This window comes from Vibrio sp. 2130-1, assembly GCF_033339515.1.
This window is the reverse complement of the sequence record NZ_JAWOUT010000004.1, coordinates 1-57671: the sequence shown is the minus strand read 5'-3', so window position 1 is coordinate 57671 and position 57671 is coordinate 1. Positions and strand designations below refer to the sequence as shown.

The 57671-nt window shown below is 44.3% G+C and carries 54 protein-coding genes (1 of these 54 running past the window's edge); 21 read left to right on the top strand and 33 right to left on the bottom strand.

The window, feature by feature from the left end; translation table 11 throughout:
- Positions 1–716, top strand: partial view of a sensor domain-containing diguanylate cyclase gene (locus R7Q09_RS07050; protein WP_256901008.1) — the 3' portion only. It extends 334 nt beyond the left edge of the window; the window shows 716 of its 1050 coding nt (coding positions 335–1050); the start codon falls outside the window, past its left edge; the stop codon is at positions 714–716.
- Positions 717–828: 112 nt separating this feature from the next.
- On the opposite strand, the gene R7Q09_RS07045 is transcribed toward R7Q09_RS07050, so the two are convergent.
- Positions 829–981 carry a hypothetical protein gene (locus tag R7Q09_RS07045; RefSeq protein ID WP_005375418.1) on the bottom strand — a complete coding sequence of 51 codons (153 nt, stop codon included), beginning with the start codon at positions 979–981 and terminating at the stop codon, positions 829–831.
- 246 nt (positions 982–1227) lie between these two features.
- Between R7Q09_RS07045 and speG the strand changes: the two genes are divergently transcribed.
- A complete protein-coding gene (gene speG / locus R7Q09_RS07040) occupies positions 1228–1767 on the top strand; it encodes a spermidine N1-acetyltransferase (RefSeq protein ID WP_005375417.1) in 540 nt (179 codons plus the stop codon).
- Between the two features lie 47 nt (positions 1768–1814).
- Here speG and R7Q09_RS07035 read toward each other — a convergent pair whose 3' ends face one another.
- The 7 genes from R7Q09_RS07035 to R7Q09_RS07005 all read right to left on the bottom strand — a co-directional run bounded on the left by R7Q09_RS07035 (position 1815) and on the right by R7Q09_RS07005 (position 13636).
- Positions 1815–2612: a hypothetical protein gene (locus tag R7Q09_RS07035; protein ID WP_005385112.1), complete on the bottom strand. Its 798-nt coding sequence runs from the start codon at positions 2610–2612 to the stop codon at positions 1815–1817.
- 176 nt (positions 2613–2788) lie between these two features.
- Complete coding sequence (locus R7Q09_RS07030; RefSeq protein ID WP_318070705.1) at positions 2789–3874, bottom strand: OmpP1/FadL family transporter; 1086 nt, start codon at positions 3872–3874, stop codon at positions 2789–2791.
- Positions 3875–3994: 120 nt separating this feature from the next.
- The gene (gene vmeQ, locus R7Q09_RS07025) at positions 3995–7135 is read right to left on the bottom strand and encodes an efflux RND transporter permease subunit VmeQ (protein ID WP_318070706.1); all 3141 of its coding nucleotides are present in this window, start codon (positions 7133–7135) and stop codon (positions 3995–3997) included.
- A gap of 10 nt (positions 7136–7145) precedes the next feature.
- Positions 7146–8288: an efflux RND transporter periplasmic adaptor subunit VmeP gene (vmeP, locus tag R7Q09_RS07020; RefSeq protein WP_017635246.1), complete on the bottom strand. Its 1143-nt coding sequence runs from the start codon at positions 8286–8288 to the stop codon at positions 7146–7148.
- Positions 8289–8378: 90 nt separating this feature from the next.
- Positions 8379–9170, bottom strand: a complete 792-nt coding sequence (locus tag R7Q09_RS07015; RefSeq protein WP_258515293.1) for a hypothetical protein — start codon at positions 9168–9170, stop codon at positions 8379–8381.
- 528 nt (positions 9171–9698) lie between these two features.
- Positions 9699–11858 (bottom strand): prolyl oligopeptidase family serine peptidase, encoded by a 2160-nt coding sequence (locus R7Q09_RS07010; RefSeq protein ID WP_318070707.1) that lies wholly within the window; start codon positions 11856–11858, stop codon positions 9699–9701.
- A 206-nt stretch (positions 11859–12064) separates the two neighbouring features.
- A complete protein-coding gene (locus R7Q09_RS07005) occupies positions 12065–13636 on the bottom strand; it encodes an ATP-binding cassette domain-containing protein (RefSeq protein ID WP_062730925.1) in 1572 nt (523 codons plus the stop codon).
- 445 nt (positions 13637–14081) lie between these two features.
- Between R7Q09_RS07005 and R7Q09_RS07000 the strand changes: the two genes are divergently transcribed.
- The 3 genes from R7Q09_RS07000 to R7Q09_RS06990 all read left to right on the top strand — a co-directional run bounded on the left by R7Q09_RS07000 (position 14082) and on the right by R7Q09_RS06990 (position 17252).
- Complete coding sequence (locus tag R7Q09_RS07000) at positions 14082–14507, top strand: universal stress protein (RefSeq protein ID WP_005375398.1); 426 nt, start codon at positions 14082–14084, stop codon at positions 14505–14507.
- Positions 14508–14673: 166 nt separating this feature from the next.
- Positions 14674–15291, top strand: coding sequence for an NAD(P)H-dependent oxidoreductase (locus tag R7Q09_RS06995; protein ID WP_206953534.1), 618 nt, complete (start codon positions 14674–14676; stop codon positions 15289–15291).
- Positions 15288–17252: a monovalent cation:proton antiporter-2 (CPA2) family protein gene (locus tag R7Q09_RS06990; protein WP_318070708.1), complete on the top strand. Its 1965-nt coding sequence runs from the start codon at positions 15288–15290 to the stop codon at positions 17250–17252. Before R7Q09_RS06995 ends, R7Q09_RS06990 begins: the two co-directional genes overlap by 4 nt.
- A 92-nt stretch (positions 17253–17344) precedes the next feature.
- On the opposite strand, the gene R7Q09_RS06985 is transcribed toward R7Q09_RS06990, so the two are convergent.
- Positions 17345–17638 (bottom strand): hypothetical protein, encoded by a 294-nt coding sequence (locus tag R7Q09_RS06985; protein WP_005375389.1) that lies wholly within the window; start codon positions 17636–17638, stop codon positions 17345–17347.
- 245 nt (positions 17639–17883) lie between these two features.
- On the opposite strand from R7Q09_RS06985, the gene R7Q09_RS06980 reads away from it, so the two are divergent.
- Positions 17884–18177: an ArsR/SmtB family transcription factor gene (locus tag R7Q09_RS06980; RefSeq protein WP_005375388.1), complete on the top strand. Its 294-nt coding sequence runs from the start codon at positions 17884–17886 to the stop codon at positions 18175–18177.
- Between the two features lie 108 nt (positions 18178–18285).
- Here the strand turns inward: R7Q09_RS06980 and R7Q09_RS06975 are convergent, their stop codons facing one another.
- Positions 18286–19635 (bottom strand): alpha-amylase family protein, encoded by a 1350-nt coding sequence (locus R7Q09_RS06975; protein WP_318070709.1) that lies wholly within the window; start codon positions 19633–19635, stop codon positions 18286–18288.
- A gap of 520 nt (positions 19636–20155) precedes the next feature.
- On the opposite strand from R7Q09_RS06975, the gene R7Q09_RS06970 reads away from it, so the two are divergent.
- Both R7Q09_RS06970 and R7Q09_RS06965 read left to right on the top strand, forming a co-directional pair.
- Positions 20156–20512 carry a MerR family transcriptional regulator gene (locus R7Q09_RS06970; RefSeq protein WP_258474248.1) on the top strand — a complete coding sequence of 119 codons (357 nt, stop codon included), beginning with the start codon at positions 20156–20158 and terminating at the stop codon, positions 20510–20512.
- A gap of 58 nt (positions 20513–20570) precedes the next feature.
- Complete coding sequence (locus R7Q09_RS06965; RefSeq protein ID WP_005375385.1) at positions 20571–20948, top strand: carboxymuconolactone decarboxylase family protein; 378 nt, start codon at positions 20571–20573, stop codon at positions 20946–20948.
- 77 nt (positions 20949–21025) lie between these two features.
- Here R7Q09_RS06965 and R7Q09_RS06960 read toward each other — a convergent pair whose 3' ends face one another.
- Positions 21026–21256, bottom strand: coding sequence for a PAS factor family protein (locus R7Q09_RS06960; RefSeq protein WP_005375384.1), 231 nt, complete (start codon positions 21254–21256; stop codon positions 21026–21028).
- Positions 21257–21538: 282 nt separating this feature from the next.
- A complete protein-coding gene (locus R7Q09_RS06955; RefSeq protein ID WP_318070710.1) occupies positions 21539–23965 on the bottom strand; it encodes a M9 family metallopeptidase in 2427 nt (808 codons plus the stop codon).
- 448 nt (positions 23966–24413) lie between these two features.
- On the opposite strand from R7Q09_RS06955, the gene R7Q09_RS06950 reads away from it, so the two are divergent.
- Positions 24414–25391 (top strand): hypothetical protein, encoded by a 978-nt coding sequence (locus tag R7Q09_RS06950; protein WP_053303803.1) that lies wholly within the window; start codon positions 24414–24416, stop codon positions 25389–25391.
- 31 nt (positions 25392–25422) lie between these two features.
- Here the strand turns inward: R7Q09_RS06950 and accD are convergent, their stop codons facing one another.
- Positions 25423–26286, bottom strand: coding sequence for an acetyl-CoA carboxylase, carboxyltransferase subunit beta (accD, locus tag R7Q09_RS06945; protein WP_047101711.1), 864 nt, complete (start codon positions 26284–26286; stop codon positions 25423–25425).
- 141 nt (positions 26287–26427) lie between these two features.
- On the opposite strand from accD, the gene R7Q09_RS06940 reads away from it, so the two are divergent.
- Entirely contained in the window at positions 26428–27327 is a 900-nt protein-coding gene (locus R7Q09_RS06940) for a LysR family transcriptional regulator (protein ID WP_258480870.1), read from the top strand.
- 148 nt (positions 27328–27475) lie between these two features.
- Here the strand turns inward: R7Q09_RS06940 and R7Q09_RS06935 are convergent, their stop codons facing one another.
- Positions 27476–29035 carry a methyl-accepting chemotaxis protein gene (locus R7Q09_RS06935; protein WP_017635256.1) on the bottom strand — a complete coding sequence of 520 codons (1560 nt, stop codon included), beginning with the start codon at positions 29033–29035 and terminating at the stop codon, positions 27476–27478.
- A gap of 550 nt (positions 29036–29585) precedes the next feature.
- Entirely contained in the window at positions 29586–30662 is a 1077-nt protein-coding gene (locus tag R7Q09_RS06930) for a nickel/cobalt efflux protein RcnA (RefSeq protein WP_318070711.1), read from the bottom strand.
- 135 nt (positions 30663–30797) lie between these two features.
- On the opposite strand from R7Q09_RS06930, the gene rcnR reads away from it, so the two are divergent.
- Positions 30798–31070 (top strand): Ni(II)/Co(II)-binding transcriptional repressor RcnR, encoded by a 273-nt coding sequence (gene rcnR / locus R7Q09_RS06925; protein ID WP_005375370.1) that lies wholly within the window; start codon positions 30798–30800, stop codon positions 31068–31070.
- A 266-nt stretch (positions 31071–31336) separates the two neighbouring features.
- Here rcnR and R7Q09_RS06920 read toward each other — a convergent pair whose 3' ends face one another.
- From R7Q09_RS06920 to ltnD, 6 genes are all read right to left on the bottom strand, one after another.
- Entirely contained in the window at positions 31337–32830 is a 1494-nt protein-coding gene (locus R7Q09_RS06920) for a GntP family permease (RefSeq protein WP_258480867.1), read from the bottom strand.
- Positions 32830–33789, bottom strand: a complete 960-nt coding sequence (gene denD, locus R7Q09_RS06915; protein ID WP_017635260.1) for a D-erythronate dehydrogenase — start codon at positions 33787–33789, stop codon at positions 32830–32832. Before denD ends, R7Q09_RS06920 begins: the two co-directional genes overlap by 1 nt.
- A gap of 61 nt (positions 33790–33850) precedes the next feature.
- Complete coding sequence (gene otnI, locus R7Q09_RS06910) at positions 33851–34627, bottom strand: 2-oxo-tetronate isomerase (protein ID WP_047101720.1); 777 nt, start codon at positions 34625–34627, stop codon at positions 33851–33853.
- Complete coding sequence (locus tag R7Q09_RS06905; protein WP_005385078.1) at positions 34627–35274, bottom strand: aldolase; 648 nt, start codon at positions 35272–35274, stop codon at positions 34627–34629. The genes otnI and R7Q09_RS06905 overlap by 1 nt, the downstream gene beginning before the upstream one ends.
- An 11-nt stretch (positions 35275–35285) precedes the next feature.
- On the bottom strand, positions 35286–36542 hold the full coding sequence (gene otnK / locus R7Q09_RS06900; RefSeq protein ID WP_258480940.1) for a 3-oxo-tetronate kinase: 1257 nt from the start codon (positions 36540–36542) through the stop codon (positions 35286–35288).
- 25 nt (positions 36543–36567) lie between these two features.
- Positions 36568–37476, bottom strand: coding sequence for an L-threonate dehydrogenase (gene ltnD / locus R7Q09_RS06895; RefSeq protein ID WP_005375356.1), 909 nt, complete (start codon positions 37474–37476; stop codon positions 36568–36570).
- 274 nt (positions 37477–37750) lie between these two features.
- On the opposite strand from ltnD, the gene R7Q09_RS06890 reads away from it, so the two are divergent.
- The gene (locus R7Q09_RS06890) at positions 37751–38509 is read left to right on the top strand and encodes a DeoR/GlpR family DNA-binding transcription regulator (protein ID WP_005375354.1); all 759 of its coding nucleotides are present in this window, start codon (positions 37751–37753) and stop codon (positions 38507–38509) included.
- A 178-nt stretch (positions 38510–38687) separates the two neighbouring features.
- On the opposite strand, the gene R7Q09_RS06885 is transcribed toward R7Q09_RS06890, so the two are convergent.
- From R7Q09_RS06885 to ppiC, 6 genes are all read right to left on the bottom strand, one after another.
- Complete coding sequence (locus R7Q09_RS06885) at positions 38688–40442, bottom strand: ABC transporter permease subunit (RefSeq protein WP_411913104.1); 1755 nt, start codon at positions 40440–40442, stop codon at positions 38688–38690.
- 4 nt (positions 40443–40446) lie between these two features.
- Positions 40447–41961, bottom strand: coding sequence for an ABC transporter substrate-binding protein (locus R7Q09_RS06880; protein ID WP_213897564.1), 1515 nt, complete (start codon positions 41959–41961; stop codon positions 40447–40449).
- Positions 41951–42799 carry an ABC transporter ATP-binding protein gene (locus R7Q09_RS06875; RefSeq protein ID WP_213965112.1) on the bottom strand — a complete coding sequence of 283 codons (849 nt, stop codon included), beginning with the start codon at positions 42797–42799 and terminating at the stop codon, positions 41951–41953. Before R7Q09_RS06875 ends, R7Q09_RS06880 begins: the two co-directional genes overlap by 11 nt.
- A gap of 20 nt (positions 42800–42819) precedes the next feature.
- Positions 42820–43581, bottom strand: coding sequence for an ATP-binding cassette domain-containing protein (locus tag R7Q09_RS06870; protein ID WP_318070717.1), 762 nt, complete (start codon positions 43579–43581; stop codon positions 42820–42822).
- Positions 43582–43753: 172 nt separating this feature from the next.
- Positions 43754–45058 carry an MATE family efflux transporter gene (locus R7Q09_RS06865; protein WP_047101728.1) on the bottom strand — a complete coding sequence of 435 codons (1305 nt, stop codon included), beginning with the start codon at positions 45056–45058 and terminating at the stop codon, positions 43754–43756.
- A 343-nt stretch (positions 45059–45401) separates the two neighbouring features.
- Complete coding sequence (gene ppiC / locus R7Q09_RS06860) at positions 45402–45743, bottom strand: peptidylprolyl isomerase PpiC (protein WP_080276970.1); 342 nt, start codon at positions 45741–45743, stop codon at positions 45402–45404.
- A 214-nt stretch (positions 45744–45957) separates the two neighbouring features.
- Here ppiC and R7Q09_RS06855 point away from each other — a divergent pair, with 214 nt between their 5' ends.
- On the top strand, positions 45958–46872 hold the full coding sequence (locus tag R7Q09_RS06855; RefSeq protein WP_005385059.1) for a chemotaxis protein: 915 nt from the start codon (positions 45958–45960) through the stop codon (positions 46870–46872).
- 80 nt (positions 46873–46952) lie between these two features.
- Here the strand turns inward: R7Q09_RS06855 and R7Q09_RS06850 are convergent, their stop codons facing one another.
- The 4 genes from R7Q09_RS06850 to hutW all read right to left on the bottom strand — a co-directional run bounded on the left by R7Q09_RS06850 (position 46953) and on the right by hutW (position 50080).
- Positions 46953–47489: an ATP:cob(I)alamin adenosyltransferase gene (locus R7Q09_RS06850; protein WP_005375333.1), complete on the bottom strand. Its 537-nt coding sequence runs from the start codon at positions 47487–47489 to the stop codon at positions 46953–46955.
- A 97-nt stretch (positions 47490–47586) separates the two neighbouring features.
- Positions 47587–48117, bottom strand: coding sequence for a heme utilization protein HutZ (gene hutZ / locus R7Q09_RS06845; RefSeq protein WP_005375331.1), 531 nt, complete (start codon positions 48115–48117; stop codon positions 47587–47589).
- Between the two features lie 56 nt (positions 48118–48173).
- Positions 48174–48677, bottom strand: a complete 504-nt coding sequence (gene hutX, locus R7Q09_RS06840; protein ID WP_005385051.1) for a heme utilization cystosolic carrier protein HutX — start codon at positions 48675–48677, stop codon at positions 48174–48176.
- A 32-nt stretch (positions 48678–48709) separates the two neighbouring features.
- Entirely contained in the window at positions 48710–50080 is a 1371-nt protein-coding gene (hutW, locus tag R7Q09_RS06835; RefSeq protein WP_318070712.1) for a heme anaerobic degradation radical SAM methyltransferase ChuW/HutW, read from the bottom strand.
- A 160-nt stretch (positions 50081–50240) separates the two neighbouring features.
- Here hutW and R7Q09_RS06830 point away from each other — a divergent pair, with 160 nt between their 5' ends.
- Genes R7Q09_RS06830 through R7Q09_RS06805 form a run of 6 tightly spaced genes read left to right on the top strand, consistent with a single transcriptional unit; the run spans position 50241 to position 54822 of the window.
- On the top strand, positions 50241–50987 hold the full coding sequence (locus R7Q09_RS06830; RefSeq protein WP_064354554.1) for an energy transducer TonB: 747 nt from the start codon (positions 50241–50243) through the stop codon (positions 50985–50987).
- A complete protein-coding gene (locus R7Q09_RS06825; RefSeq protein ID WP_005375324.1) occupies positions 50987–51685 on the top strand; it encodes a MotA/TolQ/ExbB proton channel family protein in 699 nt (232 codons plus the stop codon). Before R7Q09_RS06830 ends, R7Q09_RS06825 begins: the two co-directional genes overlap by 1 nt.
- Complete coding sequence (locus R7Q09_RS06820; RefSeq protein ID WP_005375322.1) at positions 51682–52095, top strand: ExbD/TolR family protein; 414 nt, start codon at positions 51682–51684, stop codon at positions 52093–52095. The genes R7Q09_RS06825 and R7Q09_RS06820 overlap by 4 nt, the downstream gene beginning before the upstream one ends.
- 28 nt (positions 52096–52123) lie before the next feature.
- Positions 52124–52993 carry a hemin ABC transporter substrate-binding protein gene (locus R7Q09_RS06815; protein WP_085569330.1) on the top strand — a complete coding sequence of 290 codons (870 nt, stop codon included), beginning with the start codon at positions 52124–52126 and terminating at the stop codon, positions 52991–52993.
- Positions 52994–53002: 9 nt separating this feature from the next.
- The gene (locus R7Q09_RS06810; protein WP_053350537.1) at positions 53003–54040 is read left to right on the top strand and encodes a FecCD family ABC transporter permease; all 1038 of its coding nucleotides are present in this window, start codon (positions 53003–53005) and stop codon (positions 54038–54040) included.
- Positions 54040–54822: a heme ABC transporter ATP-binding protein gene (locus tag R7Q09_RS06805; RefSeq protein ID WP_005385036.1), complete on the top strand. Its 783-nt coding sequence runs from the start codon at positions 54040–54042 to the stop codon at positions 54820–54822. Before R7Q09_RS06810 ends, R7Q09_RS06805 begins: the two co-directional genes overlap by 1 nt.
- Positions 54823–54934: 112 nt before the next feature.
- Here the strand turns inward: R7Q09_RS06805 and R7Q09_RS06800 are convergent, their stop codons facing one another.
- Positions 54935–55396: a TetR/AcrR family transcriptional regulator gene (locus R7Q09_RS06800; RefSeq protein WP_318070713.1), complete on the bottom strand. Its 462-nt coding sequence runs from the start codon at positions 55394–55396 to the stop codon at positions 54935–54937.
- A gap of 607 nt (positions 55397–56003) precedes the next feature.
- On the opposite strand from R7Q09_RS06800, the gene R7Q09_RS06795 reads away from it, so the two are divergent.
- Positions 56004–56303: a YfcZ/YiiS family protein gene (locus tag R7Q09_RS06795; protein ID WP_005375307.1), complete on the top strand. Its 300-nt coding sequence runs from the start codon at positions 56004–56006 to the stop codon at positions 56301–56303.
- Between the two features lie 88 nt (positions 56304–56391).
- Here R7Q09_RS06795 and R7Q09_RS06790 read toward each other — a convergent pair whose 3' ends face one another.
- Positions 56392–56664, bottom strand: coding sequence for a YnjH family protein (locus tag R7Q09_RS06790; RefSeq protein WP_005375306.1), 273 nt, complete (start codon positions 56662–56664; stop codon positions 56392–56394).
- A gap of 319 nt (positions 56665–56983) precedes the next feature.
- Here R7Q09_RS06790 and R7Q09_RS06785 point away from each other — a divergent pair, with 319 nt between their 5' ends.
- A complete protein-coding gene (locus R7Q09_RS06785; RefSeq protein WP_005375305.1) occupies positions 56984–57583 on the top strand; it encodes a hypothetical protein in 600 nt (199 codons plus the stop codon).
- Positions 57584–57671 lie beyond the last annotated feature (88 nt).

Genomic DNA, 57671 nt, shown 5'->3' with positions numbered 1-57671 from the left:
AGATCGATTGTGTGATGCTCGCATCCAATGGTATGGGTACGTGTATGGACGCGCCTTTAATGCACGGTAAAGTCTGCCTAGGAACGCTTAATGTTGCGCATCATCAAACGCACATTTACACAAACGAACAAGCGGCACAGCTTCAGTGCATCGCTAATTGGATTGCTTTAAACATTGCCCTTCATATACAGATTATGAAAATGGAGCACCTCGCCACGACGGATGATCTAACAGGTATTCCAAACCGCAGAGAGTTCATGCGACAAATCGAAAGCCGCCTAAATGAATACCGAACCCAGGGCATTGACTTCCATGTTGCTATTTTAGATCTCGACAATTTTAAAAGCCTCAATGACCGATTTGGTCATGACGCAGGCGATAAATCACTGATCCATGCAGTTAATACTATTAAAAGTCATCTACTTGATTGTGACTTACTTGCCAGAGTTGGTGGTGAAGAGTTTGCCATCGTATTAAGAAGTCGCTCATCACAGCAAGCTCTAGAAACATTAGAAACGATTCGTAATGCACTAGAAACGACGACCGTTCAACATTCAGGTTGTGATATGAGCTTCACCGCGAGTATTGGGGTAACTCAAGTCTGTCGTCTCGACGACTCATTTGAACCACTCGTTAAACGCGCCGACTTAGCACTTTACAAGGCAAAAGAAACCGGAAGAAATCGCGTTGAGTTTCATATTGGTGAAGAAAGGTAGAAAAAATAAAAAAAGGTAGCGACTCATTGCGCTACCTTTTATCGATTCTAACCCGCTTAAAATAACTAATACGAACTTTAAGCCAGTTAAAAATAAGAATGAGCAAATTTAATTATGCTTTCTTAAGATCTTTAGCTGGGTAAGTTAGTGTTTTTTCGCCTGCTTTTACATGTGTGTAAAAACCGCCACTGCTTAAACCTGTAACAACCATTTCGCCAAGATCGATACCTTTAGTCGCTACTACTACGTCACCGATTGAAAACATATTGAATACCTTGTTTGTTTAGATTAAGACACTAAGTCGTTGCGCGGTATTTAATACGATATTAGGCAAAGCACCTAATCGAGTTTTTTATCGTAAAGATTAATTTATATTTGTCGTGAACTCTAAGTTTCCACATTGAAAATCACAGGATATTTTCCAAAAAAAGATGCGCTATTCTTGTGAAATACGGTAATATTTTCTAGCATCAAGTGCGGAGGTATTCTCCGCCCTCATTGGAGAAAAATGATGAAGAAAGGCCTAAAAATGCGTGCATTAGAGCGTTCTGATTTGCGCTTTATTCATGAACTGAATAACAACCGAAATATCATGGCCTACTGGTTCGAAGAACCTTACGAGTCTTATGACGAGCTCGAAGAACTTTATCGAAAACATATACATGATGACGCTGAAAGGCGTTTTGTCGTCGAAGATGAAGACGGCATCGTAATTGGCTTAGTTGAGCTGATCGAGATTAACTACATTCACCGCAGCGCGGAATTTCAGATAATCATCGCCCCAGAGCATCAAGGCCGAGGTTATGCGACAGAGATGATTAATCGTGCGTTAGATTACTCATTCTCAATTCTTAATCTACGTAAAATCTACTTATTAGTCGCAGTGGATAACGAAGTCGCTATTCACTTATACAAAAAGTGCGGCTTTATCGAAGAAGGTCACCTTGTAGAAGAATACTTTATTAACGGCGCTTACAGCGATGTTAAGCGCATGTATATATTAAAACACCAGTACCAGAAAAAGATCGAAGAAAACAACTCAATTCACTAGTTCATTCTATCAAAGTAAAAACGCAGCTATTTGGGCTGCGTTTTTATTTATTCAAATTGATATTGATATGATAATACGATGCGCTTGTCTGCTTCATCCAAATAGGTGTTGTTGTCCATGACAAACGTCATTACGTTAAAAGAGTGGCGTTTGCTCACGAGGTAACCAAGACCAATACCACCAAAGAAGCCTTTGTAGTTCTCTCCTTCACTGTTTTCTGAGCCGTAAGTGCCTGCTGCGAAGCTGATTAACGTCAGCTCTTTGGTAAACGATTTCAGCGCAAATGCACCAACGTAACCGCTACTGCCTGAAGAGCTCATCATATTGAAGCCATTCTCTGCACTTGGCGTACCCGTAAAGTTAGGCTCGCTACAGAGACTACTTTCTGCACCGTCACAAACAGGAACATCACCAGTGTTGTACGTATAGCCTGCCATTGGGAAAATTTGGAAGCCTGCTGGCTCAATCCCGAAATAACTTAGCGGCATAAAGGTACCAACGCTGTAGTTGGTTTGATCCGCGCCGTTTACGTATTCATTTTTGCCGAAGTTGAAGTTCACGATACCGACCGGAAACAACCACGAGCCACCAATACGCCACTCGCTCGCATCATCATTGATACGCAGGTTGATTTTGCGCGCTTGGTCAAGCGCAAGTGAGCCCGAGAATGAGATGTTTTGATCATCAAAATCGTAGTTGTTTGCGTACGACGCGCCAAATTTCGTGATGACTTTTGTTGGGTCATCCGCCAACTTGTTTTTATTGTCTTTTACTCGATGCTCGGCACCATGAGCCAGCGTACTGACCAACAAAGTCGTACACACTAACGCTAGTTTGTTTTTCATTTTTTAGTCCTTTGAGATGTTGAATACCCGCACTTAGCTGCGCAGATATTTTTTGAATCATCACTCACTGGATGTGACAAAAGCGCCCTAACTACCTTAGATGGCGTGACAGCATCCAGTGCAGGTAGTTAGGGTAGAATGGCCTGTAAGGAAGGCGTTTTAGCGATTAGGAATGATTAGTTTTTCCAGTTGTAGCTCATGCTCATGAAGTACAGTGCAGGCTCATCAAAGCCCGCTTGGAAGCGTGGCGTTTCTGAAGACTCCATCAAGACCGCTTCAAACGCGAAACCAATTGAGTTTTCTGAATCCAATTTGTAATCAATGCCTGTACCAATGCGGTACGCCTTGCCAGTAGGAACGGTAATGTCACCGTTTGATTGGCTTTCATACATGCTGGTATCGAATGCAAAACCTGCATTCCACATCATTTTTTCATTCAGTTTATACTGAGTACCCAATGCGATTTGGTAAGTGTCTTGTGTCTCTACGTTCAGCGTGGTTGTGTATTCGCTCCAGTCTTGCCAGTTCACGTTCCACATCACCGCTAGGTCATCATTCACTTCGTGGTAAGCACTGAAGATCAGTTGTTGCGGAGCAATGGAGTTGCTATTGTCGAATTCAAATTCGGTTTCAGAAGAGTAAGACAGACCAAGACGCGTGCCTGGTGTTGCTTCATAAAGCACACCTACTCGGCCGTTGAGCTGAGTATCTTGGTCTTCGTCATTGAAGTTCAAGGCTCCCTTCGTTTCCACTTCATACATACCGTACTGAATGCCAAGCGCCGCACCCACAGACCAGTGATCATTGATGCGGTAAGAAGCGGAAGGTTGAATGGTCAAGGCTTGCGTCGTTGCTGTAGAAATATCTAAATGATCACCCAAAAGACCTTCGTACTCGAGGCCAAGACCGTAGTTGCCATACAGACCAATACCCAGCGTCCATTTGTCGTTCACTTGTTGGCTGTAAAATGCCGACGCCATAGGAACAAAACCAATCACGTTGCCCGCATCGCCAGTCATCGTGTCTAGTTGCGCGTCACCGTAAAGGCCAATCAGGTTACCAGAGAAAGATTTACCAGAAACATTCGCCAGACCAGCCGGGTTTGCTGCCATTACTGAGGCATCTTGCGCACGAGCCGCCATACCAGCGGATGCCAAACCAATATCCGATGCTGTTGTTTCGTAAAGGTATAACCCACCCGCTTGCGCAGCAGCACAAGTCAGTAGAGAACTCGCTACGACGATTTTTGAAAGATTTTTCATGTTAAAACCTATTATTGTTAGGGGAACCCACGCTGCGACGGTGGTTGTATATCAATGAAAGGCATTGGCCAATCGCACACAGCGTGGGGGTGTTGTGGAGTCAGTCAGTTGAAATCAGCGTTATTGCTCGCTCACCTCAAGTTCAGTGGGTTTCTTTCGCTTAAACTTCTCGCGCAGAGATTGCATCATCACGAAGAACACTGGCGTCAGTAACGTGCCAACAAACGTAGAGAGAATCATGCCGCCGAATACCGCAAAGCCCAGTGAGTGACGAGATGCCGCACCGGCACCCGATGCAATCACCAACGGGAATACCCCCCAGATGAAGGCGAATGCGGTCATCTGTACTGCTCGGAAACGGATTCGAGCAGCTTCTTTGGCAGCATCAATGATGGATAAGCCCTTTTCTTCTCGCAGAACTTTGGCAAATTCCACGATAAGAATCGCCACTTTGGCGGACATACCGATCAAGATGACCACACCAATCTGCACATACAAATCGAACGGTTGTCCCACCAGCAGTAGCGTGCCCATTGCGCCGAGAATCGCGACTGGAACCGCCATCATTACCGCAGCAGGAATGGTCCAACTTTCGTACTGAGCCACCAAGAACAAGTAGGTGAACAGCAAAGACAATGCGAACGCGATTGGTGCCATGTTGCCTGCTTTCATCTCTTGGTAAGTCATGCCTGACCACTCGTACGAGTAACCACTTGGCAAAGATTCCGCAGCCAGTTTTTCAATGGCTTTTACAACATCACCCGAGCTGTAACCTGGCGCTGGCGCACCGTTCACGGTTGCAGAACTGAACATGTTGTAGTTCGACAAGGTATCAGGGCCGAAGATCGGCTTCACTTTCACTAGCGTTGCCAGTGACACCATTTTTCCAGAGCTAGAACGAACAAACAGATGGTCGATGTCGTCGATGTTGTCACGATATTGCTCTTCTGCTTGCACTTTCACTTGGTACGAACGACCAAACAAGTTGAAGTCAGAAATGTAGGCACCGCCCAACTGCGCTTGCAGTGTGCTGAAGATTTCATTCAACGGTACGCCCATCGAAATCGCTTTATCGCGGTCAATATCGATGTAACGTTGCGGAATGTTGGCACGGAAAATCGAGAACGCACGCGCCACTTCAGGCAGTTGGTTGATTTGGGCAACAAAATCAGCGGTTGTTTTTGCCAACTCTTGTGGAGAACGGCCCAAGTTGTCTTGCAGCACAAGGTTGAAACCATCTACCGCACCCATACCTTTGATTGCCGGCGTCGCGAAAACGAACGAAGCGGCATCTGGCGTTGAGTTCAGCATTTGGTTAACTTTATTCATCAATGCGCGTTGGTGTAGCTCAGGGTCTTTACGTTTGCTCCAGTTATCCAGTTTGATGATCAACATGCCCGAGTTTGGAATCGACGCCATGTTAATTACCGAGAAGCCCGCAACCGAAACCACGTTCTCCACACCTTCCATCTGTTTTAGTTCATCAACGTACTTCTTCATTAATGGTGCAGTACGCTGCAATGCTGCTGCGTCTGGTAACCGCATTTCGACCATGAACACGCCTTTATCTTCGTTCGGTACGAAAGAAGAAGGTACGGTCATGAACGCAAACGCCAGCACCGCAATAAGCGCGCCATACACACCGATACTCAGCACAATACGACGGCTCAAGAAGCCAACTAAACCTTGGTATTTGCGCGTTATTGCTTCAAAACCTCGATTAAACGCACGCAAAGGCGCAATAGGTTGCGAGTGAGTTGATTTCAACATCAACGCACAAAGCGCTGGCGTTAACGTTAATGCGTTGATCGCAGAGATCAGCACCGACACACAGATGGTGACTGCGAACTGGTTGAACATTCGACCGGAAATACCCGGCAATAGCGCAACCGGTACGAATACCGCCAACAAAATAAGCGTTGTTGCCAATACTGGCCCCGTCACTTCTTTCATAGCTTGGATCGTGGCCGGAATCGAGTCTAAATGCTCTTCATGGATAACCCGCTCCACGTTCTCTACCACGATGATCGCATCGTCCACCACGATACCGATGGCGAGGATCAAGCCAAACAACGAGATGGTGTTAATGGTCATGCCCATCACGCCCATGATTGCGAAAGTCGCAATGATGGAAACCGGAATCGCTAAGGTTGGAATGATGGTCGCTCGCCAGTTCTGCAAGAAAACGTACACAACGAAGGTGACAAGAAGTACCGCAATCACCAGCGTCTCGTACACTTCATCAATCGATGTCTCTACGTATTCGGTAGAGTCATACGCGATGTCATAGACCAAATCATCTGGGAACGATTTCTCGTACTCTTTCATGGCCTCTTTCACCCGCTCCATCACGTCTAGCGCATTCGCTGTCGGCAACTGGTACAAGGCCAGAACGGCGGCTGGTTCGTTATTCATACGACCATCAGCTTCGTAACCTTGTGCGCCAACTTCGACACGAGCCACATCTTTCAAGCGAATCAGAGAACCTTTCTTGCTCGCACGGATGATGATGTTCTCGAACTCTTCCGCAGAAGTAAGGCGGCCTTTGGTTTGCAAAACATATTGATATTGCTGATCACCCGGAGCTGGCATACCACCGATCTTACCCGCCGCCACTTGGATGTTTTGCGTTTTAATTGCGCCAATAACATCGCTAGCAGAAAGCTTCAAGGTAGCCAGTTTATTTGGGTTCAACCAAATACGCATTGAGTAGTCTTTCTTACCCAGCAGCGTAATGTCACTCATACCTTCGATACGTTTTAGACGCTCGACAATATTGAGATCCGCGTAGTTAGAAAGGTAGATACTGTCGTGAGACTGTTTCGGAGAACGCAGTGTGATAACGCCCAGCATGTCGGAAGATTTCTTCTTAACCGTCACACCGATTTGGTTTACTTCTTGTGGTAGAGATGACGTCGCCTGTGCCACCAAGTTGTTCACACGAACCTGCGCCATATCGCCACCTGCGCCCACTCGGAAGTAGATACGCAGTGTGTATGAGCCATCGTTACCAATCACAGAAGACATGTAAATCATGTCTTCAACGCCGTTGACTTTGGCTTCTATCGGTTGTGCTACGGTCTTTTTAACCACGTCCGCGTTTGCACCCGGATACATGGTACTCACCGTAATTACCGTTGGGGAGATTTGAGGATACTCAGAAATTGGCAAGACTTTCAGGGCGATCATACCCATCAATGTCATCGCCAGTGAGATCACCAAAGCAAACTTCGGCCGGTGAATGAAAAATTTACTTAACATCAGTACTCACTCAGCCTTGTTCACTCTGTAGCTCAACGTCTTTCACCGTTGCACCCGGACGCACTTTTTGTAGACCATTGACGATGACTTTTTCGTTAGCCGCCAAACCAGTCAGCACAGCACGTTTCACACCGTAGGTCTGACCGAGTTCAACGTTACGACGTGACACCACGTGATCATCACCAACCACCATGACGTAGTCACCCGCTTGGTCTTGCTGAACAGCCGCCGATGGGATAAGCAAACCATCAATGGTTTTGTTGCGCAGCTTGATGGTCAAGTTGCCATATTCACCCGGCATAAGCGCGTAAGTTGGATTATCGAATTGTGCTTCTGCTCGAATTGAGCCTGTTTCTAAATCGATCTTATTGCCAACGGCGTAGATCTTGCCATCAAGCGGATACAATGAACCGTCTGAAAGCGTCAGTGTTAAATCAACATCCAGTTTGTCATCGTTACGATGAGCCACATCAATGGCACTTCTTACTCGGCGGTAGAGCTTCTCATCCACATCAAAGCCAAAGCGAATTGGGTCTACTTGAGTGATCGAAACAAGAGGAACGAGTTGAATTTTCGAAATACGGTCACCCACTCGGAAGTTGCTGAAACCCACGCGACCAGAGAAAGGAGCACGCACAGAGCTAAATTCAAGATCGAGCCTTGCTGAAACCAGCGTCGCCTTCGCCTCTTCTACCGAAGCAATCGCTGCGGCTTGCGCGGCAATGGCGTCATCGTATTGCTGCTCACTGATGCTTTTATCTTTGATGAGTTTCTTCACACGTTCTGCATCACGCGTAGTTTGAACGAGTTGCGCTTTTGCTTTTTGCAACGACGCTTTTGCATACGCCAGTGCCGCTTTGTAAGGACGGTCGTCGATTTCAAACAACAATTGGCCTTTTTCGACCATATCGCCATCTTTAAAATGAATCGCGGTTAATTCGCCACCGACTCGCGGCATAATATCAACGTCATTTACCGCTTCAGTTCGACCGATAAAAGTATGATAAGGAGTGATTTTTGTTTCGGTTAGGGTAACGGTTTCAACAGAGGGTGCTTGGGCTGTTTTCGTTGCGATATCGCCAGTTTTGCATCCTGATAGTAATGCAGAAGATATAGCAATAGATACCAACGCAAATTTATATTTGGCTTTCATGATAAACCTACTTTATTTAGAAAGTGCCCTAGCCTAAATATTTAAATATATGGATAAACACACTTTCTATTCTGGAAATAAACGAGGGAGTTAGAATTGGTAGTTAAATTCGATACGGTGATCACCATCACCGAAATTAACGTGCTCATTCCAGTTTGCAAAGTAACGAATATTTGCGCGAGGATTAATTTGATAAGACAACGCAAACTCATGAGTCAAGATATTATCTTCACCCGCGTAATAAGTATCTTTATATTGACTAGACCCTGACAACGTATGCATATACATTGGGTTGTAGTTAATCCAGATTTTATCGGTTAATTCAATTTTTGAGTACATACCCACAACAGTGAAAGTACCTGGAATTTCATAACCTTTGTCATCACCACTAAAATCATTAGCAATAGTGACACCCGCACCAGCTAAAGGAAATAGCTGCAACATACCAAACTTAGGTAGACCTTGAATAAAGCTATAAGATGCATCTAATTTATCGTTATCAACGTCGTAGTTTACATCTAATTGACGGCCTAGACCTTTTGCGACTTCTACTTGGAAATTACGTAGTCGGAAAGAGTCAATGCTGTCATCAACGTTGGCATATGTTGGATCGTCATTGTCGCGAATGCCAAATAGCTCACCACCAATGCCTTTCATTTCAATGATGTTCATCGCCATGGTACCAGGCTGGCTAGATTGGTAAGTTTGACCGATTTTGATGTTCGCGCCTTTATCAGTAATACCAAAGCCAGCTTGGGTGTATACCGCAAGTGGGTCAGACATATCTTGTAGTTCTTCGTTATTGTTTGTCTGCGCATAGGCAGAAGACGCGAGTTGTAGGGCTGCAACCATAATGGCAACAGACGGTTTCACTAAATTCATAAAACTGTATCCATTTTAATGATTATAAAATTATTCACGTCATGAGGTCATCATAAATAGCAAGCAACACAACTCGCTTTGGATAACATAAATTATCAAAGCAAATTCAATAATGACGAAACATTCGACGTTTTAATTAAAATAAAATAAAGCATCGTAAAAGTTCAATCACCGCTACTTATATCTTATATAACTTGAAATTTGGTTATACCAATGAAGAAGGAAATATTAAAAATTATGAAAATGAAATTATCATTAGAACAAATGATTAATTAATTTTACCATATAAATAGAGAGTGCAATGGATTTAGGTGATCGCGATCAATGTTTCATTTCGATCGTACAACACTCTTCAGATTAATTAGAATATTACAATAATGTAAAAAACCTTAGTTTGATTAGCCTAGCATCAGATTAGAATAGTAGGCCTATAATAAATAAAAAGGGAATCACTCTCTGTGATTCCCTTTTATTATCGAGCGATAAAGCGCCGATGCGTTTCGATAACTAAAACGCAAACAATTCGCACTATTGCAGTTTCTCTATTCCCATATTGAACAGTGCAAAACTATAAATATCTGCATTTGTCTCAATTATTTTACGCGTTGGTGTGCCTGCACCATGTCCTGCATTGGTTTCGATGCGAATTAAGATCGGATTTGAACCCGCTTGCTTCGATTGCAACTCAGCTGCAAATTTGTATGAGTGAGCAGGAACAACACGGTCATCATGATCACCGGTTGTAATCAATGTTGCTGGGTATTCCACCCCTGCTTTTACATTGTGCACCGGCGAATAACTTTTCAGATATTGGAACATCTCTTTACTTTGCTCTGCCGTGCCGTAGTCATACGCCCAACCAGCACCTGCGGTAAAAGTATGGTAACGCAGCATATCCAGTACGCCGACTGCTGGCAGCGCCACTTTAAACAGCTCTGGACGTTGCGTCATAACGGCCCCTACTAACAAGCCACCATTCGAACCACCGTTAATGGCTAACTTGTTTGATGACGTTACCTCTTCATCAATTAGGAATTCAGCCGCAGCAATAAAGTCATCAAACACATTTTGCTTTTGCATTTGAATGCCAGCGTTGTGCCATTCTTTGCCATATTCCCCACCACCACGAATGTTCGCTACCGCGTAAACACCACCAAGCTCTAACCAAGCCGCACGTGTCGGGCTAAAAGATGGCGTGAGGCTAATGTTGAAACCGCCATAACCATATAGGATGGTTGGTGCACTGCCGTCCATCGGTGTCCCTTTCTTATAGGTGATGATCATCGGCACTTTTGTTCCGTCTTTTGAGGTGTAAAACACCTGGCGAGATTCATACAAAGCAGGATCAAATGGCGCTTTAGATTTGTAGTACACCTCGCTATCACCATCTTTGATGTTCAGACAATAGGTAGTGCTTGGCATCTTGTAGTTGGTGAAAGAGTAGTAGACTTCGGTTTCTTCTTTTTTCCCCGAGAAACCGTATGCGCTGCCAATATCAGGCAATTTGATTTCTCGGATGAGTTTGCCGTTCATGTCGTATTGCTTCACCATCGAGATCGCATCAACAATATAGCTCGCAAACAAATTGCCACCCGCGGTAGAAACACGTAACACGTTCTTTGTTTCAGGAATCACATCTTTCCAGTTTTTGGGCTGCGGCTGACTTGCATCCACCGTCACGACGCGTTTGTTCGGCGCATTAAGGTTCGTAACCAAGTACAGTTTCGTGCCTTGGTTGTCTATCACCCAAGTATCAGAACTGGTGTTATCTAAAATGGTTTTCAGCGGGCTATTTGGCTTACTCAGGTCTTTAAAGAACAGTTTGTTGCCCGACGTCGATACGCTGGCTGAGATAAACAAGTAGCGTTCATCTTCCGACGTGTAACCCCCAACGTAGCGATACTTTTCGTCCTTTACACCACCGAAAATTAATTGGTCTTCACTTTGTTTCGTCCCTAGCTTATGAAAGTAGAGCTTGTGTTGGCCTGTCTTCGCGGAAAGTTCACTCCCTTTTGGCTTGTCATAACTTGAGTAATAGAAGCCTTGATTGCCGAGCCAACTGATGCCACTGAACTTAATATCCACCAGCGTTTCGCCGACGGGCTTTTTGGTTTCTGTGTCTAACACAATGACTTTGCGCCAATCGCTACCGCCTTCCGAAATGCTGTATGCAACCAAAGAACCATCACGTGAAAAGCTCACTCCCGCTAACGATGTGGTGCCATCTTCACTAAAAGTATTTGGATCGAGGAAAATTTCTGCTTCGCCATCACCTAACTGCCGATAAAGCACATCTTGGTTTTGTAGCCCGTCATTTTTGTAGAAATAAGTGAACTTACCCTCTTTGAACGGTTGGCTTTGCTTTTCGTAGTCCATGAGCTTAGTGATGCGCTCTTCAATCTGCTCGCGGTAAGGGATTTTCGACAGATAATCAAACGTCACTGCATTTTGTGCCTTCACCCATTCTGCGGTTTCTGGGCTGAGATCGTCTTCCAACCAGCGATAAGGATCACTCACTTTTGTACCAAAGTAGTCATCGACAACATCCACTTTTTGTGTGGTTGGATACGTGATGGTTTTCGGGGTTACCTGTTCAACCGACGATTGCGCCGCTTCATTTGCATACGCCACAGACAACACACTTCCGAGTGCGAGAGCCGTTGTGAGTGCTAGGGTGTTCTTTTTCATGAAATTCCTTTTTATTTTTCTGTTGTCTTTTTGTGCAATACATCAGAACTCTACTATATATCGACAAAATGAATCTAATTTCATTAAACGAGTTGTGAAAGCCATCCTAACTCCCTCATTTCCTTCCAGTTCTACAAACTAGTAAGTGGAAGTGTAGAACTTGGGAACAATACTGAAGAGCCACGATGGCGTTTACTCTCTTTCGTCTAAGTCAGCTCGATTTGGCGCAAAACCCCAGACTCAGAAGCGAAATCTTGGTCGTGACTAATCAGAACAAATCCACCTTTGTATACATTTAACGCCTGACTAAGCATTATTTTTGACTCGAGGTCGAGATGGTTATCTGGTTCATCAAGCAGCAGCAAAGGCTGAGAATTTTGGTGGCTGACTATCAGCATCGCGAGCTTCATCTTCTCGCCACCGCTCAGTAGGCGCCCCAATCGAAACACTGCATCTCGACGAAAACCGATCCCGGCCAATAAGGTCCTCGCTTCACTTTCCGTCATCTCTTGGCAGCTCTCCATTACGTTCTCAAGTAACGAAAGATTTGGATTCACTGCACCAAAATGTTGGTCGAGATAATACAAAGGCGTATTCACTTGCAACTCACCACTCTGCAACGATAACTCGCCAAGCAACGTCTTTAACAAGGTTGATTTTCCGCAGCCATTTCTCCCTTTGAGATGGACTTTGTCGTTCGCAAAAATCTGCAACGTGATAGGCGTAGAATTCCCAAAAGGTAATATACCTTCTTGTATCGACAACACTTTTCGCGAACGGTTCGGATTATCTGTAAGATAAAGCTTTTGCGCCTTGAGTTGCTCATGTCGCGATTGCAACGCCTGTTCTTTGGCTTGTAAATGCGCTTGTCTGAGTTGCTCATTCTTATTGCGATTTGAAGCGCTGGCGGTCGCGCTATCCTTTTTTCCATCAAGCAAAATTTTGGGCTGACTGCCGTCTTTGCGCAGTTTGTTCCCTTGCGCGGCGCGTTGGTCTGCTTTTTCGCGATTTTTCTGGGCTTGCTCGGCTAACCGTTTTTTCTGTTTATCGACTTGCGCTAACTGCCTCTCGACCGCTTGCAGTTCAGTGCGTTTTTTCTCGGCGTACACATCGTAATTTCCACCAAAAGCCTGTAAACCTAGGCCCGAGAGTTCCCAAATTTCCTCCATCTCTCGCAACAGCTCACGATCGTGACTGATGAGTAAAATCGCGCCGCTGAAATGCGTCATAGACTCTATCAACCATTGTTTCGCCTCGGTATCGAGGTGATTGGATGGTTCATCGAGAATCAAAAGCTCCGTTTCGCTTTCAAATAACTGCCATAACTGCAAACGCGCCAACTGACCACCACTGAGCCGAGCACAAGAGAAATCAGGGTCTTGCGGCAAGCCCATCGCAGCGAGCTGCTGTTTGAGTTTTAATTCAATATCCCACTGCTCGCCAACCAGTTCGAACCAATGTTCAGAAACATCACCTTGTTCAATCTGCTTTAAAGCATGCAAGACCGCATCTTTGCCCAGAAACTGGGCGATCGATTGCTGACCTGAAAGCAGATCAGACGGCTGCTGGCGATACATCATGAAAGAAGAGGGAGCAGTCACAACACCGCTGGCAGGCTGAATTTCTCCCGCTAAAATGGAAGCCAAAAGCGACTTGCCAATGCCATTACGCCCAACCAAACCAACACGTCGTTTAGTCATGGAACAAGAAATAGACTGGAATAGCGTATCGCCATTATCAAACTGATGGCTAACATTAAAAGCTTGTAAAACTGGCATAATTTGCCTCCTGTATGACAGGGACAACAGCCGTAGCTATGATTTGAAATTGCAACAAAACGCGTGCACAAACGCATTAAGCTCTATGTAAAGCTCGACGATATACGTCAAATCAAAAAGTCGTCTTGTTGCAAAGAAATATCGGAAAGTGAGCTACGCCTACTAACCCTGCAGATCCAAAAAATAAGTAAAAATATGGATGACAGGTTTAGTTCTTCATGTTGGCGTAATCTCCTAGAGAAATGATGCGCAGAGTGTAGCGGCTTTTTTGTTCAAAAAGCAAGCTTTCTAACCAAATGTGAACAAAAAGAAAGTTTCACAGTAAGTTGTTATATCACATTAACTTTTCAACAAAGCTTTGAACAATTTCGAGATCTTAGCAACACAATTTTTATCCAAGCCATACTATGCTTAGGGTAAAGATAATCCACATAAGGGCGTGGTTATGAAATACAAACATATCCTTGTTGCACTCGAACTGTCAGATGAAAGCACCGTGCTTATCGACAGAGCGGTATCAATGGCAAACTATCTCGACTCCGATATCTCCTTTATTCATATTGATGGTACACACGGAGAAATCTATCGTGAGCTTGTAGACATTAAAGAAAACCCGGATCAAAGGCCGTTGAATGAGCATTCAATGGAATGTTTAAAAACATTTAGTGATTACATGGATTACCCACTTAAACATTTCTTCGTAGGTACTGGCGACTTGGCTGATAAATTAGAGGTCACCATTAAAGAGCAAGAAGTGGATCTTCTGATTTGTGGTCACCACCAAGATTTCTGGAGCAAGATTATTTCTTACTCCAGACACTTAATTAACAAGTCACCGGTGGATATTCTAGTCGTCCCTATTCATGATTAGTAAAACGTAACGCTTCCCAAAACCACCAATTTATTTGGTGGTTTTTTATTGATATTGAAACAGCTTAAACAGTTTACCAAACTAGCTTGGCGATCATTTATGAGTTACATTTTCTAACCAACCCGCGCTCCTACTGGGCATGGTTATTTAGATAGCAAGGATCCCTATGGCAAATAAAAAAGTACTCATTCTCTTTGCTCATCCTTCCCAGCATCGTTCAGAAGTGAATACTCCACTTTTCAAAGAAGCTCAAAAAATTGAAGGCGTGACATGTGTTGATCTCTATGGCGAATACCCTCGTTTCGATATTAATATCGACCGTGAGCAGCAACGCTTACGTGAGCATGACGTGGTGATTTTCCAATTCCCACTATATTGGTATTCAACGCCTGCGATTTTAAAAGAGTGGCAAGATCTGGTTTTGGAATATGGCTTTGCTTACGGTACAGGTGGCACAGCACTGCAAGGTAAGACCATGCTTTGTGTGCTGTCTGCTGGGGGTAAAGAAGAAGCTTATAAGGCAGAGGGCTACAACCACTTTACGATTCGTCAACTGCTTGCGCCTATTGAACAAATGTCCGCACTGACAGGCATGAACTACATTGCCCCTCTCGCGATGTTTGGCGCACGTACAGCAGATGAAGAAGGGCGAATCCCTCGTCATGTTGAGCGGTACAAGAGCCTGCTAACAGCTTTAGTCGAAGATAGGTTGGATGTTGAAGCTGCGGCGTCATTAATCAAGCTTAACAGCGCATTGCCAGAGCTCATTAAGGAGGCTTCATGACAGGGATATTCTTACAAGCCTTCGTATATTTGATTGCTGCTGTAATTGCAGTCCCACTTGCTAAGCGTTTGGGACTTGGGTCCGTTTTAGGCTATCTCATCGCAGGTGTGGTCATTGGCCCAATTATCGGTTTAGTCGGTGAAGAAACAACAACAATACAGCACTTTGCCGAGTTTGGCGTGGTGATGATGCTGTTTCTCGTTGGTTTAGAGCTCGAACCCAAAATGTTGTGGGCGATGCGCAATCGCTTAATGGGTTTAGGAGGTCTGCAAGTCGGTGGTACCGTCGCGGCGATTATGGGTATTGCCTTGTACTTTGACCAGCCTTGGACCATAGCCTTAGCCATAGGTTTGATCTTCGCCCTCTCTTCTACTGCGATTGTTTTGCAAACTTTTAGCGAAAAAGGATTAACGAAGACGGAAGGTGGACAAAACGCTTTCTCCGTGTTGCTTTTTCAAGATATTGCAGTGATACCAATGTTGGCGTTCATTCCTCTATTGGCCTTGCCTGAATTAATTGAACAGGCACAGTCCGCGGCTCAAACAGCCGCAGCGCACCATGAAGAATTAAGCCTCGTTGCGGGGTTGCCAGGCTGGGCATACGGCATCGTAATCACAGCATCGATTGCAATCGTCGTCGTTGGTGGACACTTTTTAAGTCGACCTCTGCTCAATTATGTGGCTAGCTCTGGTTTGCGAGAAATCTTTACCGCAACTGCACTCATGCTTGTCATTGGTATCGCTGCACTGATGAGTTTAGTGGGCTTATCTCCTGCCTTAGGAACCTTCTTGGCTGGCGTTGTATTGGCGAACAGTGAATTCCGCCACGAGTTAGAATCCAATATCGAACCATTTAAAGGCCTATTGTTAGGTCTGTTCTTTATTACCGTTGGCGCAGGGATCAACTTCTCGGTCCTTTTTGGTGATTTCTGGTTGGTCATGGCATTGACCATTGGCGTGATGGTTTTGAAAGCCTTGGTGCTGTTTATTCTTGCACTGATATTTAGGGTGAAAGGCAGCAACCGCTGGCTGTTTACCCTAAGCTTGGCTCAAGCAGGTGAATTCGGCTTTGTGCTTCTAAGCTTTTCAGTGCAAAACCACGTCATCCCATTTGAACTCTCACAAACTCTTGCGTTAGTGGTTGCGATTTCGATGTTCCTGACACCAGGTTTGTTTATTCTTTTTGATAGAGTGATTCTGCCGCGCTTTGAAAGCCAGTCAAATGAACGCGAAAGCGATACGATTGAGGAAACAGGCACGGTGATCATCGCCGGCATCGGCCGCTTTGGACAAATAGTGAATCGCCTATTGGTATCAAACGGCGTGACTACCGTGGTACTTGACCATCAATCTGACCAAGTCGATAACATGCGCCAGATTGGCACTCGCGCCTATTTTGGCGACGCGACTCGACCAGATATGCTACATACAGCCGGCATTGAGCACGCCGCTGCGTTGGTTGTGGCGATTGATAACCAAGAATCGAGTGTAGAACTGGTGAAGTACGTTAAGCACACGTACCCAAAAGTAACAGTGATTGCACGTGCCTTTGACCGTGGACATGGCTATCTTTTGCGTCAAGCGGGAGCTGATATTATTGAATCAGAGACCTACCATTCTGCATTGGAGATGGGCGGTCACACAATGAAAGCACTTGGCATTCACCCCTTCTTTGTTGAACAACAGAAGGCGACATATAAGCGTGTTGAAGCACGTAAGTCAGAAATACTCTACAAAGCTTGGGAAGATGATTCTGAAGGTGAACGCTATGACAACAATTTCCGACAACTGTTTATTCAGTTAGAGGAGAAAATGGCGGAAGAGATGCAAAAAGATCGTCATGACAAACTATCGCGGTCAGAACGAGGTTGGACACCGCCACCTAAAGGTTACGCCGATGACTTTAATGAAGATAACGTCCAAGAGCTAATACCACCAAGAGAAGAGCTTATCCAACGATAACGCACTCCATATTAAAAACCTCCCGCTTGGGAGGTTTTTATTTTTTCAGTACAGAGCCACACGCCGTGCAGGATAAAATGATCTTCTCGATATTACATAAGATCATTCATTAAAATCTCATACTCTTCGTTTGCTTCTTCCACTAAATGAGAAAGCTCTAACGCATCAGTAACTGCAAGATTGAACTGCCACGGAGTTGTGTCTTCTTTACCACAGATTCGAGTTTCACACCCACGACTCTCAAAAGACAAATCATCAAATTCTGTGGTGTGGCGCTCTTGAAGTTCAACAATCTCAACTTCTAATTTACCGACAGGATTGACTTTAACGTGGGCATGTAACTCCGAACTGTTAGACAAACAATAATCTCTATGAACCGCAATCATGGCCGCCTCCTTGGTCTGCCAACTGACAACTCAACATTGAGTGTAGACGAGGGATTTTGAACGTGGCGTGAAATAATAATGAAGATTGATCTGTCTCATTAGAACAGACAATTGTTGTCATGAAGGCATTAGCCAGCATGAATCTCATCTGATTTAAATTGTTCTGAGATCGTAATAGTTGGCATTTACCGAGACTTTCCCTATTATCGAAACAAAATTACTGTGGTCATTCTTTAGAGGTCAGTATGGAGCTTGAAGCCGTTGCTAAAGCACTAAAAGAGTTAGGGCATCCGACTCGTTTAAGTATTTACAAAGAAGTCGTCAAAGCGGGATACAAAGGTATCGCGGTAGGCGGCGTACAAGAAAAGCTTGGCATTCCAGCATCCACTCTCTCTCATCATATCTCGAGCCTTGCTTCAGCTGGTCTTCTCACCCAGCGCCGCGAGGGTAGAACCCTTTTTTGTGTTGCAGAGTATCAGTGCTTAGATGACGTAATTGGTTTTTTAAAAGCAGAATGTTGCGTTAACGAGTGCTCATAAATTTCTAGCAAAAACGAGAGAGTTTGAGTTTCTATTGAACTTCAGCAGAACGTGAATGACGATGAAAAACATACACACCGAAGTTGCTAACCTCGGTGTGTACATCTTCTAGTTCGCGACGAGTAACATTGACGACTTAGATGGTACGATTAACTTACCGTCAGTTGGAATGATTTGTTCTGTCATCAAATCAACCCAATTACCATCGATTTTTAATGTCAAAGACTGTTGACGCTGTGATTTATTAAGCACCACAATACCTTTGTCACCTCGCTTAAGTACGAGCATGTCATCGTTACCTTCAAGAACACTCATCGGCTCGCCATGCGTCATATTATGGAACTGGATCATTTTTGCCATTCTCGGATCGCTCCATGCACCTTGCCATCTTGGCTGACCATTTTTACCTTTAATACCGCTGGTGTTTAAGTCGGTATAAATCAACGGCACACCACCATCTCGGCCTAGAATATAGGCATAAGCTAACCATTCGTTTTCCTCGTCCATGATGAGATCAAGAAAGACATCATTGTTAGGAATATCATGTGTGATAGCAAATGTAATCGCACGACCGGGGGACAGAGCCTGACCAAAACAATAGGGATCAATCAGAGACTTGAAGCTGCCCTTTTTAGCAAACGCCTTAAACATGGTTGAGAACAAAGGGAAATCGTACGCACCTAGGCGAGTTTCCTGTAGATACGGCTCAAGAAACAGCTGATACTCTTCTTCCGTCGCACCGCCATCGGTAATAATTTCACCAAATATATGCACATCCCGCGTGATGTCGTCTGTCCAAACACGCTTAAGATGCTCTAACGTCATGTGTTTCGCAGCGTCAATACGAAAACCTTTCACACCAATAGCTTTCAGCGCCGTTAGGTACGCTCGCTGCTGTTCAACTACATGGTCACAAACACGAAGAGTTGGCAAGCCAGGATCGGTTGGCCCACCTGTGATACGTCCGTTTTGAACCTGCCACTTATCTTTCCAGTCTTTGATGCCGAATGCTTCAACAAAGTCCTCTTCATCAAAAAGTGGTTGAGATAGATCGCCAAACAACGCTAGCGACTGATATTTCTGTTTGTCGTTCTGGTATTCCTCCAAGACCTCTTGTCTTGGGTACTGAAGGTCTCTGCGAAGGTGGGCCTCATTTGCCATATGGTTAAACACTACGTCGGCATAAACCCACACACCAACTTGCTCCAGTTCACGAACCATATGAATAAAATCTTTGGTATCACCCAAGGCATTATCGATAACACGATAATCTTGTGGTTGATAACGCTGCCACCAGCGCTCATCGTGTGCGCTTTTCATTGGTGGCGAAACCAACACAGAGCCATAACCAAGCTCGCGGATTTCTTTTGCTCGTTGGGCAATGTCAGCATACTTCCAATCAAACGCATGTAAGATAACGTTTGCACCGAATGATTGTGTTTCCTGTGAGCCACTCATGTTGTTCTCCTGCTCGTTTCCACTCACGATTACTTGTTTGCATTTTTTTGTGAGTGAATTCAATAATCGAAATTATAAAAGCTATTCATCAGAGGCACTCACCCTTTTAGCACTAACTCAAGGCTGAAATCGAAGGCGTAGCGACTCATCCATTGCACAGCGATAAATCGTTCTGAGTGAATAACGGGCACACAACATACACCCCAAACAGCCCAACAAAACACTAAGTCATTGTTTTGTCTAACAAAAATTTCAATTGAAAAAGATAAAATATAAGACCTACGTACGCCCTAAAATAGGCCCAAAGGATAAAAATAGCCAAGCCAACCCGTTTAGTAATCAATGGTTAATAAAACGAAACTGGCAGATGGATCACGTTTGGCGCGTTTCAAAAAACCAGTAAATCACCATACCTAGCGTTAAAAGACTAAAGATTTCTGTTTGTATCTGTCCCGAAATGACTTCAAAATGCGAAACTTAGCTTATCTCTATGGGGTATGCTCTACCTTGGAGGATAATAATGAATATCAAAGAATTTTCTGACTTCGTCGGGCTATCTGCTCATACACTTCGATACTATGAAAAAATCGGTTTACTTAAACATGTCCATAGAAACGCGAGTGGACATCGAATGTATAGTTCGAAAGATCTAAACTGGATAAGCTTTGTTAAGCGTTTAAAAGAAACTGCAATGCCACTTGAAGAGATTCTAGAGTATGCCAAATTAAGGGAAGTCGGCTCTCAATCTGTACCACAACGTCAAGCCCTGTTAGAACAACACCAAGAAAACCTCAAACGCCACATTGAGCAACAGAAAAAACACTTATCGGCTCTAGAAGAAAAAATTGCCTTGTATAAAAGCGGAAAAGTTCGTTGACTTAGAGTTAACTCTAACGATTAAGGTGTGTTTACGTTTATTCACTAGGAACATACCGATGGAACAATCACGCTTTAACAAAGGATTAGAACTACTCTCTCAAATTGATGGCGACGCTGGTCATAATGTCATCGAAACCTTACAAGATATTTGTCCAGATTTAGCTCAGTACACCATTGAGTATCCGTTTGGCGATATTTATGCTCGCCCGGGCTTAGACCTAAAATCGAGAGAAATCGCAACCGTCGCCGCGCTAACGGCAATGGGGAATTGCGCGCCGCAACTAAAAGTGCACTTAAATGCAGCGCTGAATGTAGGCTGTAGCGAGGATGAGATTAAAGAGATCATTTTGCAGATGTCCGTCTACGCAGGTTTTCCCGCGGCATTAAACGGCATGTTTGCATTCAAAGAAGTGCTAGCGGAAAGAGCAGAGTAATAACAACGTTGAAATCAATTTAACCGCAATTAAAAACGGCCCTTGGGGATCGGGCCGTGATTAAAACAACGAGTGAATTAGCGCTCAGGAGTTTCAAGCAGTTTAACCGCGCAATCTACCGCGTTGTTAATGCCTTGACTGCTCTCCAACTTGCCTGAACTTGCAGGACCAAGGGCACAAGAATACAAAGCCAGCTGCTTATCGAACGGCAGATCCAACTGTTCATAGAGATTTTGTCGGATTCTTGCATGTTGTTCTGGTTCTTGGTTAGCAAGGCTAATCAACGTTTCATAAATAAGCGTTTTCATGTCTTTCCCTTTTCACTTTATTGCACGGGGTGCATATATATTGTATCCATTTGGGAAGCACAAATCAGAAGCTAGGTCACAGAACGCGTCGCTAAAAAAGTTTATGTACTCGGTAAATTGCAATACAAACTTAAAGTCGTTTAGAAAAAGGGCAACTGATAACTCGATAGATCAGCCGATTAACTAGCATTCGCCGCTGTTTGTTTATAATCGTGTCCGATATAAACAAAAACGTCGCTGTATCAGCGACGTTTTATCTCGACTTTAGTTAATCGAATTTTTTTAGTTGAAGTGCACTAGCATTTCAACGTCATCGCCTTGCTCTGGAGCCTGAAGAGCGAAGTGCACGTACCCTGCTTCAGTAATAGGAATCGCAAGGTATTCATTGCTGCCTGCATAGTTGGACGCATACTCGTGCTGCTCTACTGTAGGCCAATGCTCCCTACTCGCGTATAGATCGACATTACCAGTTTGAGAGTGAGCCGTTAGCCATACACGAACCTCTTCAACACCTTCAGGCACATAAACTGCTGCATAACGCTGCTTGTGAACGGTAAGCATTTTGGCTTCACCAGACTCTAATACCACAGGTGCTAAATCATCTTGCACTTGGGTTGGCGGTGTTTGCGCTTCCACTTCTAACGCAGCCACAAGATTCACTGAGTCATAGCTATCACGTCCAGTTAAGCTGATGTAGTAACGACCCGCTTTAACGTAACCATCTTGCTCTGGTTCAAACACAATCTCTTCATTGCTGCCATCAGCATATTGACTCATTTCGAAATCATAGTAATGCGCGACTTTGTTGTAGCTCATGTAAAGATCCGCATCACCCGCACCCTCAATAGATACATTGAAGTTAACTGTGTTGGCTGGAACATCAACGTAGAACAGTTTTTCGCTGTATGCTTCGCCACTGAGCTGAAGGCTTTGGTTCGCCGTCAATTCAGTCACTTGTGCTTCAGGGCTTGTTGGTTCTGTTGGTTCTTCTGGGTCTGTACCAGGTTGCCCAGGTTCCACTTTTAATGTGTCCAACCAACGTTCAAACTCAGCATCGTATTGTTGACCTAAAGACGTCACCTGCTGTGCCCATTGTTCGAACTGGCCAGAGCGCGACAATGCCAACAAGCTTTCGACGTCTTGTGGATGATTTTCTAACATGAATCGAACAGCTAGATAACCCCAACGATAGATACGATTGGTATCGTGAGAGTACGTGGTATCAAACACAGTGGAAAGGCTCAGTTTACCATCTGCAATCAGCTCAATCGCAGCTTGGTAACCTTGCTTGTAATGCATGTATTCAGCAAAACCTTCTAGCCACCAAACAATATGACCATGAGCCAAGTTATCGCTGAACGAACCGTATTGGTTAAATCGTGCATCTAAATAGTGCGTGTATTCATGTTCTAGGTTCAAGATAGAGAGATCTTCACCATTCGCGTAGCGATAAGCGACGAAACGCGCAGTATTGTCCGCTTTTGAAGGGTCACCTTCTAGGTACTGACCACCGTTGTCCGTTGTATTACCAAATAGGAATGAAGAGTAATCAACGTAACTAGCGTTACTCGCGAATACCGCCACTTCAACACGATCATTCAAATCATCAGCGACAGGTTGATTACCCGTATTCGCAACTCGATGGAAGTCGGCTTCTTTTGCCGCTAACACTTCACACGCTTTCGCTGCTTGAGCATCGGTCAGATCTTCAGAGCGAATAATGGCAGGTCCCTGACATTCAAAACGATTTGGCATTACACGTGCAGCTAAATCTTGCTTGGCTTGCTCAATATTCAGACCATTTAGGCCTTCTGGTGCGTAGTAGCTCATCATTTCAACGGCAGCAAGCCATAGTTTGTCATGCTCACTACCCAGTGGATAACGCTGCATCACCTGTTGCATTACTGCCAATGCTTTGCGTTTGGTCTCCTGATCTGGGCTCGCGAGCAAACGACCAGTTTCACGTAATGCATTGAAAACGATAAAGCTTGCATCCGTATCTAATGCCCAAGCATTATCAGATGCGAATTTCACCAACGTATCAATATGGTGTGTATTGTTTGCCATGTATCGGTAGAACGCATCGTTCGCCGCATGGCCTGCCATAGAGCGGAACAAGTTGTTTAAACCATCGACCCATTGCGTGTCCTGCGCGGTTTCACGATTAAAGTGCATCAACGCGGCCATCATGCTATCCATGGTCAGCGGCAACTGCTTAACGTTATCAACCATCAAAGTCAGGCTCTTCATTGCACCAACTTGTTCACGACCTTGATCCAAAGCATGAGGGTTGTTTAGGAATAGGTTCGTCGACTGAGCAAAACGCTGACTCAACGCTTGCGAAAACTCAGGTGTTCCAGTACCAGCGTTGTAGCGAACGTAGTAGGCCGCTCGAATAAATTCGCCTAGGTTCTCTAGAATACGAGCTTGATCTGCTTCACCACGATAGCGAGCGATTTCTTGATCCAGCGCGACTTGGATACGGCTTAGGCTCGCTTCACTATAGATATCATTCAGCGTTTCTGAAGGTGCTGAAAACCAAGCGTGGTAGCAATCATACTCAGCACCAGAAACGGCAGTAGCCAGATCTCGCGATTGTTGTAAATCAGCAACAGCACACTGATTTTGTGCAAAAGAGAAGCCAGACACACTCGCTAGCATACAAGCAAGCGCCAAACGATGGCGCGGGAAAAAACGGATATGAGACATAACAACACTCATTGATTATTAACATACATTGAGTGGGGATTTATATTCTTTACAGCTCAAACAGTGAAATCAGTGTCATAAAATTTATGAAACCGCTCCCAAAAATAGGTCTTTTACTCTAATTAAATGGGAGCAATCCCACTCCCAAAAAACTCACAATTATCAATAAAAACATTAATTTACCTTTTTCTAAATAACGACTTTATGAGGAAAATTGCCCTTAAACGCCCCCCTTAACTCTTCCAGATAGAGTTCACGACAATCAAAGGTTCTAAATTAAATTTTGATGCTTGATACCATCTATTTTTATTTGTGACTCATTCCCAATAAGTCATCGAGTGCATATCAAAAGGCTGGCATTAATGGTAAATTCTCCGCCAAATCAAACACATTTACTCCTCCAGTCATTGATGAGTGAATAAAGCAGATATTTGGCTAGGGATAATACATGTCACTTTGGGGATTTTTGGGAGCGGGGATTGCCTACTTCATGACAACGTTTGCCTTTGTTTTTGGTGGCATTTTTTGGTTATGTGCTGAAGGTAATACATTAAGAGAAACAAAGCGCCAATCATCAATAATGTCCGGGGTTATTGCTTGTACTATTGGAACTTGGGTGCTTGCTTTTGGTGTTTACGTTTACGGTTACTTTTGGGATAACTCTTCTCACTATTATTTTTATTTGCTCGCTCCATGGGGACTTGCCATTTTTGGGGTAAAACTTCGTAACCGCTGGGTTAAGCAATACGCGCGTGTAAAACACGCAAAAGAAGAACAGTGGCAAAAACGCTGGCGAGAATTATTAGGGGAAGATACTGAAGAGCTTCCACCATATACACATGATTACGAGCTCTACTCGGGCATTTGGCAAGCCAATGAAGCGCTCCAAGAACAGTGTTTTGCAGCCCTTCCTCACGGGAAAGCAGTCTACGAGAGAGTGAAAGCCTTCCAAACGATGGCCTCCCCCGCTGGTGACATAAACAATCAAGTTTTGCTGAGTAAACTCGATCAACTAGAGGATGAAATCATTCAAGTTCTTGAGCAACACTCGCAAAAGAAAGTAAGCATTGAAACTGGCGCAGGTACTTTACACAAAGAGTCAAAACGCAATGTTTATCACCATGAGAATGGCCCAACAGAAGAGCAACTGTACGACTCAATCAACCTCCAACATGATTTGGATCGAGAGCTACGCAACATTATCTATGATCGGCTCGGTTACGATGGCGAAGATGAGTACTTTTTCCTCCAAGCGCCACTCGAAGAGCTTACCGAGAATGAAACCGCAATCAACTGGATGCTCTGGGGGTTAGTAAGCGACCATTTTGCTGTTGACCCATACCAAACGGCGTTGGATCTCAGCCTAATGAATGCGGAACCAAGATGGGGGCAAAATGAACGGTTTGTAATGATTACGGCTCAATAAACGCAAGTACTAAGTCTAACTTTAATACAACCTATTCTGAGACCACCCTCGCGTTGGTTAACTTAGCCAGTAAGCGACCAACGCGATCGCGCATTTCACGTCTATCGACAATCATATCTAGCGCACCATGCGCTAGTAAAAATTCACTTCGCTGAAACTCGTCTGGTAGCTTTTCACGTACAGTTTGCTCAATGACCCGTCTTCCCGCAAAGCCAATACTTGCTTTAGGTTCACCAATATTGATGTCTCCTAACATGGCTAAACTCGCCGAGACGCCACCATAAGTTTGGTCCGTCAATACTGAGATATAGGGTAATCTGTGCTCAGATAAGTGGTTTAACGCGGCGCTGGTTTTTGACATTTGCATGAGTGCCACCAAAGACTCTTGCATGCGCGCCCCTCCGCAAGCGGAAAAACATACTAACCCAGATTTTGTATTAATTGCGCTTTCAACTGCTCGGACAAACTTCTCGCCAACCACTGCGCCCATCGAGCCTGCCATGAAAGAGAATTCGAATGCACACGCAACAACAGGCAGCCCCAATAACTTACCCTGCATCACCACCAACGCATCTTTTTCTCCAGTCGTTTTCTGCGCTAAAGCAATTCGCTCTTTATATCGCTTTAAGTCTTTAAAACCCAAAATATCTTGTGGCTCCAACTCACTTGCCAACTCTTGTTGTGTTCCATGGTCCAGAAAAGAGATCAACCTTTGACGCGCAGCCATTCTCATGTGATATGAGCATTTAGGGCATACTTCCAAATTTTCTTTTAACGCGGCACGATAAAGTATTTGTTCACACTCAGGACACTTTGTCCAAACGCCCTCAGGGATAGACGCTTTGCGCGAACCTATTATATTTTTATTCTCAAATAACCGTTCTAACCAGCTCATAAATTCACCACTATTAATTACGTTCTAGCGCGATATCTCGTTGTTTGTTCGCTTAAACTTGTAAATAAAATTGTATGTAACTTAGTACAGGGATAAAGTGCGATATGCTGGCTTGATAATCCAATAAAATGGGATAATGAAATGTTTGATAACGTTGACCAAATCTGGTTAAAAAGTTTTCACTGTGTTTATGAGAACAACAGCTTTAAGCGAGCCGCTGAGTGTTTGAACATACCAACATCAAATGTCAGCCGACACATTGCCCTGCTTGAAGAAAAGTTAAACATTAGGTTGTTCAATAGAACAACAAGGCGAATGACGCCTACCGAGGCTGGAGAAGAGCTCTATAGCAGCACTCGTCCGTTACTGGAGCAACTCAACGCCGCACTAGAAACTGTAACGCGCCACTCGCACACGGTAACAGGGGAACTGCGAATTCTTATGCCAGACACACCTGTACTGGCCAAAGCGGTTGTCACCTTTTGCACGCAATACCCGTCAATCTCTTTGTCTTGCGATACAACGCTAAACCCTAAAGATGATGTTATTGACAGCTTTGATGTCATTTTGAGTTTTCACAGAGGGACTTTGTCAGACAGTAACTGGGTGGCGAGAGAGATAAAACGCTGGCCCAGTGCCATTTTAGCCGCGCCTCAACTAATTGAGAAATACGCCACCCCTTACAAAATTACGGATCTAAGTCATGTTCCCTGCATCACGACGCTTACCGCAGTAAATGGTGCACCATGGGTATTCAGAAGCCCTGCTGGGGGCCATATTACTCAAACTGTGCAATCTTCATTCAAAGTAAACAGCGGTCATCTCGCCAGATATGGCGCGTTATCAGGGCTTGGGTACGCAATATTGCCAATTGAGTCATGCCAAAATGAGATCAAAAATGGTGAGCTAGAAATCGTCACTCTAGAGTACGAACCTGAGGATTTAGTGCTTTACGCCTTTTACTCGTCTAGAAAACATGTAGCTAAGAAAATATCTATGTTTGTTGAACATTTAAAGCAAAATGCGAAACTTAACGCTTAGCTAAGCTTTACTCAACTAATTTATCATATTTTGTTTTATCGTCTAGAAAGGACAGACACCGCTAAGCGATTTGAGACTCGATTTTTTCAAATAAAAAAGCCAGCAATTAACATTTACTGGCTTTTTATTAAAGAGGGTCAGTTGGCGTTTAGATTCTAAACGCTCCCACGTGACGATCGAGTGTTCGCGATAGCTCCGCGAGTTGTTGACTTGATTCTTCTAGTTGCTCACTCGCTGTTAGCGCACTTTTCACTGAGTGGCTGACGGTATCCATGTTCATATTAATTTCGTTTGCTACCGTTGATTGCTGTTCTGTTGCGGTTGCTACTTGAGTATTGATATCTGAAATAGTCGTCACTTGTGCAGCTATTGCTTCTAAAGCCTGTCGAGCTAACTCAGTTTCTGCCGTTCCTTCTTCAATAAGAGTCTTACTATTACTCATTGAATTCACCGCACTTTGAGCTTCAGTTTGTAGCTGGTGAATCATATTGTCAATTTCATCGGTAGAATGAGCCGTTTTAGTCGCTAGGTTGCGAACTTCATCAGCAACTACTGCAAAACCTCGGCCGGCATCACCAGCGCGTGCCGCTTCGATAGCCGCATTGAGAGCCAATAGATTGGTTTGCTCCGAAATACCTCTAATCACCTCTAGAATACTACCAATCGACTGAGTATTTTCAGCAAGACTCACGATAATGTTGGAAGTGCTGTTCATCTCGTTTTCAAGATTAGTCATCGCCGTTTTGGTTCTTTCTAGCGTCGTGTAGCCATCTTGCGCTTCATTACTTGCTGCACTCGCAGCATTTGCCGCTCCGGCAGCATTGGAGGCAATTTCATTGACCGTCGCAATCATTTCGTTCATGGATGTGACAACCAGCATGGTTTGCTCGTTCTGCTCTTGCCCTCTTGTGAGCGCTTGTTGAGATTGCCCACGCAAAGCGACAGCTGAACTATTAAGCTCCACACCAGTATTTACAACTTGTGTAATAATCTCATGTACTTTCCCAACAAAAACGTTGAAAGCAGAAGAAATTTGCGCGACTTCGTCATTACCTTTCGCTGGCAAACGAACGGTTAAGTCTCCGTCTCCTTTTGAGATGTCTTGTAGAGCGTCTTTAAGCGCAGAAAGCGGTCTCATCAGTTTATTTAGCAGAAGTGACAGAATCAAAACACACATAACGAAGATCGCCACCATAGAGATCAACTGGTAAGTAATAATTCCATTCGTCGCTTGGCTCACTTCAGTAATAGGAATACCGATATCAAAAGTACCGTATAACTGACCATCCACATAAATTGGTGCCATGATGTCAAACACCCATACTTTCTGGACATCGGCATACCACTTTGAGTACTGTTGAACACCTCTCGTCGCGCCTTCAACAGTATATTCATCGTTATAGGTTTTGTTCAGCTTGTGCTTATCACTGTGGGCTACTGCCGTTACGTTACGGTCAATTACAACGGCATAACTCACGTCTGAACGTTGTTTCAGCCCCTCAACAAGCGATTGTAAATCTTGCATTGGATTGGCTGAGTTCTCCAAAATATAACTCGCATTTCCCGCTAGAAACTCAGCTTGAACTTGGGATTTGTTTAAGATGATGTCATCGATTTTCTGACTCGAAATTAGGTACGTTGATGCCATACTCGCCACGACAGCAATACCAAACATGGCGCAGACTGCTAATAAGATGATTCTTTTCATTATAATTGTCTCAATACAATTCAATTGATGCTCATTAATCGAGCGCTAAGCCTTTCTTCTCCAAAACCAACCAAACTGCATTTTGGGTCTGTTTGGCAGAGCAAGACATAACTTTATAACTATGTATCTGCTTGGTTCCCGATTACTTTAGACAGAAGGAAAAAAAGTCTTCAAAACGTCACATTTCTACGAGGTTTGGCGAAGGGACGAGTACGCAAAAGGAAACGTTTGCATAGTTAAATTTAACTATGCGACCAAATTGGTATCGAACATTAAAGAAAAGACTTCTAATTAGCGTTTTGACCGTCGGGAGCACTGTGGTCAGTGCTCCCGTTTTATCATTTAGTATCTCAGGTTCAGATATTAGAGCCACAATCGCAGCGGTTGTAATACAAGATGTTTGGTGAAGCGAGAATGACTTGGTTTGTAGATATGGCAGCGATGTCAGATCGAGTGATTCTCAATCAAGAATCGGCAGAAAAATAGGCAAACCAAGGCATGAAGCTATTACCCATGCAAAAAGAAAGGAAAAGAATCTTTACCACAGAGTTTAACTTGTCAGCGATATGTATCCATGCATACCCATGTACAAACCAACTGCACTGATCAAGACGCCCGATAAGTAAGGAGCTCGACGTGCAACATCATTCAAACCGCTCCATTTAGATGTCGCTTTTTGCACGCCCACTGCTGCCACAACGCCAACAGCAACCAGAGTCAAGGCTAAGCCAATACTGAATGACACAACTAATGTCGCACCAAGAGTCATTGCCTTAAGCTGCAAACAGATAAGCAAAACCGTTACCGCAGCAGGGCATGGAATCAAACCGCCCGTTAATCCAAACAGCAGAATTTGCCCATTCGTCACGTCTCGATTCTCAAAGCGTTTTTGAATGTCTAAAGCGTGAGCGCGCTCGTGAGCATCTTGATATTCCTTATCTTCGCTTTCTAAATGAGAACCAGAACGGAAATGTACATCAAAGTCATGGGTATGATCATGGTGCCCGATGATCAAAGTGACAGAAAGTCCATTAGAGACTTCAATGCAAGACGCCGATTCCAAGTATCCATCACGCTCTATAAAGTGATAGATATCAGCAGGTTGATAACCATCACTCGATACCGAAACCTTGATACCTTCAGCAGTTAAAGGTTTACCGCTGAGTGTTCGCAATTGGAAACGGTGATGCTCCCCTTCCTGTGTAATCGAAAGCGAAACATGCCCATGTCCTGTATCCACAACTTGCGTCGTCCAATCGCGAGCATGATCCTGAGCTTTGTTCCAAGCTCGCTCATCGCTCCATGTCCGCCAAAACATCCATACGCCAGTTGTCACGATAATGACCCCAGAGATAAGTTGCATCCATGGTTCAGCCGCTTCAGCGGTGAATTTCTGGCTAATATACATCCCGCCAACAGCGATTAACCATACAATTGCAGTGTGAGAAAGTGTGGCAGCTAAACCCAGCATCACGGCTTGTTTGACCGTTCCTTTCACAGCGACAATGAACGCCGCCATCATCGTTTTAGAGTGCCCAGGTTCTAAACCATGCAAAGCGCCAAGCAAAATGGCACTGGGAATAAAGAACCACCCATTACCTTGTTGTAGTAACGCGACAAAATCCATTGTTGTTCTCTGTTGTTGATTCTAATTTATCGCAAACTATACTCCCCCCTAGTATTAAATACTACCCCCCAGTATAAATTGAGTGCTACATTATCAGTTAGAATAACTCGGCCCGTAACTTAAAGAAGATAAGACATGTCGCATACAACCAGAGATCAAAAGAAGCTCAACACTCGAGTCAGTAAAATACAGGGTCAGGTGAATGGACTTAAAAAAATGCTGGAAGAAGAGCATGAATGCCAAGATGTGTTGCAGCAGATTGCCGCTATTCGGGGAGCAGTAAATGGTTTGATGCGAGAAGTAATTAAAGGTCACTTACTTGAGCACGTTGTACTTGAGGAAGACAAAACTCAACGTGAAAAAGATATGGAAGTCGTATTAAAAGTACTGGACTCTTATATAAAGTAACCCTACTTCGCTAGAGTAAAGTCACTAGGGTTAAACTCGAATAGATCCTTTATAGGTAATCGCTTACTAAGCGGGAAATAAAAATTCCATTTCATATTGATTAAGTTGAAAACGGAACCTATATCGGTTCAAGGTAAATAGTTTATTTATAAGAACTAAAACGGCCCAAACATAGGGCCGTTCATACTATTAACAATCTCTAAACCATCTGATAAAAATACATGTTGTGATAGGTTTTTACTTTATGGAAGAGTACAAGTAAACCTTTATACCTCTTGTAATTCGACGTGCTTAGCGCTGTAAGATTTTGTAAATGCAACACACCCCAAAAGTACAGCAAGTGGTAACACGGGATCAAAGATTGAACCATGAGATCCGAAGAATAAGTTAAGAATCATTACTAATGAACCACCAATAGCCCAAGCAATTGTTGTTGGAATAGTCCAAATAATGAGTTGTTTCTTAACCTCAGTCACCCCCATTAATCGATTAACAATATGGAATAGCGAGTCATTAAAGTAGCCAGCAAATAGAGATCCCATCGTAGCTGCCGTCGCTGCGAATAAAAGGTTAACGTCAGGAATATTTACTAAAACTGGGGCAGATATAGAAGCAGCGGTTATCATGGAGACTGTACCAGAGCCCTGAATAATACGAACTAACGTCGCAATAATAAATGGAATCATAACCGCAGAAATAGGAAGCCCTGCAACTTGGTTAGCAATCTCTGCGCCCGCACCCGTTTCACGCAATACGGCACCTAACGCGCCACCAGCTCCTGTTACTAACAAAATGATGCCACAAGTGGAGATTCCTTGTTCCATCTTTTCATTCGCTTCTTCTTTGGTAAGGTTATTACCCAATGTGTAAACCGCTAATAACGTCGCTATTGATAGTGCAATAGTAGGGCTGCCGATAAAAGCGATAAATTGACCAAATGTTGTTGCAGTCAGCCCTTCGAAACCGAGAGTCCCCTCTAATAAACCCATCACTGATTTCGCAAGTATAAGTAAAATAGGGATAATAATTGGAGCGATAGATTTACTTAAAGATGGTAGGTCTTTCGCTTCTTTACTTGCAATGTACTCTTTGTGATCATTAATCAGTTGCTCACTAGACTTCGAGAAATGTTCGGTAGGAATGAATTCAGGAAACTGTTTTTCTAACCATCTTGCATACCAAACAATACCCATGACACAAGGCGCTGCGATCATCAAACCAAAACCTAACATGCTGGCAAGATCGACACCAAAGATACCAGCAACGCCCAAAGGTCCTGGAGTCGGCGGAATAGCGTGATGCGCTACGACCAAGCCGCCCGCCAGAGCAACCGTAAGCGTTAAAATCGAGCGATTGGACGTTTTTGACAAAGACTTCGCTATTGGATAAAGAATGATAAGCGCGCTATCCACAAAGATTGGGATGCTAACAATATAGCCAGTTACAGCAAGAGCGGCCTCTTCTTTCTTTTTTCCTAACCACTTTATAAAATTATAGGCAATACTTTCTCCTGCTCCAGAAGCCTCTAAAATAGCCCCCATCATAACGCCGAGACCGATGACAATCCCTATACCGCCTAATGTTCCACCAAATCCTTTGCTAACGGTCGCAATCGTGTCGTCAACACTTAACCCACCAATAATACCTGCGATACATGCCGCAATTAACATCGCAATTAACACATGTACTTTTGTACGTAATACAAGAAAAACAAGGACTGATACGGCTACTATTAGTCCAATTACTGAGGTTGGTAACATTAGACAATCTCCATATTGTTAACAGAAATAAATTGTTGTAATACATCCTTGAAATTACTGTCTGCTTTAAATCCAAGCTCCAGTTCTTTAGTACAATCAATTTTTTGTGGCCAACTACTCACAATACGATCAATACCCGCATCATGCTCATAAGTAATATAATTAGAAAGTTGTTTACCCATTAGAGTGTCCATTGTTTGAATCATCTCAGCTGGTGTAGTTTGAATACCAGGTAAATTAAGCGTTCTATAGGACAGATTATTTAACTGCTCATAAGGCATTAGCCCTGCATATTGAATATTGTCCACCACTCTAGACGGACTCGATATCCAAAGTTTTAGCGTAGGGTCTACAGGACAATTTGATTCTTGAGCATTCAAAGGCTCACGAATAATTCCGCTTACGAAAGAGCTAGCGGCAAGGTTTGGTTTCCCAGGGCGAATACAAATAGTCGGTAAACGTACGGATACAGCTTTAACAAAGCCTTTACGGGCATAGTCGTTAACCAATAACTCACCTATGGCTTTTTGCGTCCCGTAGGATGACTGAGGATGAAGTGCTGTTATTGGTGTAATCGTTTCCGGAAGATCACCACCAAAGACAGCTAAAGATGAAGCAAACGTAAAACGAATATTAGGGTTTACTTTACGGCAACGCTCAAGCAATAACTGTGTGGTCGTCAGGTTTACAGCTACGCCTAAATCAAAATCTTGCTCAGCATGGCTCGATACAATTGCCGCTAAATGAAAAATGTGTGTCGTTTCGGCAGTAATAACTTGGTCTATATTTTCTCGCTTTGTCATATCCATGACTAAAGAAACGACTCGGTCATCAATGCCCTCTAAGCGCGACTTTTGAATGTCGACAATAGTAATACTTTCAGCTTTGTTTTCTTTTAGTAGTGATTTGGCAAGTAGGGTTCCGAGAAAACCCGCCCCTCCAGTTATGATAATATTCATAGTCACGACCCTTTGTTTTTGTAATTGGTTTCAAGTTATTTATGGATAGAAATTAAAATTGTTATAGGTATGGTTTAACCCAACTAAGGCCCAGCTGCGTGCTATGCCTTGGGTTGTATTCACAACCGATCCAGCCTTGGTAACCAGAGTCATCCAAAACATTGAATAGGTGTGGGTAATTCAGTTCGCCTTCCGATGGTTCGTGCCTTTCAGGCACAGAAGCAATTTGAATATGGCCTGTGTATGGCGCCACATCGCGAATCAACGTACTCAGATCACCGTCCATAATTTGTGCGTGATAGAGATCGAGCTGCAATTTCACGTTTGGACGAGCCACTTGTTTGATGAGTTCCACCGCTTCACGTTGATGTGCAACAAAGTAGTTCGGTACATCGCGATTGTTGAGTGGCTCAATCATCAGCTCAACACCTTGTTCGGCAAACTTATCCGCTGCATAACGAATGTTTGAGATAAAGGTTTCAATATGCTGATCACGAGTGAAGCGTGAATCAACAATGCCAGACATAGCGTGAACCTTTTTACAGTTCAGTGCCTTGGCGTACATCAGCGCAGTCTCGACGCTCGTTTTAAATTCATCCTCACGCCCCGGAATAGCTGCAAAACCTCGTTCACCTGCATCCCAATCACCTGGAGGCATGTTGAATAACGCTTGCTCAAAACCAAACTGCTGTATCTTGCTTGCTAGTTCTTGCGCTTCGAATGCGTATGGAAAAAGGTATTCCACCGCTTTGAAGCCCGCTTGGTGTGCTTTTTCGAAACGATCTAGAAAAGGAACTTCTGTGAATAACATTGTCAGATTTGCCGCGAATTTAGCCATTACTTACCTCTCCCTTTTAGGTCTTGAATCTCAGTATCCGTTAAGTAGCGGATGTTGCTATCTTTAAGAATGAACGCTAGCTTCGCTGTCTCTTCTAGCTCTTCTGCGTTATCCACTGCATCTTCAAAGTCCGTACCCGTGATCACTGGACCATGGTTCGCCAGGAGGAAAGCTCGGTAGTCACTAGCCCGCTGCGCAAGTTCTTCAGCAATCTGAGGGTCGCCCGGGCGCAGGTACGGAATCACTGGCAGTTCGCCAATGCGCATTACAAAGTAAGGTGTGAAAGCTTTGATGGCATTCTCGCGATCTAGACCTTCAAGACAAGAAAGCGCCGTCAAGTAAGTAGAATGCAGATGCACAATCGCATTACACTTTGAGTTATTTCGATAAATCGCCAGATGAAAAGCCACTTCTTTTGATGGCTTTTCACCAGAGATATGGTTGCCATCAATATCCACAACCGAAAGCTCTTCAGCAATCAAGCGGCCGAACGAAGAACCAGTTGGCGTTGCCAGAAAGTGTCCATTAGGCAGTTTTAGAGAAAGGTTGCCAGCGCCGCCAGTCGCATAGCCACGTTCAAACATAGAGCGCGCCATAGTGACCATTTGCTCTCGCAGTTGTTGTTCTGTCATCAATTCTTTATTCATCACAACCTCACCTATTCAAAAAACGACTGTGCTTTGGCAAAGAAGTGTTCATCGCCGAAGTTGCCCGATTTCAGAGCCAAAGAAAGCTCGCCTTCAAGTGACTTCACCCAAGGTACACCTGGTGCGATTTGAGGACCGATATGAAAACCTTTTACGGCTAGGCTTTGGGTTACAACCCCTGAGGTTTCCCCACCCGCAACGATGAAATTTTTCACACCGTGCTGCTGAAGTTTGATTGCAAGTTGGCTAAAGAATTGTTCAACCGCGTGACTTGAAGCATGCGCGCCAAACTCTTGTTGAATCGCTTTTAACGCCGCTGCATCTGCGGTTGCGTAAACCAGTGGTGCGAACTCGCTTTCGATGTTGGTCATGACCCAATCAAACACTTGATTTAAGTAATCTTCTTCCGTCAGACACGCCTTCACATCAATAGCAAAGTGTGGCGCTTTTTCTTTGTAAACAGCGACCTGTTGGTTGGTCATGACAGAACAAGATCCAGATAACACAACGGTTGGTGCCTTTTTAGGGTTCCCCTCTTGCTTCGCATCACTTTGATCTTCAAGGCTCTCTATCCAGTTCTTAGCAATACCCGCAGCCAAACCAGAACCACCAGTTACCAGTTTTAGAGACTTCGCCGCTTGGCCAAGTGTGACAAGATGCTCTGCATTGAATGCATCAACCACTGCGTAGCGGTTGCCTTGTACTTTTAGCTCTTCAAAGCGCTCAATTACCGCTTTTGGACCTTGTTCAATTATTTGGAAGTTCACCAGGCCAGATTTGCCTTGAGATTGAGCATCCATCATACGAACTAGGCTTGAATCAGTCATTGGTGTCACAGGGTGATTACGCATACCTGAGTCGCTTAGCAAGTCTTGGAATACAAATAGATGGCCGTTGAAAACTGTGCGACCATTCACTGGTAATGATGGGCAGACAATGGTGAACGCTTCACCTAGCTCTGCAAGCAGTGCATCCGTTACAGGACCAATGTTACCTTCTGCTGTGCTGTCAAACGTTGAGCAGTACTTGAAGTAAAACTGCTGACAGCCATTTGCTTGCAGCCACTTAAGCGCCGCTACTGAATCCTCGATTGCCTCATCTACAGGACAAGAGCGAGATTTAAGACTGATCACGACCGCATCTGCGTTTACATCAATCTCTTCTTTTGGAATACCGTTAAGCTGAACTGTGCGCATGCCGTTTTCTACAAGAAAACCTGCGATGTCTGTTGCGCCAGTAAAGTCGTCTGCGATAACGCCTAATAACATCATTTTTTCTCCGTTTTACGTGCGCTTATTTCTGTTTGTTTTCTACACCTGGAAGCTCAATACCATCAAAAATCTTGATAACGGCACTGTCGTCCTCCTGGCCAAAACCAGCATTGCTTGCACTCAAAAACATGTTTAGTGCTGTGCTTGATAGAGGAAGTGGAAATTTGAGATCTTTTGCTGTGTCCGATACGAGGTTTAAATCTTTCACAAAGATGTCGACCATAGATTTAGGGGAGTAATCACCATCAACTACATGCTTCATGCGGTTCTCAAACATCCAAGAGTTACCCGCTGCATTCGTCACCACGTCGTACATCAGGTCAAGAGGAATGTTTGCACGTGCCGCTAATGCCATTGCTTCAGCACCAGCTGCGATATGAACACCTGCTAGCAATTGGTGGATAATCTTCACAGTTGCGCCTAGGCCAATCGCTTCACCGATGTTGTAGACTTTAGCTGCCGTTGCGTTGAGTACTGGTTCAAGTGCATCAAATGTGCTTTGCGCTCCCGACGCCATAATAGTCATCTCACCTAATTCTGCTTTTGCAGCACCACCAGATACCGGTGCATCAAGCATCACAAGATTGTGTTCTGCCAATTTCGCTTCAATTTGTTTTGCGTCTTCTGCTGAGATGGTTGCTGAAACCATTACTGGCGTATTCGGCTTAAGCGCTGTAGCAAGACCGGTTTTGAACAAGACCGTGTTAACTTGAGCTGCGTTCACAACAAGAACTAGAACCGAATCAAGCTTATCTGCAAACTCAACTGCATTTGTAGAAACAGCTTTTGCACCGAATGAACCTAACTCTTCAAGCGCTTGAGAATTTAAATCGAAACCATAGACATCTAGGCCTGCACGCACACATGACTTTGCGGCGCCCATTCCCATAGAGCCTAAACCGATAACACCTACAGATTGAACTTCACTCATAAAAACAATGCCTTCTGGTCTATTAAACTTTGTTAATTCTTGTTTGGTTGATGTGATTATATGTGAAGATTAATACTAAGACCTCGCTTTGAATCACATTTTTTCACACAAATTAACAATGTCGTGATATATACCTCTTTATGGGCAGAGATATTCCGAGCAGTTAACACAAGCGAAGGCTGTTCTTACAACGTTGAGAACATAATTCACAGATATTCACAACAAATAAAAAGATTGGTAGGATACTGAAAAACAAGAATATAGAAGTGAAACTATGATCCCAGCAGAACGTCAAAGAACCATATTATCCCTGTTATCACATCAAGAAGTGTTAAGCATTTCAGATTTAACCGACCACCTTGGCGTATCACATATGACCATTCGTCGTGATATCGTGAAGCTTGAATCCTCAGGTAAAGTCGTTTCTGTTTCTGGTGGAGTGCAACTCGCTCAAGCTCTACATTCCGAACTTTCCCATGATGCGAAGGTCGAGCAACAAGCGGATGAAAAAATTCAAATTGGTAAGCTGGCGGCTACGTTAATTGGTCAAGACGCTACGATTTACTTGGATGCGGGAACAACCTCTCTAGAAATCGCCCATCAAATAGCAAATCGTAATGATCTTTTAGTGATCACCAATGACTTCTCTATTGCTGCTTTCCTTATGACGCACAGTGAATGTGAGCTTTACCACACTGGGGGAAAAATTGACCGTGAGAACCAATCCACCATTGGTGGAAAAGTCGCAGAGTTCTTGAATGGGCTAAATATTGATATCGCCTTTATTTCGACTTCATCTTGGAGCTTGAAAGGCTTATCAACACCTAATGAAAATAAAGTTCTCGTTAAAAAAGCAATCATCAAGGCGGCACAAACCAATTATCTGATCTCAGACTCAACTAAATACGGTCAGATAGCGAGCTTTCATGCATTAGACATCGAGCAATTGGACGGAATTATTACCGATCGAAACCTATCCGAAGTGGTCACTCAAGAATTAACGGATAAAGGATTACGTGTGTATAAAGAGTAACACTACCTAAACATCTGAGTTCGCGTAACTTTTATACTCGTTAATTTATAGGTGCTTCCAATATACATAGACCGTGCTGTGTACTTTCTGGCAGAAAACACATCCTTTTGTTTTCTAAATTACCAAATTACTGATTACATCTGGGATATGGAAGCTCACTTCACTTTATCGCTGCTCGTCACTTGTCATCAAAAATCAAATTCACCGCAATTGCCATCAAAACTAAGCCTGAAATTGGCAGCAAAACACCTAATGGTGAGCGCTCTATGTAAGGCAAGTTTTCCGCAATCAATAAGCCCCACTCAGGTTCTGGCGGCTTAACGCCAAGTCCGATAAAACTCAGAGACGTCAGGCTGAGCGTAATGTACGGCAAACGCAGAAACGCATGACGAATCAATGGCGGCAGCACATAAGGTAACAAGTAGTAACGGAGTACTCGCCACTGACTGGTTCCCCAAATGGGCGCAAGATGCGTGTAAGGCTGCGCTTTGGCTTCCATCAACAAACTTGCACAGTGCGCTGCTAATGGTGCCCATGACACCATAACAATCGCAATCAAGGCACTATTTGGGTTCATCCCCGTTAGACCAGCAATCAGCAGACCCGCCACAATGTATGGCACACCTTTGGTGATCTCAATTAAGCCTTGGCTATAACGAGTCACGAAGCCGAGCAGCAAACCAATCACCAAACTTAGGAACGTTGCGATGATGCCCATTTTGATTGTCGACATCATACCGCCGCCAACGCGAGCAAGCAGATCTCGCCCGACCGCATCAGCACCAAACGGTGCTGCCAAGCTTGGCGATTCAAGGCGGGTAAATTGGATGGTGTAAGGATCGCGCATTAACGCCCATCCCGCACAACCAATCAGCAAGGTAAAAATTGTGGCACTGACGATACGTTTGGTGGTGCTTTGGGTAAAACGGAACGTACTGTGACTGCTGATCAGCTTGCCACTTGTGACACTTTGCCCGAGTAACCAGCGTTGCAATAAGATGCTCGCACTGCTGATCAACATCGAGAACACCAGCAACACCAACAAGCCACCTTGCAGCATCGGCAGATCTTGTGACTTCGCTGCGCCTAAGATTAGTCGTCCGATACCCGGAATGGAGAACACTTGCTCCACAGCAACCGCGCCGCCGGTCAAACCAATCACCGTCATTGCGATTTGAGGAATCAAGTTACTAACGGCACGCCACAAGGCAAAGCGTAAGATTTGAAACTTACTGAAGTTCGCCGATAGCCAAGTGATCACCCAAGGCTCATCTAGTACACGCTTGAGGCTGTCATTGAGCAAGCGCCCGAACAAGCCAGCAGCAGGCAATGCCATTGCCAAACTGGGCAGCCAAAGGTTTTGTACACCTTGCCAACCATAAGGCGGGAACCAACCCAACCAGATGGAAAATACCATGATCAGCAGCGAAGCAATCACGTATTCAGGCAATGAAACCAACACCGAACTGAGCGTGTCATGATGCTTGTCTAAACGATTCTGTTGCCAACGACGCACGGTGTAAAGCACGCTCGCCATGCACATTACAAATGCCATGCCCAGCGCTGTAAGCATCAATAGTAGCGACGTTTTTGCAGTTTGTTGAACGCTCTCCATCACGGATGCGCCGCTCACCCAAGAGACACCTAAGTCACCTTGCATGGCAAGCGTCAACCAATCCCACAGTCGCTCAGCAGCGCTGCGGTCAAGTTGAAGATCTTCTCGAATGGCTTGCAGAGCTTCTGCCGTCAGCAATTGTTGAGCCCCCGCACGGGCACGGAGGATTGATTGGCTTGGGTCGATACCTGCAATATCCGGCATCAAACCCACCAGCACAACCACTACCCCGAGTGATAGGAAGCGCGACAAAAAACGCGTAAACCATTCAGGCATACAAGCGCTCCAACGAGAGCGCATGTTGGCAACAGACGACATCGAGTTAGTTCACCTCAGTAAACTGGTCGAGCAGGCGACGCTCACGTGGGTCACGTTGTGCGTTCTTCACGCGGTCACTCTCACCTTGGATTACACGCTCGTGAAGCAGTGGAATCACAGCGTATTGCTCAAGGATTTTGCTTTCTGCTTCGATGATCGCTTGTTGGCGTTTCTCACCCAAAGGTTGACGATCAGCGTGTTTCAATGCAGCATCCACTTCTTCAGAGCAGAACTGACCTAGGTTGTAAGAACCTTTACAGCTAAAGTCACTTTGCATGTACGCCACTGGGTCACCAGAATCCAACACTGTTGCACGTGACAACAAGAACGCATCGAACTTACCTGCTAGTGCATCGTTTTCGATTTGTGCGTATTCACGAACGTCTAGTTCAACCACAAAGCCAGCCGCTTCAAGTTGTTGCTTTAGCAGCACCGCTACTTCTGGCAGCTCAGCACGGTCGGTAAATGTACCGATGGTGATCTTCTCACCGTTCGCGTGGCGCATTTCCATGGTTTCCATACGAGGGTTCGCATCACGAATTGGTTGAGCCCATGCCAATGCTGGACCTAACAGACCTTTCGCTGAATCGGCGTGGTTCTCGTAAACCGTTTTGATGATTTGCTCACGGTTAACCGCTTGAGCTGCTGCTTTACGCAAACCGAACTGGCTAAACACATCTGATTTATTGTTAAGGTAAAGCGTGTTGGTACGTGGCATTGCAACTTCATGCAGTTGTGAAGATTCCATCATCGCGATTTGCGAAACAGGAACCGCTTCAACGACATCCGCCTCACCGGTACGTAGTGCAGCAGCACGAGCAAAACCGTTTGGTACGTATTCAGCAAAGATACTGTCTACTTTTGCTTTTTCACCCCAGTAACCGTCAAAACGCTTCAGTTTTGCGCTGGTTGTCCCGTTGATTTCTGTCAGAACGAATGGACCCGTACCCGCATTGATTGGCACAACACGACCGTTTTCTTGATATGCAGCACCAGAAAGGATCGCTAGCTGTGGGCTAGAAAGACGGCTTGGCAACAGTGGATCGTTAAAGGTCGTTTTGATTTCAACAGTGAAGTCGTCCAATGCGCGAACTTGCCATTCGATACCGTCCAAGATGCGTGGTTTAGGTGCGGCATCTAATGCTTTTTGCAGAGAGTTCACGACCGCGTTGGCATCAAGCTCAGAACCATCGTGGAATTTCACGCCTTTACGTACCTTAAATTGCCACGTCATCGGGTCAACTTGTTCCCACTCTGTTGCCAGCATAGGCTCTGCTACCGACTGATCGTTTAGGTTCACCAACGTTTCTGCCGTGCTCCAACGTGACAGTTTGAACGCGTCATCTGAAAGTGGCGACAAACCTGTGCGTGGTGGTTGCATCATGGCAACGCGAATTTCCGTTGCTTGTGGTGCAGCTGCTTTTTCCGCTTCTGGCTTACTTTCGCCAGAGTCAAAACAACCCGTCAGCAGTGCGCTTAAAGCCAGCGACAAAGCTAACTTGGGAGTACTAAGGTGCATAAGAAACCTCTCCAATGGTTTTTGTGAATTCATTACTTTTGTGTTGAGCGCTCATCAAGGCTCTCGTGATCAAGTGCGATGGGTTAGTTGTCACGTTTTGTGCCGTGCCGTGCTCGACAACGCGTCCTTTGTCTAACACTAGGATTTCATCGCATAGGGTTTGTGCCGCATCGAGGTCATGTGTCACCAAAATCAGGCGCATCTGACGACTCTTTTGAATGCCGGCCAACAAGTCGAGAATCTGTTTACGACTGACGGGATCTAGGCTGCTGGTTGGCTCATCGGCAACCAACACGCAAGGTTCGACAATCAAAGCTCTGGCAATAGCCACACGTTGCGCTTGCCCAACTGATAATTGCTGCGGGTTGCGATCCAGCAATGTGAGATCCAAACCGACATCCGCCAAAACCTTTTCCACCTTCTCGTTAAGCTCTTGCGTCAAACCAATGTTGCTTAACGGCTCCAGTAAGATCTGGCGAACGGTGTAATACGGATTCAAGCTAGACTGCGGCTCTTGCGGAATCAGTTGAATGTGCTGACACAACTCTTGTCGCTGCTTAGCCGAGCTACGCGATAGCGGATAGCCACACACATACACTTCACCAGATGTGGGCTTACGAAGACCGAACAAAAGCTCAATCAAGGTCGATTTACCCGCACCAGAAGGACCAACAATCGCAATATTCTTTGTGTCGATAGCAAGATCCAATTGTTCAAGCGCTTTAAACGGTTTACCCCCTAACCAACTTGGTTTGGAGTAATAGTGAACACTGGCTTGCTCAAAGCGAACTTCCGCCGATTTAGGCTGCGTGTGCCCGCTCAAGTTGTGCTTAGTCAAAATAGGCTCCAGAGATGAGGTTAAGGCAGCAGTTGCGCAAGTTGTTGGCAGAAAGGATGCGAACTTTGCTGAATGGCTTGCCATGGTGCGCCATAAGCCACCATGGTGTTGTCCGCAATCACCAAGACTTTGTCACACGCCAAAGCCGCAGATAGATCGTGCGTGATCAACAAACCACTGATGTTGCGTTGCTGAACACTACTGCGAAACAACTCAAGGATCTCCGCTTCGGTGATTGGGTCGAGCGCACTGGTGGGCTCATCAGCGATGATCAAGTTGGCACTACCAAGCAACGCAATCGCAATACAAATACGCTGACGTTGACCACCAGATAGCTGGCTTGGATGCTGCGCCAATGCTGCTTTTGGATCCGCAAATCCGAGTTGAGACAACAAGGTCGTCACCGTTTCTCGGTTTGCTGAAGAAAAGCGCGTTTTGTTGCCCGTCAATGCCAAACACAGTTGTTGTTCGACAGACGCCAATGGATTCAGTGCTTTAAGTGCATCTTGGAAAATGACCGCAGGACGCTGAGATTGACTACGTTGCAGCATGGCAGTTTGTGTGACTTCACTGCTGTTAAGCTGGATACTTCCGTCTACCCAAATATCAGACGGCAAAAAACCTGCGACGGCTTTCGACAACATGGATTTACCAATGCCGGAAGGTCCCATAATGGCAAGAACTTCACCTTGAAACAGCTCAAAAGAAATGTCTTTGAAGAGTGTGCGTTCTGAGTCTGTAAGGCTGAGATTATTAACGGAGAGTATTGGTCGAGAAATCACGGCATCAAAATAAATGTAATAATATAACATCACAAATAATATCATGCGGGTTAAAGCAAGGAAACCAGTCGGAAAGGTTATTTCATCACCTTTTTCAGATTTATCAACAAGGGCAGATGGCTCCACCCTTGTTATAAGAACATCTAAATTAGGTCGTTTGTGACAGTGTGAATTAAAGACACTTTTGTTTAACTTGACCGAGGTATGGGAACAAGAAGACAAAACGCCCAACGTAGAACAAAGTGAATGCCAGCCACAAACCGTGGTTGCCCCAATATTGCACCGCAATAAATTGAGTCACAAAGAACAACACCATGGTTAGAAAGGTAGAGTTACGCACTGGTCGCGTCGTCCCTGTACCGGTAAAGATGCCGTAAAACGTAAGACCAAAACCAGCAACCAACGGGAATGCCAATAACCAAGGGCTCATGTCTAAATACAGTTCAACAAGGTTTGGCAAGGTGGTAAACAACATCACCACTTGGTGTTTGAACAGAACTAACAGCAAGGTCAAGACAACAACGAACGCCGCGGTCCATTGCGTGTTTAGCTTAATCACGTTATCAAGCAATGTCTTATTCTTCTGCCCTACTGCTTTACCTGCGAAGACGCTCGACGCATTCGCCACACCGTCGAACATGTAGCTGACGATAAAGGTCACTTGCATCAAGATTGCGTTCGCAGCAAGCACATCAGAACCAAGCTGAGAGCCTACACGCGCCATCATGTTGAAGAACACCAATAGACACACAGTACGAAGCAGCAGATCCATATTGGAAGACGCGATGACTTTGAGATCTTTACGCGTCATTTTTGCGGTCTGAATGTAATCAAACAGCGGGAAGCGACAGGTTTTCAACACCAGCACCGCACCAATAACAAACGTCGAAATTTGCGCGATAAGTGTCGCTACCGCAACGCCAGCAATGCCCATATCGAAGTACAACACAAAGACGATATCCAGCACGATGTTCAGCACGTTACCAAACACTTGCGTGAACAAGGTTTCTTTGGCTTTCGCCTGCCCCATCAACCAACCAATCACGGTGTAGTTCAGCAGTACAAATGGCGCACCAAAGATCATGATATCGAAGTAAATCTTAGCGTTTTCTGCCACAACTGCATCAGGGGAGATAATCAGCTCTGCCCCCATCCAAATCACGGACTGCAACGCAATGAAAATCAAGCCAAGGCAGAGCGAAAGCACGAAAGGACGGAATAAGCTGCTCGCTTGATCCTCTGGGCTATTTTTACCTAATGCTATTGCACTTTGCCCGGTAGTACTGACGCGGAAGAAGCCAAACAGCCAATACAAGGTATTCATGATGACGGTGCCTATCGCTACACCACCAATCATCTCAGCCACACCGAGTTTACCGATCACCGCGGTGTCCACCGCCCCCAATAATGGTTGGGTTACCGTAGAAACGATGAAAGGAAATGCGATTTTAAAATAGTCTTTATGAGTCAGGGACATCTTAAATTATGAACAGGATTAATTTTTATAAGGTCGCTATCATATGCGAATGGCGCCCGAACATGAACCAAAGTTCGCCAGCAAGGAATAGCATTGATAATTGATACAACCGGCAAACGTATCCTCATATCAAAGCTTGAAATAGAATAACGACTTATGAGAAAAGCCAAGTTAACTGCATATAAATGAGTTTCTAGTTTGGAAAGATTGGCGTTTGGTGGAGCATGGCAGATCAGAATGTATCTGCCATGTCATAACGGTAGTGATTGGTGAAAAGAGACCGTACAGATGATATTTAATGCTTGTGGGTTTCATCTGACAATGTTTAGGTCGATACCAAGCCTTATGTTCTGTAAAGCACCTTTACAACATGCCAACCGAACTTGGTTTTAACTAGATGCGGCGTTAACACTTCGCCAGAAAAGCACACTTTGTCGAATTGAGGTACCATTTGACCACGGCGGAATTCACCAAGGTCACCACCGCGTTTGCCTGACGGGCAAGTTGAATACTTCTTCGCTAATGTCTGAAACTTTGCGCCTTTTTTCAGTTGCTTGATTATGTCTTCCGCTTGCTCTTTGTGCTTCACAAGAATATGTAATGCGGCTGCTGTATTTGCCATTGATCTATCTCTCACTATTCTGGTCGCGCAAGTGTACCCAATCCTTTTTAACAGACCAAACATTTCTTAATAATAGCTCAGCGGTAAAGGCCCAAATACACGAGGAATAAAAAATCGTCTACATAATGAGTTTAAAATACAAACAAGTTTTGCTCAGTTAATCACTATTCTCTAAAAGATTGTCTAAAAAGCTCACATTTGTCTCTCCAATGGTTGAAGCCTTCGTCTGATAAGATTAGATTAGACACAATTCGGTGGTATTTATAAGGTTATTTTCATGGCAAAAGTCGTTAGCAAAGCGAATCAGTCTCAGGGCATGTTGATGTTTAAGCTCACCCTGCAACAGAGTTTCGCTATCGGTACGCTAAAAGTCCGTGAAATCGTCCCATACATGCCAACGACGAAGATCCCTTACTCGCATCATCACGTCATTGGAACCGTTACGATACGTAACTTAACAGTACCAGTGATCGATATGTCAGCGGCTGTTGGCTTTCGTCCTATAAGTGAAGAAGAATATAAAAGCTGCTACTTGATTGTGACAGATTGCTTGCGAACCGTGGTTGCTTTTATGGTTCGTAGTATAGAAAAGATCATTGAGTGCGATTGGAAAGCTATTGAAACGCCACCTCCGAGCGCTGGAAAAAATATTTTCGTGACTGGAATTACTCGCTACGAGGACAAAACTGTTCAAATGCTGGATGTGGAGCTGCTACTTTCCAAAATTTATCCGCAGTACGAGAATTCAAAGATCCCAATGCTGACAGATATTGAGCGAGAACGCCTAAAAGCACTCAGTATTCTATTGGTGGATGACTCTTCCATCGCTCGTAAACAGCTGTGTGACGCACTCGATAGCATCAATATTGGGTATCAAATCTGTAAAAATGGTTTAGATGCATTGGAACTGATGAAAAGTGACGCTGCGGCTCATCGCCCAATTGATATTCTGGTCAGCGATATTGAAATGCCCGGATTAGACGGTTATGAATTAGCATTTGAAGTTCAGAATAATTCCTCTCTGAACCATTCATACCGCATTTTACATACATCGTTATCGAGCGAAATCTGTGTAGACAGAGCTCACCAAGTTGGCGCGCATGAGGCACTTGAGAAATTCAATGCAGGAGAACTAATCGAAGCGATGCTTCGCGGAGCAAAAGAGCTAGAAGCCAAAGCTATGACTTCTTAACTCTTATTGGACGAGTTGATTTGAGAATATAATGCAGTACTTGTCCTATCCCTGATGCTCACATCCGCTAATTTCTCAGCTCACTTCTTTGGCATCGCGTAACTACGAGAAACGAATTCCGTCTCTTTGACTTGGTGAGCATGATTAATATAAGAAGCTAGGCTGTAAAGTACATTCGCTAATAAGTTCGCGTAACGAAACAAAATAGGTGCGGGCTGCTTCTTACCTGTATGTTCAACGGCAACTAATGCTCGTACCGTTTTTTTAGCTTGGCAACGGCACAAATGCAATTGACTGGCTGCCGGGTGTCCTCCGGGTAGAACAAAGCCTTTGAAGCCACCATCAATGCGTTGCTTGAGCAAAGCATAATCGGCCTTTAACTCTTCAACTTCCGTCTCTGTAATCGCTAATTTTCCGCGAACCGAACCATTTAGATGATAAACATTAGGCTGCATTCTTGTCAGTATATCGCGGCTAAACTCGTCCAATTCCATAGCGAGAACAAGGCCAATACGACTACAAAGTTCATCTGCTGTAATTTCAAAGTCACAAACCGGACTGTCCTCGTAAATAAACGGATAGCAAATCTCGCTCAATTCCTTGCTTACAGGTTTCATGCTTTTGTTCCAATATAAAAAAGGGAGTCAGTATAACCTAACTCCCTTTAAACGTTCATTATGCCAAATGATCGACATTCATATGATCGGTTTACAATCAGGCACTTTCGACTTTCTTGTGACCTTCTTGAAGGTGAACAAAATCGACTAAATCATCACCAGACACTTGATACGCCTGACCAAAACCTTTAACAAATAGCCCCGATTCTGGCTTTAAGTTGAACAAAACGAAATCCTCTAGCTGGCTTAGACCATCAATAATCTCACCAAAACGCTCTTTCATTTGTCCAACAACTTGTTGCCACATCTCTGTGTCTCGCTCAACTACATTTGCTACCGCATCAAAAGTTAAGCGCTTACGAGCAAACAGCTGCTTTGAAGACTCTTCATCTTCGATCATCATCAATGAAACGTTTGGGTTTTCTAAAAGGTTACGGGCATGACGAGCGATTTTAGAAATGAGAACGAAATAACCTTCCTGGTTTTGGACATAAGGCGCGTAGCTTACATTCGGGCGACCTTCTGCATCGACAGTTGCAAGCTGAAGTGTACGACGCTCCTGACGGAACTCTTTGATCTCTGGCCCTAAACGACCTTGCAAACGCTCTTGTTTAACTTGTTGATCCATATTGATACCTGACTTTACTAATTAGTATTCGAGTTAAGCCTCGATTATGTTTGTGATTACTTTTTTAATTCGGCTTGTAGGGCGCGAAATGCGGTGACTTGCTCTTCAATCAACTCGCGCTTTTCGTTACGGCCTAAATAAACCTTGAAAATATTGCTTCCGCACTCTGAGAAAAAACCAAAATAGTGACTCTCTCTACCCATAAACGGTTTACTGACTAATGCGACATTTTTAACGTTATCTAATTTAAGGTGGCCGTGCAGTTCACCTTCTCTACCCATTAAATTGTAATAGCCACGCGCCACTTTTCCTTTTGGAAACGGCGCTTTAACTTCAAAGATAGAACCAAAAGAGTGGACGATGGTCGTCACCGGGCCAAAACCAACCAAACTTTCTAAGATGCTTTGCGCTTGCTCTCCTGGTGCAATAGCCACCATTTCCTGAGGTAGAGCCGCAACAACCTCAAACTCGGAAATGCCAAGACGCTCTGCCATCGCAGCTGGCAATAATTGTGGTTCTTGCTCTAGTAATACTTCAACTTGTTGCTTGATTGATTCCATTGTGTCTTCCGTTTTTGTTCAATTTGTTTTCATTAATTATTGGATGCTTTCGGTACGGTTTCGTTCATCTCTGATGTGAGTACCTGAATACAACTTTGAGCCAATGACACTGCCCAGAAGCTGCCTGCAAGAGTAAGGACTGCGCTACGTTCATGTAGTTGTACTAAGCCTTTCGCTTGCCACACTTTAAATAGAGGCAATAAAAACCCGAACGCGTCCTCTCCCATAAATGATGGAAGTTGATTTGCTTGAACAATGCCACGGTCAAACGCAGATTTGAGTGCAGAAAAAAGTGGTTCTAGAGGGCTTTGCTTCATCATCATCGCGATGGTGCTTTGACCTTCTTTGACCGCTTTAATATAGGTCTCTAGTGTGCGGTGTTGCATCATCCCGTAGCCACCGATATTACCTCCAGCACCACAGCCAATTGGCAATACCTCTGCATAAGTCTTGGCTAAACTATTGTATAAACTACGCTCGCGGTTATCGATTGCCCAATGGTTCACGCTCAGTTGCTTCATATGGTGTTTGGCCATAAAGTTCACACCGAGCTCGTACATTCCCGCTTTTTCTGGTGTGGTCGCAGGTGGCGGGATTTTTCCCTTTTCCACGAGGTTGAGCATGGGAGCTGACCCACCAACCACTAACTGATACAAGTCCAGTCCGTGTGCGCCAGTCGAGAGGAAATCATTTAAATCTTGCTCTAACACTTCTTTGGTTTGATAAGGTAAGCCATAGAGTAAATCGATAATGACCGGAATTTTGTCTTCTTTGGCGATCTCGCTCACTCGTTTGAGGACATCTTCCCTATCATCTAAACGTTTTGCGCTGCGGCGCACTTGTGTATTAAAACTTTGCACACCAAAAGAGAAACGATTAAAACCACCCTCTAAAGCGCCTTGATACAACTCATCAGAAAAGCGATTGATGCGGCCTTCTAAGGTGATTTCGCAGTCTGCAGCCAAAGGAAAGTGGTCTCGGATAGCCTGGCCTAACACACGAACCTGTACTGGAGATAAATCCGTTGGCGTTCCGCCCCCGATATATACGGCGTGAAAAATACCATTTTGTGTCCAAGGTAATGCCGCTTTATCTCTAAGCTCCTGCATTAATGCTTCAAAGTACTCATCAACCAGTGTGCGACTTGCAGCATTTTGAAAGAAGTTACAAAAAGTGCAACGAACGCGACAAAACGGAACATGAATATAAAGACAGCGTTTATTGGCCGCTTTAATTGAGTTAGCCGTAATACTCGAAAAAATCGCCTGTTGTTGAGACGAGGGCACAGGTACGCTCGCTCCCCCGGCATGTGCAGAATGCTTCTTAACAAAAGCAAATCGCAATGGATCAGGACTATCACTGCCCAACACTGATTCATCAAGCTTATCGATATCGACGCTCATATATACTCGCTTAACTCCCATCATGTAAGGGATGGAAGCTGATCTTGAAAATTCTGCAAGAATCATAATTTGAGCGTAATGATAATGCAATTGATAATTGATCTTATTTCCATTGTAAGTAATAATCTGCCCAAGTTTTCATAGTTTCCCGAGATATTCCGTGAACGTACAAAGATATGTCATTGCAGGAGGTGCTTCCCTTGCCATCCATGCCGCACTTCTTTTTGTTTCTCAAGAGACAAAGGTGTTCGCGATGCCGGCTGGAAACCCAGCAAGTTCGGTAAGTCTAAATCTTGTGTCTGCTCCTCCCGCTGTCGAAAAATCTACACCAGAAAATGTAGCACCACCAAAAGAGCAGCAGCCTCAAGACCAACCTGAACCAGAAAAGAAGATTGTAAAAAAACAGGTCGTCAAGAAAGACGCTGTTAAGAAGAAGGTAGTAGAGAAAAAACCTGAACCGGTTAAACAATCTAAACCTAAAGCGGTCGAGCCCACCAAAACCGTAACAAAGCAAAAGGTTCAGCCCGAAGCGAAACCAAAGAAAAAAACGGAACCAGTGAAGAAAGAGACGGTAGCTCAACAATCCGCACCTGCGAGCCAATCCAAAGGGGCAACGTCTCAGCCTGTGTTGGTCGACAAACCAACGTTTGTGAGTCAACCAACACAACCCCGTTACCCAAGGTCTGCACAAAGACGCGGTATTGAAGGTGTAGCCTTGTATGAGATATGGCTAGATGAGAATGGTAACCAGATTAAACAGGTTTTGATTGAGTCTTCCGGCACAGAGTCGCTAGATGCCTCAGCACTTCGTGCGATCAAACAGTGGCAATTTACACCACATATTTCAGGTGGGCTAAAAGTCGCTCACCGAGTACAAGTACCTGTTCGTTTTAAGTTGGATGGATAATGGAACAACTACAAGAATTACAAACTCAATTTGGGCTGATGACATGGCCTTTGATCATTTGCTCAGCTCTAACCGTGATGATCATCGCCGAGCGATTATTCCATGTGTTAATTAGCCTTGGTGTAGGAAAGCGAGCCATTCGCCAAAAGCTCACAGGATTAGACCCAACAAATGGGAGCGAACTTGAAGCACTTGCTGAAGAGTTGTCGAATAAGCGGCCGCTTCTGTACCGTGGTGTTGCGATGTTGCTTGCTCATCATTCTTTCTCGAAATCTTTAAGAGAAGATGCCGCAGGTATTTGGCTGCAAGAAAAACGCCATCAGTTGCATTCCGGCCTTCGTTTGCTGACGCTGATTGGCGTCATCAGCCCTTTAATTGGCTTGCTTGGTACGGTACTTGGCTTAATTGACATGTTTAAAGGCATCGCGGTTTCAACGGGGAATATCACTCCGAATGATTTGGCTGACGGCCTAGGTCTTGCTATGCGCACCACTGCCGCGGGTCTCATTATCGCACTTCCTGCCATTTCAGGAGCGCAGATCATTGGTTTGTGGGCGGATCGTGTAATCGCCAAGCTTGAGCACACTTTAAACTACGTCAACTTATGGCTTGAAGGTATCTCGTTACAGCATGTCTCGCCAGACCACTCAAAAGTAACACTGCGCTCTTCTGAGAAGATTGAGGCAGCAACTAAATGATTAAAACACCACAAGAAAATAGTCGTAACGGTTTAACCCCCGATTTAACACCGCTGTTAGACATTATTTTTATCGTCATGGTTTTCCTGATGTTAACCGCAGCGGTCAAACTCGATTCATTAGACGTCAATTTACCGAGCACAGAATCTCAGGCTGTTGCAGATGTCGATAAGCAATCCATCACGGTAAATATTCTTAAAGACGAGCCTTACTGGGCTATTAACGGCAAGACATATATCGATTGGGACAACTTTACCCTCGCGCTGTTAGAAGAGAGTAAGTCAAGCGATAAACCGATTGTAATTGGAGCAGAAAAAACCGCGAATATTCAGTCGCTAGTACAACTTCTCGGCTTTTTACAAGAAAACGGAATTCAAGCAACTCAGTTACTCACTGAAGAGCCATCATAAAAATAAGTAAGATAGAGATCCTTTCAAAATGAAGAACACACGCATCACTATTCATGCTGTTGTCACGGCAGCTATTTCCCTACTTGCGAGTAGTCAACTTTTTGCCAATGAAACGCCATCCTCAGAGCGCGTTGTTAGCGCAGGCAGCGCCGTCACTGAACTCTTGCTTGAACTCGACGCTAAAGATAGCTTGGTTGCTATCGACGTCACCAGTCAATTACCAAAAGGGATGGAACTGCCTAAAGTGGGCTACCATCGTCGTCTTTCAGCGGAGGGGTTGCTCGCCTTACGTCCGACAAAAGTCATTGGTTCTGATGAGATGGGGCCGAAAACAACATTGAGCCAATTGAAATCGGCTGGCGTAGATGTAGAAATTGTTAATACTGATGCAAATGTCGAGGGCCTTTATCAACGTATTGATCAAATTGCGAACCTTATGGATCGCAAGGCTCAAGCTGAAAGCTTAAAGCAAGATGTCCAGGCGCAAGTACAAGCACTCAATGCAAACCAGCCTAATCAAGCAAAGAAAAAGAAAGTGCTCTTTCTGCTGATCCATGAAGGGCGACCTGCAAATGTTGCGGGCTCACAAACGACACCCGATGCAATTATTCAACTCGCCGGCGGACAAAACCCAGCCGCTACACAACTCTCGTCTTACAAGCCTCTATCCACAGAAGCGATGGTAGAGATGCAGCCTGACGTGATTCTTGTTAGTGGTCGCAGCTATGAAACGTTGGGTGGTGCCGATGCAATTTTAAAAGCAATGCCGCTTCTTGCTGCAACACCCGCTGGAAAGAACAAAGACATCATAACGATTGATGGCCATGCTCTGGTAGGTGGTTTGGGCCTTAAAAGCCTTGCAGAAGCTAAACGCTTGAATGCACTGCTTTACCCATAGAGACATGACATGTTGTTAAGACGCATCCCCCTTTCAACGACGTTATCAGTGCTTAGTGGATTTTTAGCATTTATTGCTATCGCCTCTATTACCGTTGGCCCAATGAACATTAGCTTTGCTGACAGTTTGCGTAGCCTAACGGGAGGCAGTTCTGATCTCGCTCCTCACATTCAGTTGGTCATTAACGAAATCCGATTGCCTCGCACCATTTTGTGTATGTTCATCGGCGCCATTTTGGCAATTTGTGGTGTGGTTATGCAGGGCTTGTTCCGTAACCCATTAGCCGAGCCTGGTATCATTGGTGTGTCTGCTGGCGCTGCTCTTGGTGGTGCATTCGCTATTGTTGTATTTGCTGAATTTAGCCAAAACTATCCGCAACTAATGAACTTAGCGGCTCTGCCTCTTTTTGCTTTCCTTGGCGGTGCACTAACGACTATTCTCGTTTATAAACTCGGCACAAGTAAGTTTGGTACCTCAGTTACAATTATGTTGTTAGCCGGCGTTGCCATCAGCGCGCTCTCGGGGGCTGCGATTGGCTACATGAACTTTATCGCAGATGATCAGATGCTGCGAGATTTGACGCTTTGGTCGATGGGCTCATTAGCTGGTGCAAATTGGTCAGGGATTGCTCTATCTGCTATAACACTCGTCATCCTATTGCTCTGGTTTCAGAAGAAGTCGATGGCGCTGAATGCTCTGTTGTTAGGGGAATCAGAAGCAAGACACTTAGGAGTTCCGGTTCAAAAACTCAAACGTCAGCTTATTTTACTTTCTGCACTGGGTGTTGGTATTACGGTGAGCATCAGTGGTGCAATTGGCTTTATTGGGCTCGTGATTCCTCACTTAGGGCGCATGCTCGCTGGGCCTGACCATCGAACGCTATTACCAATATCTGCCTTAATGGGAGCACTGCTTCTTACTGCCGCAGATATGTTTGCTCGTGTTGCCGTGGCACCAGCTGAATTACCAGTTGGAATCGTGACCGCATTGATTGGCGCGCCCTTTTTCATCTACTTATTGTTCCAGCAAAAAGGGAAGATTTTGTAATGAACCAGATCGTTTTATCGGGGAAAAACATTTCGATGACGTATGGCAACCGTGTGGTGCTCGATGACATCAACATTGATATCCGAGCTGGTGAAGTGACCGCCCTACTCGGCCCCAATGGCGCAGGTAAAAGTACTTTGCTCAAGCTTCTATGCGGTGAGATCTCTTCGAATCATCACATCACCTACTTCGGTAAACAAAAGCATGATTGGGAGCCTGAAAAAAGCGCCAAACATATTGCAATGCTCCCGCAGCACAGCACCTTAACCTTCCCATTTCTAGCCAGAGAAGTAGTAGAGCTGGGGGCAATACCGCTATCACTGTCCAATAAAGAAACCACTAAACTGGCTTTACATTACATGGAACAAACCGACGTATTGCATTTAGCAGAAAGCCTGTACCCGTCTTTATCTGGTGGAGAAAAGCAACGACTGCATCTAGCACGAGTGATGACACAACTACATCAATCTGGCGAAAAACGAATCTTAATGCTTGATGAACCTACCTCAGCGTTGGATCTCGCCCACCAACACAACACGTTAAAGATTGCTCGTGAAACGGCAAAAGCACAAAACGCAGCGGTGGTTGTGGTGTTACATGACTTGAATCTAGCCTCTCAGTACGCAGACCGCCTTGTACTCTTGCATAACGGGAAACTAGTTTGTGATGACACGCCATGGAATGCACTAACGTCAGAGCGCATTGAGCAAGTTTATGGCTATCGATCTATTGTGACAAAACATCCGACGCTAGACTTCCCTCAAGTGCATGCCGCAGCATAAAGCGTATCTCCTCTAAGCCGTCTCTAAAACACTTCGATACGACAAAGGCCCGCAATATGAGAGTTGCGGGCCTTTGCTTTGATAGTGGCAGAATTTGGTGCTTTAAAGGCTATTACTTGCTCATTTGGATCAATGATCGACCAATCAACCACTCAAGCTCTTTGTCACCACCCGCACCAAACTGGCTTTCAACCATTTTGTATAAGCGGTCAATACCATTAGCAGCAAATTCTTGCGCATTTTCAGCGGTGACAATGTGATGGAATAGCAGTCGTAAAATCGCGAGAAACTCAGCATCTTCCAGCGCTTTAATCCAACTTTGTGAAAATGCATTTAATCCTTTATCAAACTCTAAGTGTTCAATAAACATTTTAAAGATACGGCCATCCAGTGCGGCGGTGAAGTCCGTTTTCTTAGGGAAGTGATGGCTAATACCGGTACGCGATATACCTGTCTGCTGGCTTAGCGTCGTGTACGACATTTTGTCGTAACCTAATCTGATTAGCTGATCAATAACGGCATCCATGATCTTTTGGATAGTGATTTCGGTATCTTCTTTACTACGCTTTGGCATATTTTAAGCTCTTCTCTTTGTAAATCCATCTAACTCACTATTAAATGAGGCCAGAATGAAATCATTCTTAGCATTATACCCGGCTCGCCGATGCGGTTCGATTAGCGAAAACCTAGAAATCAGGTTGCTAAGCGCTGCACTTGAAAGCGCTTTGGGTATATGTATTGCGACTATTTAATATCATGTCGAGTTCCAAACCATAACGTCTTTACACTGCGTAATGTGTAATTTTCAGTTATGTTTTTGTCAATACATGCTACTCAAAATAAGGCGAAAAGTTAGTCTCATCAAAACCTTGCGCCAATTATTCATCGAAACTATTCAAAGACCAAGAATGATAATTATTAAAAATAATCAATCAAGAAATAGTCTTATAAATTAACCATTAGTTCAACTGGACTGAGCAAAATCTCGTCACTATGTTCGTTAATTGATTTTAAATGTTGATATATATCACATTAACGTTCTTGATGATTTAGTAATCCAATCTTTAACCCTTACTTAACAAGTGCCTATTCTGTTCCTTTTTTACGCAAAAGTCGTCATTTTTGTAGATACAGATCAAATACCTGATAGAATACCCTTAGTATTTACAAGAGGATTCGTTATGAGTGTCGAATTAGAAAAAAACCAAGTATGTGAGGCCTGCGGCTGTGCTGGCGAGATAGGCTTTATCATCAAAGAAGGTGACGAAGTTGCCGACGTAACGGTTTTCGCACAGACAAAAACAGAGCTAGAGTCTGAACTACAAAAATACATCGAGCTCGCTAAATCAGTATGTGCTGATGTTGAATACAATGTTTCAGAAATAACCGAAGAATCGAACCAAGCGACGGCTCGATTCAAATTTGAAGTAAGTGCTGAAAAACTTATCTTTGAATTAAAAACTCGCTCACTCGCGCGTTAATGAAAAAAGCGAGCATGATGCTCGCTTTTTATTTTTCCAATCTCTTAATCTTAAACCGCTCTAAATGAAACAGACAACTTCGGCGCGTTTATTTGTCTTTTTTGAACACGACCCACTTTAACGAGCCATTGGTTTCAAAATCGTTCTCAGCGGTACACATCAGTAATACGCCTTCAACATTAATCACGGCCCCTGTGGTGTAGGCTTTATCATCGTAGTAACAGATACGCTGACCTACCTTACCGTCAGCAACTATTAGCGCTTTGTTTTCTGGTGTACTGTATGATTTAGCAAAAACGGAACCCGACAGCAGTACTGCAAAAACACCAGCGGTAAAAATAGATACACTTTTTAACTTCATGAAAATCTCCCTCAAACCTCAATAATACTAACAAGGACCCTTGTGAAGTTCTTGGAAGAATCTCATATTATTCAAATATCTACTGATATTTTTCTCACCTCTACGCTTGAATCTGCTTCACATTCAATCATTTAATTTATCTCATTTTAGTAAGCTTGAAGTTACTTAGCGCAGTAAAGAAGCGCACACTTTTAACGTGTATCTCTAATTTGAATATTTAAGTTATGAATCAAAAACTGTGAGCAAAAAATGCATAATAGGTTTATTTAAGTATAAGATAAGCACCTGTTGATCTCGGTATTTAACTAACTCTTTGACTATGCGTTTTGTTTCCCTATGCCTTACTTCAATCCTGCTCTGCTCGTCTCCTTTGGCATATGAGCTAGATTACTATTCTAAGTTTGGTCACATCGATAATTACGGCAATCTTGATCTTAGAAACAAGCCTTACACCCAACTACCCTCTGGCCTAGTGGTAAAGGGCAACTTAAACATCTCACAAACCCCTATCAAAACCTTGCCTAAAGGGCTTGATGTTGAAGGCAGTCTGGAAGCAACTAACAGCGCACTCAAAGTTATTCGCTCAGGAACAAAGATAAAAGGCTATGCAAACCTACTAGGTAGTAAGATCGAAAACTGGCCTAAAGGCATCAAACTAGGCGGTTACCTAAATCTGACAGATACACCGCTAAAAGCGCTTCCAGCTAAACTTCGAGTAAAAGGTGATCTAAGTGTTATTCGCACTCCCATTTCTGATCTTCCTGAAGGATTGGTGGTTGATGGTAATCTTTATATTGGAGGATCAGCGCTGAAAGTATTTCCAGACACAATGACGGTGAAAGGGAATATCTATTTAGGTGGTAACAGGATCACAAAATGGCCCAGCAATTTAACCCTTGGTGGCGCCGTCGCACCTTAAAGAGCAGATAAGTAAATTACCACCTTCTAAAGAAGGTGGCTTTGTGTGAGCCCCCTAAAAGGGGGCCTTTGTTTAGTCCAGCGCCAAT

Coding starts and splice junctions, on each gene's coding strand:
- ltnD (WP_005375356.1), bottom strand. CDS start 37,476: ATGAGTGAAGTTCAATCTGTAGGTGTTATCGGTTTAGGCTCTATGGGA.
- ppiC (WP_080276970.1), bottom strand. CDS start 45,743: ATGTTTGGTCTGTTAAAAAGGATTGGGTACACTTGCGCGACCAGAATA.
- R7Q09_RS07045 (WP_005375418.1), bottom strand. CDS start 981: ATGTTTTCAATCGGTGACGTAGTAGTAGCGACTAAAGGTATCGATCTT.
- R7Q09_RS07030 (WP_318070705.1), bottom strand. CDS start 3,874: ATGAAAAATCTTTCAAAAATCGTCGTAGCGAGTTCTCTACTGACTTGT.
- hutW (WP_318070712.1), bottom strand. CDS start 50,080: ATGAGCGTCGATATCGATAAGCTTGATGAATCAGTGTTGGGCAGTGAT.
- R7Q09_RS06985 (WP_005375389.1), bottom strand. CDS start 17,638: ATGATTGCGGTTCATAGAGATTATTGTTTGTCTAACAGTTCGGAGTTA.
- R7Q09_RS06950 (WP_053303803.1), top strand. CDS start 24,414: ATGTCACTTTGGGGATTTTTGGGAGCGGGGATTGCCTACTTCATGACA.
- R7Q09_RS06815 (WP_085569330.1), top strand. CDS start 52,124: ATGAAGAACACACGCATCACTATTCATGCTGTTGTCACGGCAGCTATT.
- R7Q09_RS06890 (WP_005375354.1), top strand. CDS start 37,751: ATGATCCCAGCAGAACGTCAAAGAACCATATTATCCCTGTTATCACAT.
- vmeQ (WP_318070706.1), bottom strand. CDS start 7,135: ATGTTAAGTAAATTTTTCATTCACCGGCCGAAGTTTGCTTTGGTGATC.
- R7Q09_RS06880 (WP_213897564.1), bottom strand. CDS start 41,961: ATGCACCTTAGTACTCCCAAGTTAGCTTTGTCGCTGGCTTTAAGCGCA.
- accD (WP_047101711.1), bottom strand. CDS start 26,286: ATGAGCTGGTTAGAACGGTTATTTGAGAATAAAAATATAATAGGTTCG.
- R7Q09_RS06975 (WP_318070709.1), bottom strand. CDS start 19,635: ATGAGTGGCTCACAGGAAACACAATCATTCGGTGCAAACGTTATCTTA.
- R7Q09_RS06935 (WP_017635256.1), bottom strand. CDS start 29,035: ATGAAAAGAATCATCTTATTAGCAGTCTGCGCCATGTTTGGTATTGCT.
- R7Q09_RS06855 (WP_005385059.1), top strand. CDS start 45,958: ATGGCAAAAGTCGTTAGCAAAGCGAATCAGTCTCAGGGCATGTTGATG.
- speG (WP_005375417.1), top strand. CDS start 1,228: ATGAAGAAAGGCCTAAAAATGCGTGCATTAGAGCGTTCTGATTTGCGC.
- R7Q09_RS06970 (WP_258474248.1), top strand. CDS start 20,156: ATGAATATCAAAGAATTTTCTGACTTCGTCGGGCTATCTGCTCATACA.
- R7Q09_RS06805 (WP_005385036.1), top strand. CDS start 54,040: ATGAACCAGATCGTTTTATCGGGGAAAAACATTTCGATGACGTATGGC.
- R7Q09_RS06905 (WP_005385078.1), bottom strand. CDS start 35,274: ATGAATAAAGAATTGATGACAGAACAACAACTGCGAGAGCAAATGGTC.
- R7Q09_RS06980 (WP_005375388.1), top strand. CDS start 17,884: ATGGAGCTTGAAGCCGTTGCTAAAGCACTAAAAGAGTTAGGGCATCCG.
- R7Q09_RS06990 (WP_318070708.1), top strand. CDS start 15,288: ATGACAGGGATATTCTTACAAGCCTTCGTATATTTGATTGCTGCTGTA.
- otnI (WP_047101720.1), bottom strand. CDS start 34,627: ATGGCTAAATTCGCGGCAAATCTGACAATGTTATTCACAGAAGTTCCT.
- R7Q09_RS06795 (WP_005375307.1), top strand. CDS start 56,004: ATGAGTGTCGAATTAGAAAAAAACCAAGTATGTGAGGCCTGCGGCTGT.
- R7Q09_RS06790 (WP_005375306.1), bottom strand. CDS start 56,664: ATGAAGTTAAAAAGTGTATCTATTTTTACCGCTGGTGTTTTTGCAGTA.
- vmeP (WP_017635246.1), bottom strand. CDS start 8,288: ATGAAAGCCAAATATAAATTTGCGTTGGTATCTATTGCTATATCTTCT.
- R7Q09_RS06810 (WP_053350537.1), top strand. CDS start 53,003: ATGTTGTTAAGACGCATCCCCCTTTCAACGACGTTATCAGTGCTTAGT.
- R7Q09_RS06940 (WP_258480870.1), top strand. CDS start 26,428: ATGTTTGATAACGTTGACCAAATCTGGTTAAAAAGTTTTCACTGTGTT.
- R7Q09_RS06785 (WP_005375305.1), top strand. CDS start 56,984: ATGCGTTTTGTTTCCCTATGCCTTACTTCAATCCTGCTCTGCTCGTCT.
- R7Q09_RS07000 (WP_005375398.1), top strand. CDS start 14,082: ATGAAATACAAACATATCCTTGTTGCACTCGAACTGTCAGATGAAAGC.
- R7Q09_RS06955 (WP_318070710.1), bottom strand. CDS start 23,965: ATGTCTCATATCCGTTTTTTCCCGCGCCATCGTTTGGCGCTTGCTTGT.
- R7Q09_RS07035 (WP_005385112.1), bottom strand. CDS start 2,612: ATGAAAAACAAACTAGCGTTAGTGTGTACGACTTTGTTGGTCAGTACG.
- denD (WP_017635260.1), bottom strand. CDS start 33,789: ATGAATATTATCATAACTGGAGGGGCGGGTTTTCTCGGAACCCTACTT.
- R7Q09_RS06920 (WP_258480867.1), bottom strand. CDS start 32,830: ATGTTACCAACCTCAGTAATTGGACTAATAGTAGCCGTATCAGTCCTT.
- R7Q09_RS06930 (WP_318070711.1), bottom strand. CDS start 30,662: ATGGATTTTGTCGCGTTACTACAACAAGGTAATGGGTGGTTCTTTATT.
- R7Q09_RS06800 (WP_318070713.1), bottom strand. CDS start 55,396: ATGCCAAAGCGTAGTAAAGAAGATACCGAAATCACTATCCAAAAGATC.
- R7Q09_RS06995 (WP_206953534.1), top strand. CDS start 14,674: ATGGCAAATAAAAAAGTACTCATTCTCTTTGCTCATCCTTCCCAGCAT.
- hutX (WP_005385051.1), bottom strand. CDS start 48,677: ATGGAATCAATCAAGCAACAAGTTGAAGTATTACTAGAGCAAGAACCA.
- R7Q09_RS06885 (WP_411913104.1), bottom strand. CDS start 40,442: ATGTCGTCTGTTGCCAACATGCGCTCTCGTTGGAGCGCTTGTATGCCT.
- R7Q09_RS07015 (WP_258515293.1), bottom strand. CDS start 9,170: ATGAATTTAGTGAAACCGTCTGTTGCCATTATGGTTGCAGCCCTACAA.
- R7Q09_RS06865 (WP_047101728.1), bottom strand. CDS start 45,058: ATGTCCCTGACTCATAAAGACTATTTTAAAATCGCATTTCCTTTCATC.
- otnK (WP_258480940.1), bottom strand. CDS start 36,542: ATGTTATTAGGCGTTATCGCAGACGACTTTACTGGCGCAACAGACATC.
- R7Q09_RS07005 (WP_062730925.1), bottom strand. CDS start 13,636: ATGCCAGTTTTACAAGCTTTTAATGTTAGCCATCAGTTTGATAATGGC.
- rcnR (WP_005375370.1), top strand. CDS start 30,798: ATGTCGCATACAACCAGAGATCAAAAGAAGCTCAACACTCGAGTCAGT.
- hutZ (WP_005375331.1), bottom strand. CDS start 48,117: ATGGATCAACAAGTTAAACAAGAGCGTTTGCAAGGTCGTTTAGGGCCA.
- R7Q09_RS06850 (WP_005375333.1), bottom strand. CDS start 47,489: ATGAAACCTGTAAGCAAGGAATTGAGCGAGATTTGCTATCCGTTTATT.
- R7Q09_RS06960 (WP_005375384.1), bottom strand. CDS start 21,256: ATGAAAACGCTTATTTATGAAACGTTGATTAGCCTTGCTAACCAAGAA.
- R7Q09_RS07010 (WP_318070707.1), bottom strand. CDS start 11,858: ATGAAAAAGAACACCCTAGCACTCACAACGGCTCTCGCACTCGGAAGT.
- R7Q09_RS06820 (WP_005375322.1), top strand. CDS start 51,682: ATGATTAAAACACCACAAGAAAATAGTCGTAACGGTTTAACCCCCGAT.
- R7Q09_RS06825 (WP_005375324.1), top strand. CDS start 50,987: ATGGAACAACTACAAGAATTACAAACTCAATTTGGGCTGATGACATGG.
- R7Q09_RS06965 (WP_005375385.1), top strand. CDS start 20,571: ATGGAACAATCACGCTTTAACAAAGGATTAGAACTACTCTCTCAAATT.